We start from the raw sequence: 57671 nt of genomic DNA on the forward strand, positions 1-57671 counted from the left end.
TTTGGTAATCGACTCAATGTTAAATTCTTCTTTTAGTACCATTTTACCGTAAGCGATCAGTACAGAAAGCTCTGGACGGGTGAGACCCTGCCCAGTAACTACCCGCTCTGAAATTTCATCATCTGAGGGGATAAATTCCAACTCTCGATTTAAGGCTCCCTCGCGCTCTAAGGTATGTATAAACCTTAATTGCTCTTTGAGTTGTTTCACACCGGCTAAATGAGTAATAGAAATAGACTGGGTTTGACGGTAACAATCTGCAATGACAATTTCGCCAACATCTTCGGTCATGTCATATAAGAGTTTGTTTCTTTGCTTGAGTGTTAAATCGCCATTGCTTACTAAACTATTGAGTAATATTTTGATGTTCACTTCATTATCAGAACAATCTACACCACCGACATTATCGATAAAGTCGGTGTTAACCCGTCCGCCGTTTGCGGCAAATTCAATACGGCCAAGCTGGGTTAAACCTAAGTTACCACCCTCACCAATAATTTTAGCTTTTACATCTTTGCCGTTAACCCGCAAGCTGTCGTTTGCTCTATCACCCACATCGGCATGGCTTTCCTTACTGCTCTTAATATAGGTGCCAATGCCGCCATTCCAAATTAAGTCGACTGGCATTTTCAAGACATTATGAATAAGCTCATTTGGGGTCATGGATGCTTGTTTTGTGCCTAAGCAGCTTTTCATTTCAGGCGTTAACTTAATCGACTTTTCAGAGCGTTTGAAAATACCACCGCCCTTAGATATTAAGTCACGATTATAGTCATCCCAGCTTAAGCTTGGATCAGCAAACAAGCGCTCCCTTTCTTTGTATGTCGAAGCGGGGTCTGGGTCTGGGTCAAAGAAAATGTGCATATGGTTGAAAGCACACACAATTTTTGTTTGGGTCGATAACAACATACCGTTACCAAAAACGTCACCCGACATATCGCCTATACCCACACAAGTGAATGGCGTGGTCTGACAGTTGACACCGATTTCCCTGAAATGACGCTTAACCGATTCCCAAGCGCCTTTCGCCGTGATGCCCATCTTCTTGTGGTCATATCCGACACTGCCGCCAGAGGCAAATGCATCTCCTAACCAAAAATTAAACTCGCCTGATATACCGTTCGCAATATCTGAGAAGGTTGCGGTGCCTTTGTCGGCTGCCACAACTAAATACGGGTCGTCTTCATCGAGGCGCACTACTTGTTTAGGGGCAACGATATTGCCCTCAACAATGTTGTCGGTAATATCCAATAGGCTGCGAATAAATATACGATAACAGGCTTGTCCTTCCGCCAGCATTGTCGCTCTGTCGGCATCTTTTGGCATCCGTTTGCAAACGAAGCCGCCTTTGGCGCCTACCGGAACAATAACGGTGTTTTTAACCTGCTGCGCTTTGACTAAGCCAAGAATTTCAGTTCTAAAATCTTCCATACGATCAGACCAGCGCAATCCTCCGCGAGCAACCTTCCCGCCTCGTAAATGCACGCCTTCAACTCTTGGAGAATATACAAATATTTCAAATTTTGGCATCGGCAGAGGCATATCGGGGATCAAATGCGGTAGCATTTTTATAGACACGTAATGCTTTGGATTACCGTTAGCGTCTTCTTGATAAAAATTGGTCCTTAGTGACGCATTGATGAGGTCTAAATAACGACGAATAATACGGTCATCATCTAGGTTGGATACTGAGTCGAGCTTGAGCATGATACCTTGCTCCATGCTCTCTAATTTTTTTGTCGTTCGTTTAGCGCTTGGACAAAACTTCATATCAAAATAGGCGATAAGATCTTCAGCAATATCTGGATATGACGCTAAGGTATTGGCAATATAATCAATACTGAACGATGAACCTATTTGCCGCATATACTTCGCGTAAGCGCGCACAATGGTGACCATTCTACCCGGAATTTGCCCGCCTAAAATTAGGCGATTAAAGCCATCGTCCTCAAGTTGACCAGTCCACACCTGCGAAAACGACGATTGAAATAACTCTTGGGCACGCTCCATATCAAAACCATGGCTTTGTTTGTGAAGCATGCTGAAATCCATCACCCAACTAATGTCACCCTGCTCGTTAACTACACGATATGGGCTTTCATCAATCACTCGTAAACCAAAGTTCTCTAGCATCGGCAACACATCAGAAAGATGAATCGGCTCTTTAGCATGATAAAGCTTGAGTTTTACATGGTTGGAGTCATGACTTTCTTCTTGCGGACGATAAAACAAAATATCTAATGGCTCTTCATTGCTGAGCGCTTCGATATGTTGAATATCTACTAATGCTGCGGTAGGAAGGTTTTGCTCTGCATAACTTCGTGAAAACGCATTATCGTACTTACGAACTATAGACTTGCCACTTTCTTCGCCGTAGTAAGATACAAGCTTACTATTAAGCTTGTCTTGCCAAGACTTGGTTAATTCAATGAGATTCTTCTCGATTTCGTTCACATCGAACTCCAAATTATTATTAGATACGTGAGCAATGTAATGTGTTCTAGCATAAACGCTCTCAGAGAAATACGTATTAAACTGGACCTCACCTTCAGCGTTAAATGAACGCTTTAGAAGGGCTTGAGTATCTTTTCTTAGCTGCGTGTTATAGCGCTCTCTTGGCACATATACCATGCATGAGAAAAAGCGGCCGAAGGTATCTTTGCGCACAAACAGCTTGGACATTCCGCGCTCTTGCATTTGAAAAATACCAAGAATGATTTGCGCCAGTTCCTGATCAGATGTTTGTAAGAGCTCGTCTCTTGGATAGGTCTCCACGATATTAACGAAGGCTTTGTAGGCATGTGTTCCGTTCTCAAAGCCCGACAGTTTGCACATGCGATCAATTTTTTCTTTGAGCATCGGAAGCTCAGCGGCACTGCTGTTGTAAAATGAAGCTGAATATAGCCCTAAAAAACGATGTTCTCCGCAAACATTGCCTTTTTTGTCGAATTCTTTAACGCCAATATAATCCATATATGCTGGGCGATGAACACGAGAATGGGTATTGGTTTTAGTTAACATTAATGGATTACTAGACAGCGCCTCATCTCTTGCGGATGCAGGCATTTGGGACAGTAAGCGCTCTTTATTGCTAATGGAATTTTTCATTAAACCAAGGCTGCTGTCGTTATCTGGCACCCAGCGGTGGTCGCCTTCAATTGCCGTAACCGAGTAATAGCGGTAACCCATCAGCGTAAAATTGTGGTCGTTTAACCAATTTAAAAATGTTTTGCCCTGCTCTTTTACATCATCAGAGCTAATTGTTGGCGATTTATCGAAACCTTTAGTGATAGTCGCTAACTTGTCACGCATCGGTTTCCAATCAGAGACCGACAGCGACACCTCAGATACCACCGAATGCAATTCATCGGTCAGTTTTTTCATATCAGCAGGCCTAGACTGCCTGTCTATTTCAATTAAAAACACCGTCTCAGATTGATGCTCTTGATTTCTGCTTTCAGGGCTCACAAACTCGGTCACCCGATTACCGCGTTTGAAATGCATTGGAGTGTGCAAAATCAAATGTGAGGTAATATTCAAACGATTGATTGCCATACGAATGGAGTCAACTAAGAAGGGCATATCATCGACAATAATTTGAATGATGGTGTGCGAGGACTGCCATCCATGTCTTGCGATCTCTGGATTAATGACTTTTATCAGCGGGATATCTTGTTGTTTCTCTTGTAGCTGATGCCAAAGGCTGATAACCGCGCCGTATAGGTCACTGTCGCTGCGGCCGTTAAGGTCGTTAAACGACATATTTTTGAAAAGTAACTGACCGAACTGCTGAACTAATTGTGCTTCTTTGGGATCCACTTTTTCATTTATTAGCGTGAAAACTTGGTCTAACAGCACAGAATGTTGATGGTTTGAAACCGTCATATGCAATCTCGATATTGTTTGTTAAAAGAATAGTCATTCGTAGTTAACGGTATTTTCCTAAAAATATTAATAGTTTACTAGTAATTATTAACGCTTATTTAACAACTTGAATAAGCATTTTAGTTTTTTGCATAATAAAAAGGAGCCATAAGGCTCCTTTTTATTCAAACTGTATACCTACCCTTATCTGGGCGTCAGTTACTATGCTGACCGCTTGGTTTCCCTCTAAGCAGTATTGCGAATAATTATGTAGATTTATTTTCTCCTGACTTCCACCATAGTAGCCTTGCGATGGCTGGAAGTACAATTATTGCGCCTAACATATTAACGACAAACATAAATGTCAGCAGAATTCCCATGTCCATTTGAAACTTCAGTGATGAGAACACCCACGTACTCACGCCAATGGCCAAAGTGATACCGGTAAATAATACCGCGCTGCCGCGTTCTTGCAGCGCTGCAAAATATGCAGCCTGCACACTTTCACCATCACGCAACCTACTATTCATGGTAGACAGTATATAAATTCCGTAATCCACACCGATACCAACACCCAAAGCAATGACCGGTAAGGTAGAGACGGTTAAGCCAATTTGCAAGTAGGTCATCAGCGCTTGCGCAAGTACCGAAACCACATACAAAGGAATGACTACTGCCAGTGTTGCACGAATGGAACGGAAGCTAATAAGACAAAGGGCAATTACGGCACCGAACACATAATAAAGCATCGGGTTTTGAGATGACTCAACGGCTTCATTGGTGGCAGCCATTACACCGACAGGACCGGATGCTAGCTTAAAGGTAATTTGTTCATTTTCATAAAGCGCACGCACTTCTTTTACCGCGTTGACCACTGTATTAATGGTTTCAGCTTTGTGGTCTTCCATAAACAAAATAACTGGCATTGCAGAACAGTCGGCGTTGAGTAAACCGGAAGATGTAGGAACACGTGAAACGGCCTGCACCATAGTCGATTGATTACGTGGAAGCACCTGCCACTTAGGATTTCCTTCGTTGTAGCCTGCGTTGACTTGCTTCGCGACTGAGGCTAATGAAATTGCTGATTGAACACCATCAACATTACGCATACGCCATTGGAAATCATCAATCGCGGTCATCAAATCAAAGTCGGTACATGTAGACTCAGGGCCTTCAACAATCACCGATATGTAATCTACCGTTATCTCAAACTTATCGGTAATTAAAAAAGTGTCTTGATTATAACGAGATTCTTCGTGTAACGCCGGAGCACCCGCATGCAAATCACCTATCTTTAGCTGTTGTGCCTGATTGAAGCCCCAGATAAACAGTAGCGCTGTGACCACCACAATAGTGATTGCTGTTTTACCCGAAGCGCAGTTTGACACCACCTTCCACATTTTTGACTCTTCGTCTTTACCTTGATATCGCGCTTTATTTTTGTCGCTTAGCTTCACATAAGACATTAACACTGGAAGCAACAATAAGTTGGTTAGGATAATCACGGCAACACCCATGCTCGCGGTAATTGCGAGTTCCCTAATAATGCCGATATCGATTACCAATAGAGTCATAAAGCCAACGGTATCTGAGAGTAAGGCGATCCCACCCGGTATAAGTAAAGTTCTAAATGCATGTTGCGATGCAAGCTTTACGTCCATGCCCTGAGACGCTCGTTTGCCAACAGAATTTATCATTTGAACGCCATGACTGACGCCAATCGCAAAGACGAGAAACGGCACCAAAATTGACATAGGGTCCATGCCAAAACCAAAGATCGTAAGCAGACCTAATTGCCAAACCACCGCAATAAACGAACATGCAAGCGGCAGCACCGTCAACATGATTGACCTGCAGAAGAAGAACACCATGATTGCAGTGATAGCGATGGCAATAGCAAAGAATAGCACGACGTCTTTTGCGCCATTTGCCACATCGCCAATCATTTTAGCAAAGCCAATGATATGAATGCTGATACGATCTGTTTCATACTCGCCGCGCAACTGATCTTCTAGCGCTTGAGCAATCGCTAGCGTGTCTAATATTTCACCCGTTTCCGGGTCGATTTCAAGCAGTTGCGCGGTGACCATGGCACAAGTAAAGTCATTGGAAACCTGTCGTCCAACAATCCCTGCTTTATCTATGTTTTTGCGAACTAACTGCAGCGCCGCCGGGTTTCTTGAATCAAAATCGGCGGGGATAACCGGACCACCGGAAAAACCGCCCTCTACAATTTCTGTAAACCGAGTTGATGGGGCAAATAAAGATACGACGAGAGACCGGTTTACACCGTTAATGAAGAATACTTGGTCGTGAACATTTTTTAAGGTATCAAAAAACGATTGATTAAATATATCTGATTCGGTATCACACACCGAAACCAATATGTTGTTGGCGCCCCCAAAGTTTTCTTTGTGCTTAATGTAGGTCTGCATATACTCATGATTGAGCGGAATATTTTTGGTAAAGCCAGCATCCAACTTCAGTTGAGACGCTTGAAAGGCTAGAAAAACAGTTATCGCAGCAAATACCGCAATCAGTATGCCGCGATTGTTAAACGTCGCCTTCTCTAATGTACTAATAAATGCATTCATAAGAATTAAAGTTACTCTACAGGTTGCAGGCCATTTGCGCTCACCGCAGTAAGCACGTTATTTAATAAAAAAGCGTTGCTGATGGTTGAAGATATGTCGGTAGCGACTTGCGATAGGGACACATGCTGACGACAGCCCTCCGCATTCGGTGTTTTTGTTTCATCGCTTTCAACTTTGTCGAGTTCAACCGCTAAGACAACACCATTATTACCAACCGCATACACAGCATCACCAGCTCTGACGATTGAATTCAAAGAAGTCGTCAAACATGTGGGTAAACGAACCCAGTCTTGACCTTCTTTTTGAAGGAACATGTTACCTCGAAGACCGACAGCCAACTCACTGCCATTATTTAACAGCTGAACGTCAAAGAACGAACCTTGATAGTCCACTTCGTAACGCTCCCATGAGTAACCTTTATCATTGCTTTTTGCTATCAAACCGGCCTCGCCTACCAGATACAAACTGCCGCCGCGCTGACTCAAACGATTAAAGTGAGGAAATATAAAATTGAGTTCTTCTTGATAAAATTCTGGGTCGTCTGCAATGCTTTCGAGGTACTCATTATCATCTTCAGAGAGCAAGGACACGTATTGTTCGAGGGCCCAAGTTTCGCCTGCGTCTGTCGAGCGAAAGAAAAGCCCGTAACCACCTACAGCAATAGCTTCTGACTCATCTAAAAATAGTACATCTAAAAACGGACGATCGAGTTCAACCGCACTAAATACCACATTCCAGCTTTGACCGCCGTCTGTTGAACGTAAGATAGTAGCATCATGCCCAACCGCTAAATAAGTATCTTTGAACCCATCTACCGCTGTAAGCGTTACCATAGTGGGCACCGAAACCTGCGTAAGTGAGTTTGCATCGCCAACTAACACATGGCCTCTTTCACCTACAACGACGGTTTGATTTGCAGTAGCCACATCAAGCAGCATCGATTCTTCAACTAGAGGCGCAAGATATGATTGCTGCGCAGAAACCGCCCAAACCATACTCAAACCCAATATAGAAACTGTCAATTTTTTTTTCACAAATATCCTATACATCTTAAATAAAAAAAACGGCTGGCGATGCCAACCGTTTATTATTAACGCTTGCCTTCGCGCCGCAGTGCCTGAGGTGTAAAATCACCATCCCCTGGGCGTACGGTAAAGTCGTACATTGTTTCTTCATTATCCAATCCAACCGCCAAATAACGGCGTGAATTTAAATCGTGAAAAACATCTAGCGTGGACCAATGTGCTGGCACATCGTAATAGTTTACACCATAAGCGATACCAACCCGGTATAACTCACCGCGGTTGTCATACATATCCGCAACTTGGACTTGCCAGCTGTCTTCGTCAATGTAGAACGTACGCTTTTGATACACGTGGCGAAACTCATCCTTTAGCGTAGCTTCAACTACAAATACTCTATGCTTCTCGAAACGTGTTAACTCTGGGTTTACGTGACCTTCATGTAAAATATCAGAATAACTCACGGTGTCACTGTGCAGTTTATAATTATTATATGCAACATAAAGTTCTTGTTTACCGATCAATTCCCAGTTGTAACGGTTAGGTGAGCCGTTGAACATATCGAAATCGTCAGTAGTACGTAAACCGTCAGCAGCAGTACCCGGAGCATCATAAGCTATATTGGGGGCACGGCGTACACGGCGTTGACCGGTGTTGTATGTCCATGCTTGACGAGGCTCTTTCACCTGATCTACCGTTTCATGCACAAGTAAGGCTGTGCCGGCTAGACGCGCAGGAGTTGTTACTGATTGCTTGAACTTAAACAGAATGTTTTCTTCCAACAATCGCTCTGGGGTTATACCTGGCTCAGCGTATTTAATCATTAAGGTTTCATCAAAACCAATAACGTTAAAGTCGCCGCCAGCAGTTACTGCAGCCTGGCCACCAAAACGCTGCACGGCAACACCTCGATAACGCAAAATATGATTCCAAATAGCTTCTAGGCCATCAGCAGGGATCGGAAAAGGAATACCAATAGCCGCTCCCGTCAAGCCATTACCACCTGCTAGAAGCTCTGCGCGAGTCGCGTTAGCCTTGGTCGCCTCATATACTTCCTGAGGATTAGAAGCGGTCCTGCGAGTTTCAAAAACTGGCATTTTGTAAGAATCAGGATAGGTTTCAAACAACGCTTTTTGCCCATCAGATAAAAAATCCGCATACTCTTTGTAATTAGCAGCCGTGATAGTAAATAATGGCTTGTCTTCAGGAAACGGGTCTAGATGGAACATACCGGGTTCAAAGCCCGCTGGCACAGTTGTAATACCGCCAGTCCAAGCTGGGATGCTACCATCGGCATTACCCGCTTTCTCTCCACCTAAGGGCGTTAGATCTGCACCGAGTCGAGCAGCCTCATCAGCAGACACATTAGCTAGTGCTGAATGACTGGCTACCGCTATTGCTATACTCGCTGCAATTACTCCAAATTTTTTTATCATTTTAACGTCCTTAAATTGCATATTTAATATTAAATGAAACAAAGTCTCTGTCGCTTAGCGCATTTGTTGTGCCAATGCCGCCCCAAAACGAATTATACGATGCACTGACTGACCATCTGCTCAGATAATCGAAAGTAAAAGAAAGATTCGCCGATTTCCTATCTTCTAAGAACAAAAATAGTGGGTCAGGTGTTGTTCCATTTACATCATGCGAGAAAGTCCCTCTCACACGTAGATTTATACCTGCAAACACGTTGTTAAAATCAGCAACCGCTAACAGGCGATAACCCCACGCGCCTGCAGTCGAAAACGGATTGGTTTCGGGACCATCCGACAGACCTTGATGCAGTCCTTCTCTTCGGTTATCGGTACCTGGGATTGGCTCAAGACTTGGCGTACGGCTAGTGCCTGGGGCGTTAAGTCTAATTACTTCAGGGTCTGGGAAGTCAACAATATTGACATAACCCGCTTCACCTAACAGGATGAAATTGTCTGTGCCAAACGCTGGACCAAACACATGTGACAAAGTCATTTGCGCCTGCCACGTGTCTGACAATAGAAAGCCTGCTGCGGTTTCACCGGGACCTACGCCACGCCCAATATTATTGAGCTGTGAAATACCGGCAAGATCTGGACGTAAACCGGCATTCGCTAACTGCTCGGGCATCGCGGTATACAAAAGCTCTACATCATCAATTTGCAAAGGCTCGTCTACACGGTATGCAAATTCACCGGCAACTGCGGTTTCACCGACGTTGGTGTTAAAGCTCACGCCGTATAACTTAATATCTTCTGGATAAGCAAAACGAGATTCGGTAAACGCGCCTAACGAAGTAAGGTCGTCACGAGTAATTTGACCTGATGCCAAAATACCGAGGTCTCTTTGAATACTTTCGGGTCTAAAGTCAGAGGTAACACCTGAAACAAGCGGACGCTGAGAATGGTAGTTTATATGATAGAAACCAAATTCAGTTTCATTCAAATTTTCTGCGAACCAACCCAATTTAATACCGTACTGACCAGAATCACTTGCTTCGTCTTGCGCAGCGTCACTCACCCCACGTACCGCAACCTTTGTTGGGTATGCTAAATACAGCTGCGCCGCAGTGGCTGGGTCTATTGCACCTGCGCGCAAACCGTTTCCGATGTCATTTAGTTGGGTAATTAAGGTGTCAGCATCAATATCGGGATTACCGGTAAAGCCTAATTGTACAAGGTTGAATGAACCGCCCTCACCTGCAAAGTCATTACCTGCAAAGTAGCTACCCGATACAGGTAATAAAGAACGTTCATATTCGTACTGGTAATACGCTGACAAACTGATGTTGTCGGTAAATCCGATTGAGCCGTAAACCATCCCCACTGGAATAAACACTTCTGATAGTTCTGCACCCGGGGTTAGGGCTCGAGATACGTCCACTGGATTGGTTGTGTTGATACCGTGTTGGATGAACGTGCTTTCACCCCACGAGACCACTTGGTCGCCCAAGCGCAAGCTAACGGGCATGTCGCCCATAAAAAAGTCAGCATACACAAAGTAATCTAACATACGTGCGTCGCGGCAAAGCTCGTCGCGCGCCTGTGGGTCGTTACAAGGGTCCACGGTTACGCCGGTGATTGGATTTGCCCAATCACGGTCATTATCCATTAACTCAAAGTCATAGAAGTAAAAACCACGGGCAAAAAAACCGAAGTCGCCGTAGCGCACGTCAAGTTCATGTAAACCGATAAATTGCGTCGAGAAAGCCGAACCCGGATCAAAGCTTAAGTTGCCTAGATCACCGTTAGTTGAATAGCCACCGTTTTGAGACAGCGCCCACACGTCAGCACTAGGATAAATGACGTTGGTTGCAGCGTTATAGCCAGACCAATCAAACTGTGGATTATTACTGTTACCAATAAGACTAAAATCGCGGTCTTCGACTCTGATGCTGGTAGCGAGTGTGAAGTTCGAATCAAATGTGACGTCTACGTCACCAAAATTCCAGCTGGCTGCGTTTACGCCACTAGAGGCGGCAGCCAACACAACAGCAACACCTATTGCTATCGTTGACTTCTTATATGCACTAGGCTTATTTATCATGCGTGTACCTTCTCCAAAATAATCGTTAATACGATTAGTGTAAACTTTCATAATCAATTAACAAAATCATTACATCATTTGACTTTATTCGCAAGAACAAATCGTACCAGTTGCTAATTAAAGCCCGTTTTTCGGGCTGATTGAAACAAATTGCCCGTTAATTGTGCAACTTTTGTAAATAAACAATTTTATTGAGTGAATTCACATGCAACTCGAACCTACCGTGAATTCCCGTGGGAACCAAAAATTTTTGCAGGTTCTGCTTTGGCAGTTGGACTTTCTCACCAGTGTGCGCCTGCACGATTACAAAGCGGATTTGTTGTGCATACAAATCCACACATTCTGCATAGGACATTTTGATATCAAAGGTATAGGTCTTCATATCGCAATTAACGCTAAGGTTTAGCCCAGTGTTTTAGACAGTTTCTCAAATAAGTCACGGCTTAATTCTTTTTGGGTAAACAAGCGATTTAATTGAGTCACCATCATGCTGCGGTGTTTATCGTTATAACGATGTATCTGCAGCAATGGTGTAATAATTCGAGCGGCAACCTGAGGGTTGAGTTTGTCGAGTTCAGCTAAATAATTTATAACGAAACGATAACCACTGCCGTCCTCAGCATGAAAACCCTGTGTATTGTAAAACGCAAAGCTGCCAATCAATGATCTGACTTTATTTGGGTTTTTGATAGAGTACTGACCATGGGCTTGCAATAAATCAAGACGCGCAAGAATGTCAGCTCTTGACGCAGTAGCGTGAAGGGCAAACCATTTATCCATAACCACTGCATCGTGACCAAACTCGTCTTCAAATTGCTGCATCAAATTATCAAATACTGCTACATCTGACTGTTGAGCTGCTTTCAACACGGCTAACTTATCGGTCATATTATCAGCGTTAAGATATACCGCAGCAAGGCCAGTCTCTTGTTTGTTTAAAAAACAATACCTTGCATGTAACTTTAAGCATACTGCTTTTAATGCGCGCATTTTCACCTGCGACTGCTCATATGCGTAAATGGGCTTTATTTGCTCACTCAGTACTCGTTTGCACCATAATCCGAGTGTTTGCGCTAATTGCTCATAAAGCCCCTCTTGAGCGTTGAGTAAACGAAGCGGCGCGAGATCTTGATAAGAAACGCTGAGCGTTTCAAAACTAGGTAAGCTCAGCAGCTGAGCACTTACATCGTCAGGCAGTTTGAGCTCTGTTACCACGTCTAAGAGCTTTTTTAACACAGCTTGAGACGCAACTGCTGCATCTGGATCACCGATGTAAGCCATATTAATTAAGCGTGAATAAAGCATTTGGCTGGCATCCCACTTTGCATAGTGACTTTCGGCAAAGCGCATAATGTGCAACAAATCATCCATCTTATACTGATATTCGATTTTAACTGGGGCAGAAAAATCAGCCAGTAATACCGGTACCGCAGAAATTAGTGATTGCTTGAGCTTAATTTGTGCCGTTCTATCATCCAGCACAAATGTACCGCTTTGTTGTTCATCAGCCAAGGACTCATGCCCTTGACTGTCAAGTAAAGACAATTTAATCGGAATGTAGAGCGGATGTTTTTCCGTTTGATCAGCGGTGGCGGCATTTTCTTGACTGAAATTCAACACACCGTCATCGCCTTTTTCGACCTTAACGACAGGCGTACCAGACTGAGAATACCAACGTTTAAAGTGGCCTAGGTCAACGTCGTTAGCATCTTGCATAGCCTGCACAAAATCATCACACGTCACTGCCTGGCCATCATGGCGCTCAAAGTAAAGCTTCATGCCCCGCCCAAATCCAGCCGGCGTAAGCAACGTGTGCATCATACGAATGACCTCAGCGCCTTTGTCATAAACCGTGACTGTGTAGAAATTGTTCATTTCTAGGACTTCTTCAGGACGAATTGGATGGCTCATAGGACTCGCGTCTTCTGCAAACTGGTGCTCACGCATTACCTTGACCTGTTTGATACGGCAACTAAGCTCACTGCTCATATCTGCCGAAAATTTTTGGTCACGAAAGACCGTCAAGCCCTCTTTTAAACTCAATTGAAACCAGTCTCTGCAGGTAACACGATTACCGGTCCAGTTATGAAAGTATTCATGAGCGATAATAGATTCAATATTAAAATAATCTTCGTCAGTAGCCGTATTCGGCTCAGCCAGTACAAATTTTGAATTAAAGACGTTTAAACCTTTGTTTTCCATCGCTCCCATGTTGAAAAAGTCAACGGCAACAATCATGTAAATATCTAAATCATAGGCTAAGTCAAAGGTCTCTTCATCCCAACGCATCGCTTTTTTCAAGGAAGTCATGGCGTGTTCCGCTTGATTCAGCCTGCCCTCATCCACAAAAACCTGAAGCGCTATCTCTCTTCCTTCGCTACTGATAAAACGGTCTTCAAGTAAATCAAAATGACCGGCAACTAGCGCAAACAAATAGCATGGTTTGTAGTGTGGGTCATGCCAAACTACTTTGCGTCTGCCATCTTCGAGTATGCTATCTTCGATTTTATTGCCGTTGCTTAGCAGATAACTCAAACTTGGGTCGTCGCTGATGATGGTTACTGTATAGATAGAAAGTACATCGGGTCGGTCTAAGAAATAGGTTATTTTACGGAAACCTTGAGCCTCACACTGCGTGCAAAACGCCTTGCTCACATAATACAGACCTTCCAATGAAGTATTGTTTTCTGGTGAAATACTGTTTTCAATTTCAACAATGGCGCTGTCTATATCTAGAACGATACTAATGCCGCTGTCGGTAAGCGTAAAGTCACGTTCAGCTAATGCTTTTTCGCCATTTATGTGTAATGAAATAAATTCTAAGGCGATACCGTCTAAGTCTATTTTTGTTGCAGCAGAATCGTTACGCGTAACTTTTAATCGGCTTTTTACGCGCGTTTTTTGAGGGCTCAACTCAAAGCTAAGTTCTACTGAATCGATGCTGTAATTAGAAGGCTGATAATCTTCTCTGCGCTTAGCCGTCATAGTTGTAGACATGGATATTCCTAATATAGTGAAAGTAATAAAGTAGGCGGTGAGGCGGCCAACAAAAGTCTGAGCTCCAATATTAGCCGCATGCCTGTGGTGTTTCAAACGTTTCTATGAGTGGTTACGAATTTCAACTTTGGGCGGTTCTAGTCGAAGGATCTTAATCCCTAAATAAGCATAAATAATTGCGAGTATTGGGTTAATCAAATTGAAGAATGCATAAAAGATATAAGTGAATGGATGCACGCCCAGCACGCTATGCATATAGGCACCGCAAGTATTCCAAGGGATCAAGGGTGAGGTAATGGTACCGCCATCTTCTAAGCTTCTTGATAAGTTTAATTGATGCAGATCGCGCTTTTTAAACTCTTCTTTAAACATGCGCCCTGGCATGACAATGGCCATATATTGATCTGCGGTCACCAAGTTAGTACCTAAGGACGTAAGAATGGTTCTAGTGACCATATCTCCTGCACTGGTAGCGCCTTTAAGCACAGCCGACACAATTGCGGTTAATAAACCGATTCGCTCCAACACCGCACCAAACGACATTGCACAAATTATTAACCAGATGGTATTTAACATACTCGACATCCCGCCTCTAGACAGCAAGGAATTTAAGTTCTCATCTGCCGTAGTAAATACTACGCCGTCAAACATGGCGGTCCACACCACCATTAAACTAGTAACAGTGTCGCTGAAGTTAGTTTCGAGCATACTGCTGACAACATCCTGTTGAAACACTAAGGCCCAAATTCCGCCTAACAAGGCGCCAATCGAAATTGCAGGGAATGCAGGGACTTTATTAATGGCCAAAGCCAATAACACAAACAAAGGCACCAAGTTATACCAAACGATATTAAACTCTTGAGTCATCAAGGTTTGCATGGTTTCAATCCGGCTACTAACTTCACCAATTTCTGTTTGCAAGCCTAAAATAGCAAACAAGATTAGCGCTATCACAAAACTGGGAATGGTCGTCCACAGCATATATTTAATATGTTCAAACAAGTCTGTCCCCGCAATCGCAGGCGCTAAATTGGTGGTTTCAGATAGCGGCGAGAGTTTATCGCCAAAATATGCCCCTGAGATAATCGCTCCAGCGGTAATTGCTAATGATAACTGCATTCCCGTTGCAATGCCGATAAGCGCCACACCAATGGTGGCCGCAGTTGTCCATGAGCTGCCAATACTCATTGCAACCACTGCACAAATGAGCGCAGAGGCGGCATAGAAAAAGGTTGGATTAAGAATCGACAGACCATAATAAATGAGGGTTGGCACAGTGCCTGCGAGCATCCAAGTGCCAATAAGCGAGCCCACCGCAAGTAGGATTAAACAAGCCCCTAATGACATCGAGATACCTTTAACGATACCTTCCTCTATAGATTGCCATGTATGACCATTTTTAAGGCCAATGATCGCAGCTAAGAACATCCCAATTAGCAAGGCTATTTGATTAGGACCATAAGAAGAGGCATCACCAAATAAGATTACCGCACTGCCCATTAAAATAATCAGCGTAACGATCGGGATTAAGGCGTCGAGTAGACTCGGGGCCCTTACTTGCTTTTCATCGGACATAATATATGTGGCCTTAGAGTACTGATCGGTAAAACATAGCGGCAATCACTAGCGGACAAACAAACTTCACATACCATGGCCATATGCGCCAAAATAGTGTTTGCTCAACCTGCTCATTACCCTGTTTGAGTTCGTTTAAAATTTCATTTCGACGCCAAATCCAGCCTGCAAATATGCACAGCACTAAGCCTAGCAATGGTTGACTGTACTCAGTGGTAAGCGAAATCACAAATCCAAACAACAGATTAAAGTTTAAAACAATCACCGTGGCCAAGACAAACACCAGTGCCGTCAGTAAAATTGTGGCTTTTTGACGTCTCATCCCCTTGTTGTCGACTAAAAACGCGACCGGAACTTCCAGCATGGAAATAGAAGACGTTAATGCGGCAATAACCATCAGCGCAAAAAATGCAGAGCCGACAATGGTTCCTACAAATCCCATGGTGGTAAATAGAGAGGGTAAAACCTGGAATATAAGCGTTGGACCTTCAATTAATTTACCGTCTGAAAAGATTTCTACGCCGTTAGTTAAGGCAACGTACATGGCTGGTATAATCAACATTCCCGCTAAAATGGCAACGCCAATGTCCACTAGTGCAACTGATGCGCCTAATTTTGGTAAATTTTCTTCTTTTCTTACGTAAGAACCATACACAAGCATGGTACCGACGCCTAAAGACATGGAGAAAAAGGCCTGCCCCATTGCGTCAATCAGTAAGCCGGGCTCAAATGCACGGCTAATATCCGGAACCAGCAGCGCCTTCCAACCTTCCATTGCGCCGTTTTGCGTGCTGACGTAAATGATTAAGGCAACTATTAATATCAATAAAGTCGGCATCAGACGAACCGACCATCGCTCGATACCATCACTCACCCCGCCCGTTACCACGACGCAGGTAAATACCAAGAAAATCGCCATGAATAGAATATTACGTGGGGTAGAATCGTCGGTAAGCCAAGCAAGGTCAATTGATGCAATACTGAGTATCGCGTCGATAAGATGTGAAATCATCCAGCCCGCCACGATACTGTAAAAGGCAAGGATCAGAATAACGGTAATGGCACCAACGCTGCCGACTATGGTTCCGAACACGTTGCCGGAGATACTGCGCAAAGCATCAATCATATTCGCCCGCTTCGCACGACCAATAATTAACTCTGCCATCAGCACCGGATAGGCTAACAAAAATGCCATGCAAAGATACATGACAACAAAGGCCGCACCACCGTTTTCAGCAACTTTAGTGGGAAAGCCCCATATATTGCCAAGCCCTACAGCAGAGCCTGCGGCTGCCAATATAAACCCAAGCCGAGATGAAAATAATCCTCGTGCAGCCATAACTACCTCTTTTTCTTATTATTATTCTCGGTTTAATCATATAAACCGAGTATTTATGAACCGGTGTTAAATGCGTAGCTACCTGATGCAATCATGTCGAACGTAATATTGGCCGCTTCAGCAAGGAACGGGTCGATATCTTCAATTTGCTCGGGTAAATCGTCCTCTAGGGACTCAATTTTCGGCAAGCCTAAGCGAAGCAAGCGTTCGTTTGTTCTGGCGAGTTGTTTTTCTTCATTTTCTTTCTTTTCAGCAATACGCTCAGCCTCGACCAAGGAAATGTAGTTCTTATCCTTATTTTCGTTGTACTCTTGAATATCTTTGAATATGTACTGAAACTCAGGATCTTTAAGAGTACGTGCAGCATGCTTCGCCGTTAGTACGTCTATGGTACTGCCAGAAGACGGCAACATTGTGTAGTTTGCACGACGAATGCTATCCCAAGGAAGCGCATTTTCTTCTCGGCTTTCGCCCCACTCTGCGGGATCAATCGCTGAAGGATATAAAATATCTGGTTTTACGCCTTTGTGCTGTGTGCTGCCGCCACTAATACGATAGAATTTAGCCATTGTAAATTGCACTGCACCTAATTTATTTTCAAAAAAATCATACACTCTGCCAAGCGTCCGATGTTGCTGCACCGTACCCTTGCCAAATGTCTGCTCACCGATAATAATGGCGCGATTAAAATCCTGCATAGCGGCCGCAAAAATTTCACTTGCAGAAGCACTGAATCTATCCACTAACACCGTTAACGGTCCATCGTAATTCACAATGCCGTCTTTATCACGATTCACTTCAATATGACCACTCTCATGACGGATTTGAACCACCGGTCCTTTGTCGATAAATAAGCCGCTCAATGCAATCGACTCTGGCAACGAACCGCCGCCATTGCCGCGTAAATCCACAATCAAGCCTTCAATTTTTTGCTCTTTAAGCTCATCTAAGAGCTTGATCACATCAACATGCAGGTTATGATAAAACGAGGGTATTTCAATTACGCCGATTCTTTTTCCCGCATTTTCGCCCACGCTAGGTTCAATGATTTTTGACTTTGCTGCACGATCTTCTAATTTAATTTTATCGCGGGTAATTGCCACTTCGATAACGTTTTTAGTGCTCGTGCCGCCCTTCTGCACCTGCAGGCGAACTTGACTGCCCTTGGGACCCTTGATCAGCTCGACCACCTCATCCAAACGCCAGCCCACAACATCAGTAAAGGTTTTTTCGTCTTCTTGAGCGACGCCAATAATTCTATCCTCAGGTTTTATTTGCCCTGACTTGTCTGCTGGACCGCCAGCAACTACACTTTGAATAGTCGTATGATCTTCTTCGATTTGCAGTACCGCTCCAATGCCTTCAAATGACAAGTTCATGTCCATTTGAAAACGCTCAGTGCGCTGTGGAGAGAGATAGCTTGTATGAGCTTCTATGCTGCGAGCGAAAGAGTTCATTACGGCTTGGAAAACGTCTTCACTTTTGGTCTGCGTCAAACGCTTTTCGGCGCGCTCATAGCGTTTTGTCAGCAATTCTGCAGTTTCTTCCCACGTCTTATCTGCTAACTTTAAATTTAAGGCATCATATTTAACACGTTGGCGCCAAAGCTCATTAAGCTCTGACTCGTCTGCGGCCCAAGTTGCATCCTCTCTGTCGTAAAAAAACTTGTCATCTTTCTGCGCAAAATCAAAGGGCTCACTTAATAAAGAAAGCGCATATTTAAAACGTTGTTGACGTCGCTCTAGATTTAGATGATACATATCATAGGCAATTTGAAGGTCGCCAATGCGTATTGCCTCGTCGAATTTATCTTCAAACTCTTTGAAGGACGCAACGTCAGAAGCTAGAAAAAAATGCTTATTACCGTCTAGCGCCTCTAAATAGCGATGAAAAACTTTCTCAGAAAGCGCGTCATCAATATCAATTTTTTTATAGTGAGCCCGAGTAAATAAATCAGAGATACGTTTTGCGGCAATGGAATGCTGTTTCTCTTGCTTTAAGAGGGGAATTTCAAAAGTTTCCGTGGATGCCTCTGCGTGAGCGATGTTCACTGACAGGAAAGCGCATAAGGCTAAAAGACTGGCTTTCGCTTGAAACTTTCTAAACTGTTTTTTCTGCATTAAACATACCTTTTCAAAAAGTGTTATTCCAGCAAGACACGTAATTGTTGTTGCTGCACTTTGACTGTCATTCCAGAGTTAAGTTGCACAAACACGCCATCTTTAGCTACTTCGGTAACCGTAGCTGGCATTGGCTGTTGCCCTACTTTCACTGACACTTTTAATCCTACTTTTAAACCGCTCTGATCAATTGGCGCGACCTTTAGTTTTGGCTGTGCAGGAGCTTTAGGTTTGTGGGAAGTTGCCGCAGCCTTAGGGCGCTTCGCCCGCTCTGGCACGCTAGTGCGAGCCGGCTTAGTTGATGGTTTACGAGCGGGTTTTTGCGCTTCGCGCATTTGCGCTGCTTTTTTCTTGCTTTGTGCAAGTTGTTCCGCGGCATGCTCGGCGTGTTCTGCCTCGACTTTATCGCCATCATTACCCTGCAGGTCAATCCTATGGGAGCCTTCCTTGACTGACGCTAAATATTTCCAACCGCTGGTGTAATGTCTCAATGACATTCTCAACAATCGCTTACTGACGACATCTGTTTCGGCGACATCCGTAGCCAAATCCTGAAAAATACCGATTTTAAGAGGCTTTACTTCACCCTTTAAAACGAAACATTTAGGAAATCTCTCAGCCAGAAACGCCAAGGTTTCTTTCACGTTCGTTAATTTTTGTTGTTCCATCAATTCGTCTTATCTTCAGTGTGTTTGTGCTAGCTAGGCCGGCATTATTTCAATTATTGAACAGATGATCCACCCAATCGACTAAATCGTCAACCTCAATATCCACTAAATACCTATCCTTGTGCCAATATTCCCAGGTATTTGCTAATAATTCTTCTAACTTATCTGTCTCGATATCCTCATCTGCTTTGTCATACACCATATGCAAAGCCATATTCAGTTTCTCACTGGCAAGCTGTGGCTCATCGTGCCAGTCGTCCATATCTTCTGATGTACTTAATATGATGTGAATATCGACTAAATGCTTCATAAACGCCCTTCATAATGGTCGCTTAGAACCATAATCAATTGCTCTAGGCCTTGTTTATCTTCGTCATCAAATCGAGCGAAGACGGGGCTATCTATATCTAACACCCCAAGTAATTTATCGTCGATGATAATTGGCACAACTATTTCCGAATTCGATGCGGCATCGCATGCAATATGCCCAGCAAAATCATGAACATCGTCAACAACTTGTGTTTTACGGCTCGTCGCGGCGGTTCCGCAGACGCCTTTACCCATGGGGATGCGAATGCATGCTACCTGACCTTGAAAAGGACCTAACACCAATTGCTGTTCTTTATACAGATAAAAACCAGCCCAATTAACATCCTCCAGTTGATTAAACACGATTGCGCTAAGGTTGGCCAAGTTCGCGACCAAATCATACTCCCCATCAAGAATCGATTCTGCTTGTTTTTTTATTGTTGTGTATAACTCTGATTTTGCTGTGCTCACTAATGCTATTCACTCTGCATGTTGGTTAAAATTAGTTTTGTGGTCTACTGCTAACCGTATGGACTTCAAACACCACTTCTACTTTCGTAGTGATAGTATTCTCACCCGGCATTGAAGAAAAAGAATCGGCTGATTCCGCCATTAGCATACGCCCTTTGCGCTCAAACATATGCTCTGGAGGTGACGTACCATCGCTCATAAACAATACGTGCCCTACTTCCATGCCCATTGCACTAGCCATCTCATCTGCTTTGTCTTTAGCATCTTTTAGCGCAGCTTGGATCAACGCCCGCTGCAATTTATCTACATTTTGGTTGACTAAGGCAAGTTGACCAATCTGCTGCGGAGACAAAGCCGCCACCTTTTTTATAATGGCATCGAATGCGTCGATATCTGTATGCATAAAATATACTGTGCGCCGATATACAAAACCTTTGTTAATGCGTTGACGTTGATCATTTTCCACCCAAGGATAAACAGTGACGTCCATCGAGCGAATGTTGCTCTCTAGCACATTGTTATCGATCAGTAAGGCAGTGGCTTGCGCAACTTGTTTATCCACCGCATTTTTAATACTGACTAAATCCGCTCCCTTTTCTTCAAAGGTAAAATTCAGATTAAACGCATCAGGGGTTAATTGCTGCTCGGCGTGCCCTGTGACCGCCAATGTTCTAATTGTTTGGGAATCTGCAAACATAGAAACTAGCAATGCGCTTATTACCAACAACGTTTTAAAACCGTATTTGTCCATTTTAATCTCCTGCAAACTCAATGTATCGACAATAGACCAAGGCGCGCCTTAAGTCACTGTCTGAAGCATAATATCTGCTCTAGTTTTTGTGTATTTGCCGATTTAGATATGCTTAAGGATGTCGCTAAATGAATCGACTATGGCGATTGGCTGATGTTTTATAATTTCATTGGGATGATGTACACCGAACGAAACGCCTAACCTTGGCATACCGATGGCTTCAGCCATTTGCATATCATAAACTGTGTCTCCTACCATTAACGCATTTACCGGTTTGATTTTCCAGTGCGCTAGCAGTTGTAATAGCATATCAGGCGACGGCTTTGATTCTGCATCATCGGCGCAGCGTGCGGCATTGAAGTAGTGGCCGCTGTTTGTAACAGCCCATGCTCGCTCTAGTCCGCGCCGCGCTTTACCTGTAGCCACTCCTAGAACATGGCTAGCGCTTAGTGTGTCTAAGGTCTTTATTACACCTGAAAATAAAGGGCTTGGCGTTTGATCTTGACTTAAAAATATTTCTTTGTAATACGCCGCGACCTGCTCAGCATGCTGCATCTCAATCGAAAATAGTCTGGCGATTGCTGGAGACAGACTAATACCGATAATATCTTTGACAGCATCTGTCGAGGGCACCGGCAACTGCGCTTGCACAGCCGCCATCTGCATACATGAAACTATTTTGGCGGCCGAGTCCATAACGGTCCCGTCCCAGTCAAAAATGATATGGCTAAAGCGCATTTTTATTGGTTTCCAGAAGATTTGTTAGCTTGTCATCGTACGGCGCAAAAAATGTAACCTGCTGCTCAGTTTTAGGATGCATAAAGCGTATTTGCGCAGCATGCAAACACAAGCGATTACAACCTAATGCTTTGATGCTCTTATCGAACTCAGCGTCGCCATATTTGCTATCACATGCAATAGCATGGCCGGCATGTAAACAATGCACACGAATTTGATGAGTGCGACCCGTAATGGGTTTTGCTTCAACTAATGTTGAACGAGCAAATGTTGCCAATACCCGATAACGTGTTTCGCTGGGCTTGCCCGCGTCATTAACCTGCACCATTCTTTCGCCGCTTTGCAGCGTATTTTTAAACAATGGTGCTTTTACTTTGCCTCTGTGTTCCGGCCAGGCCCCTATCACTAAGGCATGATATATCTTATCGACTTGATTATTGCGAAGTTGTTCGTGCAGATGACGCAAAGCAGAGCGCTTTTTAGCAATTAATAAACAGCCTGATGTTTCTCTGTCTAGACGATGAACCAGCTCTAAGAATGGGGCATTTGGTCTAAGTACCCGTAAGCCTTCGATAACCCCAAACTTAAGCCCACTGCCGCCATGAACCGCAATGCCTGATGGTTTATTCAAAACGATTAGGCGCTCATCTTCGTAGATAATAGCCTGTTCTAAATACTCAATTCGGCTGCTGTCGATATCTGCTGCTACTGGAGTCTCTAAGCGTATGGGCGGCAAACGTAATTGGTCTTGCGCTTGGAGTTTGTACTCCGGCTTCACCCGTTTTTTATTCACTCTCACTTCACCCTTGCGCAAAATCCGGTAAATTTTGCTCTTAGGAACGCCCTTTAGGACGCGGATCAAGTAGTTATCTATTCGCTGATGTTGCTCATCATCTTCGATGGTAATCAACTGTACTTTTTCAAAGGATTCTGTCATAAGGCCTTGCATTAATTGTAAAATTTCTCGACATTTACATATCTCGAAAAATATTTGTGTGATAGTATCACGACTTGTGCGATTTGGTTGCTTGATTGAAGGGTAAACCGCCCGAGACTAAGTGAAAAGACTTGGCGCGACCATCCGTATGACTCATTAACTAAAAATATAATAATGAGATTATCGCACAATATAAATAGTTTTAAGACGCTCAAATGATGCACGCTAACAACATTGCGATAAAATTAAGCACATTTGGGCCTACATTATAAAGTCAAAAAGACTGACGTAGCAGATAGACAAAGCCCGGAGCGTTTTAATAAGCTCCGAGTAAAATAAGATGAATTAAACATTATCACTCGCACAATTAAACCGTTGTGTACAATTTGATAGCGCTTGAGCACAATCGTGAGATTCTGCAGACAATCTGTTTGCTACTAAGTCTGGATGAATAACAGAGTTAGTAAATATGAAACGTATGTTAATCAACGCAACTCAGCAAGAAGAGTTGCGCGTAGCCTTAGTAGATGGCCAAAAACTCTACGATCTCGATATAGAAAGTCCCGGACACGAACAAAAGAAAGCCAACATTTACAAAGGGACCATTACCCGCGTTGAGCCCAGCCTAGAAGCAGCTTTTGTCGATTATGGCGCTGACCGTCACGGTTTCCTTCCGTTAAAAGAAATTGCTAAAACCTACTTCCCTAAAGGCTATCGATTCGAAGGCCGCCCTAACATCAAAGAAGTGATCAAAGAAGGCACAGAAGTTATTGTGCAAATTGATAAAGAAGAGCGTGGCCAAAAAGGCGCTGCACTTACCACTTTTGTGTCGCTTGCCGGTAGTTACTTAGTGCTCATGCCCAACAACCCTCGTGCTGGCGGCATCTCTCGCAGAATAGAAGGTGACGAACGCACCGATTTAAAATCAGCATTGGGTGAGTTAGAAGTACCAAACGGTATGGGCTTAATCGTGAGAACCGCAGGTGTGGGTAAATCTGCTGCCGAACTTAAGTGGGACTTAGGTGTACTGCTGCACTACTGGGAAAAAATCTCAGATGCTGCGGAGTCACGCTCTGCCCCCTTCCTGATTCATCAAGAAAGTAACGTCATTGTTCGCGCAATACGTGATTATCTGCGCCGCGACATTGGTGAAATACTGATTGACAGCCAGGTGATTTACGAACAGGCATTACAGCACATAGAAGTGGTTCGCCCCGACTTTGTGAGTCGTGTTAAAAGATACGAAGGCAGTGTTCCTTTATTTTCTCATTATCAAATTGAAAGCCAAATTGAATCGGCCTTCCAGCGCGAAGTTCGACTGCCGTCAGGTGGTTCTATTGTCATTGACCCAACTGAAGCTTTAACATCAATTGATATAAACTCAGCGCGCGCCACTAAGGGCGGTGATATCGAAGAAACCGCTTTTAACACTAACCTAGAAGCTGCTGATGAGGTTGCACGTCAACTTCGTCTGCGGGATTTAGGTGGCTTAGTGGTTATCGATTTTATTGACATGACGCCGGTTAAACATCAGCGCGAAGTCGAAAATCGCATGAAAGCTGCGGTTGAAAGCGACAGAGCTCGAATCCAATTAGGCAAGATATCTCGATTTGGGCTATTGGAAATGTCACGTCAACGCCTACGTCCATCTTTAGGTGAGTCGGCGCATCATGTATGCCCTCGCTGTGACGGGCACGGCACCATTCGTGGCAACGAATCATTAGCGTTGTCGGTGCTGCGTATAATCGAAGAAGAATGCATAAAAGATAACACTGGCCAAATCGAAGCCCAGCTTCCTGTTGCCGTTGCTACATATTTGCTCAACGAAAAACGTGCCGCTATTCAGAGTCTTGAACAGCATCACAAATTGCAGCTATTGATTATTCCAAACCCAAATTTGGATACCCCTCGTTATCAAATATTGCGACGCAAGAGCTCAGAGATTGTTAACGACATTAGCTACAATATCGAATTGTTAAAAGAGCCTGAAAGTGCTGCCGATACGCAATCAACACAGCCAGTAAAACGAGAAGCGCCAGCCTTACAGGGCATGAGTGCACCGACACAGGCCCCTGCGGCTGAACCCACCCCTGAGGCCACTTCTGCGCCATCAGAACCAGGTGTTATCTCCAAGATTGGAGCATGGTTTGGCGCTTTGTTTGCAACGGAAGAAGCACCAAAGGTTGAGGCCCCTCGCGAACCGCAGAAGCGTCCTCAAAACCGCAACAATAAACGTCGCCAAGGCGGCAAGCGGAATGAAAGAAGCGGCGAAAGGCCTGAGCGTAATGAACGCACCGAACGCCCAGACAACCGCAGCAAAGCGCGTCCAAAACGCACTGATGCTGACAGAACTGCTAATCAACCGGTCGTTGAAGCGGCTAAACAAGACATCGTAGCGCCTGAAGTTAAGCTTGACGCATCTGCGGCAGTTGAAGAGCAGCCAAAAAGGGAACCTCGTAAAAAAGCGCAGCGCCGATCACGTCGTCCTGCTAGACAAAGCGTCCGCGTCTCTGACGATAATGCGCCAGTGCAAGACGCATCGGCGTTAAATGGAAACAATCTTCCAGCGAATGCAGATGTAACAGATGTGGTAATCGAAAATGAAAAACCAGCATCGCCAAGCTTAGCCACTGCTAATGAAAGTAATGCTGTTGAAGCAAGTTCAGAAAGTGCTCCGCAAATAGAGGCCGTCGATGGCAATATCATCGATGCGAAAGAAGCTGATGGAAATGTCTTAGCGCCGACATCCGTCATCTCTGGTGAGCAAGCAAATGAAGCATCACAAACTGCTGGCGAGTCACAGGCCCCTAGCGAAATTAGCGAGCCGGAAGTTAAAGTTGCGAAACCTCGTGGACGTCCTAGACGCTCGCCGCGCAATACGCGTGCAGCAGCACAAAAAGATAAACCATCTGAGAGTGAACTTGCTGCGACCGCTAGTGGTGAATCTATTCAACCGGAGCTAGCACTCGATACCAATGCAGCGCCAAGCACCTCTGATGTTGCGCCAACAGTCAATGAAACTGCTGATAGCGCTGAGCCTAAAGACGCAGTTGAGTCTGAGCCAGTGCAAGCTGAAATCTCCTTAGACTCAGCAAGTGATGATGTTAGCGAAGTGAAATCTGCAGCACCAGCGCGTGACGATATCGCGCCTGTTGCAGAAAGTGCAGAGGAAGTGCCTGTCTTAGCAAGCGATACTGAGCCGACAGAATCGGCTGAAGTGCCGGTTGAAGATGCTAAAGCAAAGCTTGAGTCAGAGAAGCCAGCAGCTGCGCCAAAAGCTAAAGCCCTCAGCGACGCAAAAGCAGCGCCTATTGAGGCTAAAATACGCGTACCGTCTAAACGTGTGTCTCATCCAATGACCAACCCAGCGTCAGTTGAGATGCCGCCTGAACAGCAGCACAGGGCAATGTCGGCTGAAATGAGAAGCCAAGTGCAAAATGCCGGTACACCAGCAGTTATCTCAAACGTAAAGTCTAAATCAAGTGCTCCTATGGCAACCCCACCAAGTAGTTGAGGATGTGACCTTGGTTCGTGAGATAGTCGTCCAATATAAAAAGCCCTCAATTTGAGGGCTTTTTCATATTTGTAAGATAAGCGGCAAATAGCGGCAGATTGCATTCGCAACGCTACCAGACTAGATCGTCTGGTATTTCGTAGTCAGCATACCAATCGTCATCCCCATCTGCTTGGCTACGATTGTCAACTGCACTGTCGGCAATGTAGATAACCGCCTCAGGCATGCGTGTTTGAATCTTGTCAGCCACTGGCAGGGGCACTAACTCATATTCATTTTCACGATATGAAACTACAGCTAGACGGGCTTGAGTTACATCCTTATATGTGCGTTGACTCACATATAGTCGCTTAACTACATTGTTATGCGTGAAGTTGAGCGCGACATCGCCATTATTTTTAGGCTGCACATTGACCTTTATTAGGTTGATAACCTGTGCTTTTATATCTTTTTGTTGCGTCACTTCTCGGCGCTGCTCAGCAAGCTTTCGGTCTTTTTCTTGCTTTGCCGCTAATGCACGCTCAGCGGCTATTTTAGCCTCATTCTCGATAACCGTTTTTTTGTTTTTTTGCTTTGCTTTTACCTGTTTATGACGGTCTTTTTTTGCCTTTTGAGCTTGCTTTTTATCAGCTAAGCCAGCTTTTAAAAGTTGGTCTTGTAACGAGCCACTCATACTATTTACTTCTTCTTTGCCGGTTTGCGTTTGTCATCCACGACCCACTTACCATTTTGATACCAAGCCGACCAACCTGTTGCTTTTTGCTTGTCGTCTTCCGTCATCACATATTGCTGCTTTGTTTTACGGCTATATCTAACAATGCTCGGGTGTCCATCAGGATCTGCTTTTGGCGCATCTGCTAAGTAATAAAACTTAGGCGAAATTCTGTCTCTAAACCTTGCTAGCTCTTCCACTAACGGCGCTCTTGTTTCTCGTGAGCGCGGAAAAGTTGAGGCTGCTAAGAATATACCGGATGCACCGTCTCTGAGCACAAAGTGGGCGTCTGAATTCACACACTGTAATTCAGGTATAAAGACCGGGTCTTCTTTCGGTGGCGCAGCTTCGCCATTTCTAAGTAACTTACGAGTGTTTTTACACTCTTCATTAGTGCAACCAAAGTATTTGCCGAAGCGGCCATTTTTAAGCTCCATGTTACTTTGGCATTTATCGCACTCAATAATTGGACCATCATAGCCTTTGAGCTTGAAAGTGCCTTTTTCAATTTCATAGCCTGGGCAACTAGGCGTATTACCGCAAACATGCAGTTTGCGCTGCTCATCTACTAAATAACTGTCCATTGCAGTGGCACATACCGGACAACGACGCTTGGCGCGCAATACTTCAGTCTCTAACTCATCTTCGTCAGAAACCTTTACTACTTCATCACCTGGGGTTAGGTTCATCGTTTGCGTACAGCGCTCTTTTGGCGGCAGATTGTAGCCAGAGCAGCCTAAAAACACACCCGAACTAGCAGTGCGAACATTCATATGCTTAGCACACTTAGGACAGTCGATTTCTATTGGTACCGCTAAGTTAGGCTGCATACCACCTTTTTCAGTGGGCATTTCGGCTTTTTCAAGCTGTTCAGAAAATTCACTGTAAAAATTATCTAATACTCGTTTCCATTCTAATTCGCCGTGTGCAATGTCATCTAAACGCTGCTCCATTTTAGCAGTGAAGTCAAAGCTGATAAGGTCGGCAAAATTACTGACCAAACGATCATTGACGATTTCACCCATTTTTTCAGCGTAAAAACGTTTCGCATCTAAACGCACATAGCCACGGTCTTGAATCGTAGAAATAATATTTGCATAGGTAGATGGCCTTCCAACACCGCGTTTTTCAAGCTCTTTTACTAACGAAGCTTCGTTAAATCTTGCTACTGGTTTAGTAAAATGTTGCTTCGGATCGAGCGCTTTTAGATTGAGTATGTCGCCCTGCTGCACGTTCGGCAACTCACCGTCATTGTCGTCTTTACGTTTAACTTGATTGAGCACTTCGGTCCAGCCAGCAAACATCAACACACGGCCTTTTACGGTAAGTTCGTAGTCTGCGGCGGCTACTTTCACTGTGGTCGCATCATATTTTGCATTGGTCATTTGACATGCCACAAACTGGCGCCAAATCAACTCATAGAGTCGCTGTGCGTCTCTTTCCATCTCAGTAAGGCTAGGTGCCTTAACTTTCACGTTAGAGGGGCGTATGGCTTCATGAGCTTCTTGTGCGCCCTCTTTGCTTCCATATCTCAATGCATTTGCTGGTAAATATTTATCGCCAAATTCTTTTTGGATATATTCACGACAGTTTTCTACCGCTTCGCCACTTAAATTAGTTGAATCGGTTCTCATGTAGGTAATGTGACCAGCTTCGTATAAGCGCTGAGCCATGGTCATGGTTTTTTTCACACCAAAACCTAAACGTGTACTGGCAGCTTGCTGTAGGGTCGAGGTAATAAACGGTGCAGAAGGTTTACTCTGAGTGGGTTTTGACTCTCGACTAACCACTTTATACTGGGCTTTCTCAAGTACAGTAACGGCGGCTTCAGCTTGCGCTTTACTCACCGGTTTAAAGGCTTCGCCATTATGCTTTTGTACCATCATACGCAACGCTTCAGACTTAGCAGTGGTCAAGTCAGCGTGTACATCCCAGAACTCTTCTGGAACAAATGCTTTAATTTCTCGCTCTCGTTCGACAACAAGGCGCACAGCAACTGACTGCACACGCCCCGCAGACAGTCCTCTCGCGACTTTTTTCCACAGCAAAGGAGAAAGCATGAATCCGACAACGCGATCTAAAAATCGTCTAGCTTGCTGCGCATTTACGCGCGCGATGTTTAGTTCAGATGGATGCGCAAACGCCTCTTTTATGGCTGTTTGCGTGATCTCGTTAAATACAACACGCTGGAATTTTTTATCTTTACCCTTTAACAGCTCTTGCAAGTGCCAAGCAATCGCCTCTCCTTCTCTATCCAAATCCGTCGCGAGATAGATAGTGTCTGCATCTTTAGCAAGCTTCTTTAATTCACTGACGACTTTTTCTTTGCCCTGAAGAATTTGATAATGGGCCTGCCAATCTTGCTTAGGATCAACGCCCATGCGATCAACGAGTTTGTCGTAGTCATATTGCTTTAGATATTGTTCTTTCTTTTTATCTGACCAAGTGTTGAGTTCTTTGGCCGGCTTTTTGCCCTCAATCTTTCCCAACGCTTTGGTGGGGAGGTCGCGCACATGGCCTACGCTCGATTTTACGATAAAATCTTTGCCTAGATATTTATTAATCGTTTTGGCTTTTGCTGGAGACTCTACGATAACTAGTGATTTACCCATTAAATAAGAAAACCTTATAATTTATAGATGCTTATCATCTTTATTGTGCATCTGTTCTGACGGTGTGTGTTCGTATTCCTTTTTTAACATATATCTACAAAGTGAATAGAAAACAAGCTGTTATATATAATTATCTACATTGAACACCGTGAAGTCATTGTTTTTATTAATGTTTTCTTGGCTTCACTATTGGCAAATAAAAAATACTCCGTATAATCTTGCCTAAATTCTACGCTCTAGATACTTACTGCATACGCACTTAATACCCAAACTAGAGCAAATACATGCGCGAACAATTTGCGCCTCGGAGAGTACGTGATGAAAACAGTAGAAGCAAATTTTGATGGGTTAGTTGGTCCGACCCATAACTATGCGGGTCTCTCATATGGCAATATTGCGTCTAAATCAAACGCCAATGCATTCAGCAATCCTAAACAAGCCGCACTTCAAGGTTTAGATAAAATGAAAGCACTGTCTGACATGGGCATGATGCAAGGTATATTGGCACCTCAGGAACGTCCTGATATTTATGCCTTAAGACGCTTGGGCTTCACAGGGAGTGATGACGCTGTCATGCAGTCGGCCTATAAACAGGCTCCGCACATTTATTTAGCATGTTGCTCAGCTTCTAGCATGTGGACGGCAAACGCGGCGACAGTCTCTCCAAGCGCAGACACAGGCGACCAGCGCGTGCATTTCACACCGGCCAACTTGACAAATAAATTTCATCGGTCATTGGAGCCTGAAATCACTGGTAATATCCTTAAAGCCATTTTCAATGATCAGAATCACTTTGCTCATCATCTTCACTTACCTGATAACGACCATTTTGGGGACGAAGGTGCGGCCAATCATACGCGTCTATGCGCTGATTATGCCGAAGCGGGTGTAGAGTTATTTGTATATGGCAAACATGCATTTGATGACAGTCAGCCAAAACCGACTAGGTATCCCGCGCGGCAAACCATTGAAGCGAGTCAAGCTGTCGCTCGACTGCATCAGCTAGCCGCCAATAAAACAGTGTTTGCTCAACAAAACCCTGAAGTAATAGATGCAGGAGTATTTCATAACGACGTAATTGCTGTGGGAAATCGCAATGTCTTGTTTTATCACCAAGACGCTTTTTTAAATACAGAGCTGCTTAAGCAACAAATTCGCTCAGGTTTAGGTGATGTAGACTTTTATTTTGTTGAAGTTCCCAGCGCGCGCGTTAGCGTCCAAGAAGCGATTAAAACTTATCTATTCAACACTCAACTAATTACCCTGCCAGACGGCGCTATGGTGATTATTGCCCCCATGGAATGCAAACAGAGTGATGCGGTGAATGATTATTTACAATATCTAGTATCTACCAACAATCCGATCACCGCGGTGCACTTTTTTGATGTTAAACAAAGTATGCAAAATGGCGGCGGTCCAGCATGTTTAAGATTAAGAGTCGTACTTAATGAGGCAGAGCAAAAAGTGGTTAATCCTGAAACCATTATGAATGATGCAAAGTTTGCGCAACTGCAAGGATGGGTGAATAAACACTACCGAGATCGCTTAGACCTGGCCGACATGATGGATCCCCAGCTACTAATAGAATCTAGAACTGCATTAGACGAACTTACTCAACTTTTGGCCTTGGGTTCGGTGTACCCGTTTCAACGAAATTAGATACACAAGCTTACTTTTTATATGTAGCTAACATAAAAAACCCGCCAATGAGCGGGTTTTTATTGAACCTTGAACAAAGTTTAAAGCGTGTTAGAACAATCCGTCGAGCTACCAAATGGATTGGCAGGCGGTGGCGATGTTTCTTCCGTTAAATCATCACTTGCAACGCCCAGTTGATAAAGCTGCTGCTCCGAGGATTCGGTTCCAGATGACTGGCCTGACAAACTGATCACATTGGCAACCCATGGTCCAAATTGACGAGCATAGCGAAGGTCAAAAGAAGCCTGCCCATTTTCATCAGTGCGTGCAACGCCATTTCTAAAGTTAATACTTACCACGTTACCTGGGGTTAACTGACCATCGTTGTTAAAATCTTCGCCCGCATCTAGTCTGCCGTTACCGTTGGTATCTTCGTTAGCGCATACTGCCTGAATTACTGCTTGATATACCCTAGCATCCTGATTCCAGACCCAAAATCCTTTTGTGTAGGCTGGTCCGATAGGTGGAGTAGACGTTGCAGTCAGCGCCGCATTAGCGATAGGACGGCCTGCTGCATCAGTTACAAAGACTGCAAACTCTTTTCGATATGTCGCAGAGTCCGGGGCTTCAATTTCATTGCCCGTTCCGATCGAAATATCAAATGCTCTATCACCCACCGTCAAGCTTGTAATTGAGGTAACACCATCACTCTCTGCTTCTATCGTAACACCATCAATTGAACTGACCGCATTTGAGCTGTAAACCGTTGACGCTATGCCGTTACTATCGGTAATAGCAGTATTTGGTGAAATGCTGCCGCCAGTCGAATCGGCAAACAAACGGAAGTTAACCGCTTTGCCTTTGACTAGGTTACCATCAGCGTCTCGTACTACTGCGGTAATCGTAGCCGTCTGTCCTTCTGGCCCAATTATATCTGGGGTTGCATCAACAAACACACTGTTTACAGTGGTTGCCACAAACTCTAAGGTTGCTCGCGCAGTCACTTCTGCACCGCTACCGTCAGCGCCCACCGCTGAAATAGATGCCGGTCCAGCAAATGCTGAGCGGATATCCACGTTAGCAAAACCTTGAGCATCAGTGACTGCAGTGTTTACCGCATTGCCACCTACGCTGATACTGCCCCGTGAAGTTGTTACTGTTACCGTGCCGTTTACAAAAGGTTGGTTATTTCTAAACCAGCGCAAACGAAGTGGCTGCTCTTGATTTAGCGCCAAACCTTCGCTCGGAAGCGCATCAAAGCTGAAGTCATCTTGTTGGACATTAAGCGAAAAGCTTGAAGAAGTATTTAAAGCGGTCGCAGTAATTGTTGACACGCCTGATTCGGTTGCCGTGAAATTAACGCTAATTTGTCCATTTGCGTTAGTTACTGGTGCGGTGTTGTCTAAACTTCCTTTATCGGCAACAAGGTTTATTGCCTGTCCACCGATCCCATTTCCGTCGGAATCTGATAAAACCAAGGTGATAGGCGCGGAATCGTTCAAAATAATCGAGGACGCTCCATTGATATTCACTTCAGTGCCAACCACGTTAATCACAATAGATTCGTTCAATGCACCCGAACTCGAGCTAATCGTAATTGTTCTATTTTCTGGATTATTACTGGTTGTTAATAAAGCCCGTGCCGTACCGTCATCTCCCGATACACTGTTAACCACCGTAATAGATGCGTTTTGATCGGCAGAAAATGAAATTGGGATACCCGCGAGCAGTATATTTTGTGCGCTTTTAACAACCGCAATTAGCTCTATCTGCTCTGACCCACTAGACGCTAATTGCGTTGAACTCGCAAATAAATCCAATGTCGCTGGTACTTGTTGCTGTACGCCCGAAGATTCAAAACCAAGACTCAAACTGGGTCCTTCAAAGACACTCGCAGTTACTGCTCCACTGCCTGACAGTGTGCTGACAAATAAATTAATTTGTGCAACACCGTTTGCATTGGTAAGCGCCGTACCTGCATCATTGCTGAAGGTGGCAAGACCAGCCTGATTAAAAACAAAAGACACCAATTCACCCACTACGGCCGTACCATCTGGATTTTCCAGTGTGACCGAAAAGGTTAATGGAGCGCCTTCTGCAACCAACGTTGCGGCAACACCAGCGCTATCGGTTAATGACCCTGTCATTGTGACAACAGGGCCTGCAGGCGTTGTTGGATCAGGAGTGATGGGTGCTCCGGGGGTATCTTCACGTTGTAAAGAACCACCGCCACCACAAGCGGCGATAAGCCATGTGAGGGTTACTAGCCAAAATATGCGTGTTACCTGTTTCATGTTGCTACCTTGTCTTTAATAGTTGACCGTGCTGCGGTTAAGCGACGCTGACATTTGAAAATAAAAATCGGTTTAGCTTTTGCTTCAGAATTGCTAGTCTCTACTACCTGAGACCCACAACCAGAGCTGTAAAACGTCTTCTTATGTCGCAGGACAAACAAAAAACGCATTTAACCTTAAAAATTGTTATCGGCATGATTACCGGAATCGTTATAGGTGCTTTACTACAAATCTCATTTGATGATAGCGGAGATCGCGTAATCAATGTATTTGGAATGGCTTTTTCTACGTATGGTTTTTTTGTCGATGGTATATTTAACATCGGTGGAACGATTTTTATAAACAGCCTGAAAATGCTGGTAGTGCCGCTGGTATTCGTGTCTTTGGTATGCGGAGTCAGCAGTTTATCTGATCCTTCAAAGCTAGGTCGACTTGGATCAAAGTCTGTTGGTTTATACGTTATGACCACCTTTATAGCTGTCACCTTTGCACTAATCATGGCACTCTTAATAAAACCAGGCGAAGGCTTTGTGATTGAAACTGAAGCCATCTTTGTGCCAACTCAAGAGCATGGCTTTGCCCAAGTTATTATCGATATGTTTCCATCTAATCCAATCAATGCAATGGCCGAAGGCAACATGCTACAAATCATTGTGTTTGCGGTGCTTGTCGGGATCGCGATGGCAAAATGCGGTGAGACCGGCGTGAAAGTCCAAAAAGCCTTTGAAATGATTAATGATGTGATCATGAAAATCGTGTTAATCATCATGGAATTAGCGCCCTATGGCGTGTTCTTCTTGATGGCGAGTTTAGCGGCTACTACCGAGTTAAGTGCCTTCAGCAATATATTGGCTTACTTCTTTTTAGTATTTTTCTTACTGATTGCCCACGCCCTGATTGTGTACCCCACTATGCTGATAGTGCTAGCACGTTTAAACCCCTTAACCCTGTTACTAAAAATGAAAGATACCGCGATTTTCGCTTTTAGTTCGTCTAGCAGTAGCGCAACGCTGCCAATCACCTTGGCCACTGCACAAAAGAAACTGGGTGTCGACCGAAGCGTCGCTTCGTTCACCATACCACTGGGCGCAACCATTAATATGGACGGTACCGCCATCATGCAAGGAGTCGCCACCGTGTTCATTGCCCAAGTGTATGGCGTCGATCTTTCTATTGCCGATTTATTAATGGTTGTGCTTACCGCTACGCTTGCATCAATTGGCACCGCCGGCGTGCCTGGCGTAGGCTTGATCATGCTGGCAATGGTTCTTCAACAAGTAAATTTGCCGGTTGAAGGGATAGCCCTAATCATCGGTATAGACCGATTGTTAGATATGACGCGAACCGTCGTAAATGTTACCGGTGATTGCACGGTAGCTACCATTGTGGCGAAGTCTGAAGGTGTGTTAAATGAAGCTATATACAATACAGACCCTTTTTCAGATGAAATGATAGAAGCATCCAAAGTAGAGATGCACAGAACCTAGCAGCGGTCTCATTTAGACAGCTCAGCGAGAACCGCTTATTGAGCCCTTATCATGTGCGCTTCGGCGATTAGCATTTAGCCTTGGCTCTGCGCGAGTTGAATATCTACATTGACTGTTTGCACGTTGCATATAAATCGATAGGCAGAGATGCCGTTGATGGATTGCGTGTTATAGCCAGGGTAACTTGCGGTAATGGTATAGGTACCGGCTCTCTCATCAGCCCCTCTGAAGCGGTTATTACTGCAAGATTCAAGTTGTTCAGTATAATCACCGTCTTCAAGCGTCACAGTGGCGTCACATACATTTGCATCGGGGTTTCCAGCCAATGACAAATTCACGGAAATGGCTGGAATCACTACCGCAAGGCATATAGACTGCGAACCTAAACGCATATCAGACACTGTATGCAGTGCCTCATCATCTGCAACACTGCGGCTTACATCTACTCTAATCAAGGTCGGGTAACCAAACTCAGGGTGATAAGCTATTTCGTAATCTTCTGCCATCGCAATGGCTTGTTCTGCTATGACGAATAAATTCGCTACCGTCGCTTGGTCAAAGATAAAATGATCGGGAGATTTAAAGTCGTCTTGACCGTTGCTCACCTGACGCAGCGCGGTTTGTACGCGCTCTTGCTCAACATACACTCGATATGAGCCAGAGTCTGGACTAAACGCAGAGTGTTGATTATCCATTTCATATCTAGATTCATTCAAGGCCTCCCATTTTGCGCGATTTTCAAATAAGGTATCGATATCGTTAGTATCGCTGTCGTTGCATGCAGACAAAAAGCCCACACTGAGTGCCGCTAAACACAAGAGGCCAAAAGTTTATGATTCTATTTTCACCGAATACATACCGTTTTCCTATTCAAAATATGCGCTTAAATGGAAATGTTTAACTAGCACTAACAAGCCCTTACCAACATAAGATTATGTCCGCTTATTCACTTTTAGCAAGATGAATTTTGATCCAAAATGTTACTTTGACGTTTCTCTGTGCAATGATAATAGATGAATAAAACGTTTCAGTTTAAGGTGATTCGTTACTCAAAGCCTTTGCCATATCAAAGCTTGCACTATCTTGTTCAAATGCCTCTAGGAGGCTTGTGCCGGGCAACATAAAGTAAGCACCCAAAGACTGACCCTGTCCTTGCGGCTGTGCAGTTATGCTAGACATCGATAGGTCTGGTATCCCGTCACCATCCAAATCGGCGGTAAACACAAGGCCGCCTAATTGCGCTCCCACTGTAAAGCCTAATAACTTTCGTCCGAGCGAACTGGGCAAGTTGTTAACCGCGAAAGACAATGATGGTGAGCTTAGCGAAGTTATCGCAGTGTCTGGCAACAAGAACAATGCGCCCGCTTCGTTTCGCCCTAGTGGACTATCTCCAGCAAGACCAATCAGCAGTTCATCCCCTAAACCACCAGTAAAAGATGCCATTGTCTTAGCGCTAATTTTTGTGCCCACTGTTTGTGAAAAACTTTGTTCTTCGACAAAGATCATTACCCCTTGTGAAGCCAAGCTAAACACCAAAGAGGGATCTTCCCCAGTCGCCAGTGCATTTGCAATAGTCGCGCCGTAAATAATAGACGCAACTTGAGTGCTGCCATTAATACCCTGATGGGCTAAAACGAGTTCCGGTAATCCGTCGCCGTCGATATCTCCAGAGGCTGATATTCCTATAATGCTGGTATTTTGTCCCAGCATCTCAACCACGTTTGGGGCCACCAAAGGCGATAGAAGATCCAAAGTGTTGCTGATTGCCTTAGCATCACCAATGACTTGACTGGCAACAATATATACACCCGCTTCTAAAGACGGCGATAAGCCTTCACCACTGATTGCTAATTCAGGATAACCATCCCCATCCAAGTCTCCTATTGCAGTTACATGATAGCCAATTTGCTGTATTACGGGGCCGGAGCCAGCATTACTGATGCTTTGAATCAACAATACGGTATTAGCACTAGCTGTGCCTAGGTTTACATCTTCAGTCCCCCTGTTAAGAGCTGACCCAAAAATCACTCTAGCCTGATTTTTAAACGGCGAGCCAACGACTAGGTCTGAGCGGCCGTCTCCATCAAAATCTCCAGCTCCCACTGAGAGTTGCAAATTTTCAAACCTTGACAGGCCGCTCAAAGTCAAACCGTCTGAAGGAGCTAAAGAAGATAGGTTTAGTTCGCCCCTTGCAGCATTACCAAGACGATCTCCCCAAATAACTGCGGCAATTGGACCATCTTCAATATCCGAAACTGAGTTCGCACTTCGTTCTTCAACAAAGCCTATTAACAAGTCTATTACGCCATCACCGTCAACATCACCGGCATTGCGAGCTATAAGACGACTTCTTCGCTGATTTTGCTCAATATTATCGCCGACAAATCGAATGGCTTGATTCGCAGTGAGTTGGTCAATGCGCATATCACCAACACCATCGCTCATGTCATCTCGAATTGTTTTGCCCCAAACCAACCATGCATTTTCATTGCTTTGAGAATCAACCGAAGCACTGATCCAAAACTCTTCTAATCCATCTTGATCAATATCACCCACTGATTCAATGTATGCCCCTAATTGATTGACAGTATCAGCACCAGAATAGCGAATGCCACTAGTCACACGTGCAACTATGTCAATTAAGTTGACCTGCACCGCACCGCCGCCAACATTCAAACCATCACTCGCCTCAATTTGAACAGTGATGGGATCAGTCGTGCCTTCTACCTCAGCGTCAAACCCCACTACCACACTCAACACTCCAGTTTGCGGGTCTAGCGCAAATGCATCAAGTAAACGCTGTGAATTAACGGTTTCGCCAAGTTTTTCAACACCCACGATACGATAATTTGACACTTCGCTTCCTTCAGGATCGGTGGCATTTACTGTGATGACTGGGCCGGTTGTATTTTCATTCAAAGACAAAACCGATGAGCTGGTAAAAACCGGAGCCTCATCGATGTTGGTTATTGTTACTCGAACCGTTGCCGATACACGGTTAACGCCGTCTGAAAGGGTAACGTTTTGCTCGTACACATTGTCACTGTTTACATCTTGAGGTGATTCGAAGTCAAACGCGCTGCCTGCAGTAATCGCCATTACCAGTCCAGTATTGGGGTTAACGCTAAATAAAGCCCCGTCACCCCCAGCATCATCACTAATAGTGAGGCTCGAGCTATCGGGATCCGAGACCGTAAGCGTAAAACTCACGCTTTCGTTTTCAGCGAAGGTAAATGATGTCGGACTGGTAAATCGAGGAGGAGAGTTTTGTGAAGCGGCTGGCGTATCGCCGCCTCCACCCCCGCCACATGCAGAAATAGTGAATATTACCAGTATTGCACTAACTAATCGGGTGGTGTTGCTTTGCATAAGGGTGCTCCAGAGGCGATGTTGAGCCGATAATATTCCATATATTTACACTATTCAATAGAACTTATACAAGCTTATATTAGCCTTTTAAGCGCTCTGCGAAGACTGCCCTTATTATGTTTGGTCATTATAATGTTTGGCACTAATGCAAATGTGCCGAAGGCAGCACATTGGCGGCTTTGGTAGCAGGGTACAGTGTTGCCAGCACGCTAATGATAATGGCAATAGAATACGTTAACAGCACATCGGACAGGGATAACTGAGACGGTATACTGCTAGTAAAATATACACCAGCATCAAGCAGTTGAAATCCAAGTACCATCTCTAAAACGGCGATGACTTCAGATAGGTAGGCGGCCAGTAAACACCCCACTATACTGCCAATCGTCGCGCCAAATAGACCACTGTACAATCCCTTTGCAATAAATATTTTTTGGATTTGGCTGTCGCTTGTTCCCATGGTTTTTAATATGGCGATTTCGCGACTCTTTTCTTTCACTGACATCACCAGCGATGACACAATATTAAAACTCGCCACACTTATTACCAAAATAAGCACAATATAAATGACTGCTCGCACAAGCTTTATGTCTTGGTACAAATGCCCATGAGTACGCGTCCAATCTGACATATACACGGCTTGATCAAAGTTAAAGCCGTATTGACGAACGACCTCGAAGGCATCAAATGGGTCAAACATATGCATTTCAATGTGCGTAACATGATTGTCTAAACTGAGCATTTTGGTCAATGTTGCAGTACTCGTTATGCCTATAAAACTATCGAGTTCACCACCAATGCTCACCTCACCTACCACCGTAAGCCAAGTGGCTACTGAAGTTTGAAACGACAGATCTTCGGTTACCTTTGGCAGCAATACCTGCACACTGTCGCCTACTTTTAACGAAAGAGTCTGCATAATATCTGCACCTAAAACGATGCCCATAGGTTCAGTTTCCAAAACCCCATAGTCGAAGTGGCTAGAGAACTTTTCTTGAAAGTAATCTCGCTCTATGCCAAGCAGTTCAACCGATTTGATTTGCTTGCCCTTTTGCAGCAAGCCCGATGCTTTATTTAAAGCAAACACATATTGAATTTTGGGATCGTCCTGCATCGCCTGAATAAAACCTAGAGACGGCTGTAAACCATCTGCAGAAGCACTGAATAATTCGGCATGAGGAACAACGTTTAACAGGTTCTCACGCAGCTCACGTTCAAATCCGTTCATGACTGAAAGCAGCAAAATTAATGCCGCGCAGCCCAGGCCCACACCGAAGGTAGAAGACTTAGAAACAAAAGCGATATAGGCGTCTTGCTGCTTAGATTGCACGAATCGATGTGCTACAAAACGAATAAAGGGAGTAAAAATCACCTTTATTGGGCCTCTAACTGACCGTTTTTCAAAAACAGCGTTCGATCCAGTTTTTCGGCAAGGCTTTGATCGTGGGTAACGATAATGAAAGCGGTATTGGACCTCTGATTGATTGTTCGGATCAGGTCAAATATTTGTGCAGAGTTTGTGGCATCAAGGTTTCCAGTAGGTTCATCTGCCATAATGACCGCAGGTGAATTAACCAATGCGCGAGCAATCGCCACTCTCTGGCGTTCGCCGCCTGATAGCTGAGAGGGTTGATGTGTTAATCGATGTGATAAACCAACTTTGTCTAATTCAGACGCCGCCATGGCTAATGCTTGCTTTTTGTTCATATTGCCAATCAACAAAGGCATGGCAACATTTTCTTGTGCCGAAAACTCGGGAAGCAAATGATGAAACTGATAAACAAAGCCGAGATTTTGATTTCGAAATATTGCCTGCTTTTTGGCATTCATCTGATTTAGCTTTTGGTCTCTAAAAAAGATGTCACCGCTATCTGGTGCATCGAGGGTAGCTAAAATATGCAGCAAAGTACTTTTACCGGAACCCGAGCTGCCTAAAATAGCGAGTGTTTCGCCCTCGTTTACGGCAATACTAACATCGGACAATATCTTCACTTCTGATTCGGCATCATTATACGATTTAGAAACAGACTCGCAGCGAAGTAAGGGGAAGGACATAAGCACTCAAACTAAGAATATCATGCTCATAGTTTACACGTAAGCGTATGAATGCCCAATTAAAATATACAGAGGATTGATGCTTAAGAAATGGCGGAGTGGACGGGACTCGAACCCGCGACCCCCGGCGTGACAGGCCGGTATTCTAACCAACTGAACTACCACTCCACATGGTAGGTTAAACAAGGATTGGCGGAGTGGACGGGACTCGAACCCGCGACCCCCGGCGTGACAGGCCGGTATTCTAACCAACTGAACTACCACTCCGCATACCTATGCTTAACTTTAAACTGTGTAAAAATGGCGGAGTGGACGGGACTCGAACCCGCGACCCCCGGCGTGACAGGCCGGTATTCTAACCAACTGAACTACCACTCCGCATACCTATGCTTAACTTTAAACTGTGTAAAAATGGCGGAGTGGACGGGACTCGAACCCGCGACCCCCGGCGTGACAGGCCGGTATTCTAACCAACTGAACTACCACTCCGCATATGCACACTGCACTAAAGTCCCAAACTTGACGTTCTCGACCTTAAGCGCGGCGCAGATAATACGGTGCGGGTAGTCGATAGTCAACTGCTTTTTTAACATCTTAGATATGCCTGCTTATTAATCAAACAGGCACCTTCGAGAAGGGTAATCGTTTAGGTAGTGCTTGGCTCTGTCGACTTAGTCTTTTTAAATTTTATGTTTTTCAGAAAGCTTATAAATTTTAACAAAACATGAGAGTCAGGACGTCTTCGCATATCCGCGATAGCGAGAATGATAAGCCCGCCAAGCAGCAGTAAGGTAAAATTAATACCTAACACCATCATTATTACACTGTTGTCTTTAGGAGCAGCTACCGGCAGCGTTGGCAGTTGCGATTTCGTAATCTCTACCTCAGGCTCTGGTACCACTTCAATCACCGGAGCTCGGGTTATAAATGCATACTCGGGTACATCTAAGACCACATCTCGGCCATCGATGGTTTTGGCATAGGCAGTTAAGGTCACTCGGTATATTCCAAAGCCTGAATTCATAATCGTGAACTCACGCACATGGGAGCCTAAGTCAGTTGATGAAAATCGCTCTGTCTCGCCTTCAGGTGAACGGACGGTTCCTTCAATCAATAAACTGTTGTTGTCAATATAGTCCGGGTCTGCATCAACGATGATTCTATGAAAATCGTCCTCACCTTGGTCTTCAATATGCTCAATGCGAATTGGGTTTGGCAGCAACAGCAATACGTCTGCGGTCTGTTCACGACTAAATAGCGGTGTTCTCACGCTAAACACTGGTTGCCATTCACCATTTGTAATATTGAGATCGAACTCACCGGTAAATGTGCCGTCGCCGGGCATCTCATCTAGGCCAATGCCGTTGTCTTCAAATCGCGCTATATTTTTTGCACCTAAACCAAAGTTTTCATGATCAGGATGATTAGTGCTAATAAAGTCGATAGAAAGCGTTACAACGTCTCTAAACTCTTTGAAATTGACCTTAGTTCCAGCATTTCGTAGAAATGCGGTATGTTTAATGGTCTCACCCGAGAACACAGGCGTCGGAATCGATTCAGCCTCTAAGATAAGGTCGGCAATGACCATTACTCTGCTGTTGGGCAATATTTGTCCTAAGGCCTGCCAAGGGCCAGGCATCGGTTTGATTAATTCAATCATGTCGTAGGTATCTGACTCAAACCAGCTGTAGCTATCGTCTACTGAGTCGTTTTCTAAAAACAATTTACTGCCATTGGGTTTCACTAACACGACAGGAGTGGTGCCGAACTCTCTAAAAAACACCAGAATGACGCGATCAACCCCCGCATCAATGCGAAAGCGATTATCTAATAAAGTAATGTTGTTTTGATAGGTTTCACCAATTGGGAGGATTTTATCGGCGACAGACATCGCCGTAGGCACTGGCACATTTAGTTCTTCTGCCTTGAGCGCACTGACTACGACCACGCACAAAAACACGGCCCAAAACCAAGTTAAGGACCTAAGAAGTTTTCTATTGCGGCGGTTTACGCCAGATAACCTGCTCTGATTTCTTTTCAATGCCGTCTAAATATAATTGGTGCTTTGCTAATTCATCGGCACTTGCCCTGATAACCTTTAAGGCTGGTTTATCTTTTATGCGGATAATGCCTGTTTCGCCATGATCATTTGCACTTTCATCACTATGCCCTAAGCCAAGTGCACCCTGCCCGCCGGTCATGAATAAATATACATCGGCTAAAATTTCGCTATCGAGCAAAGCACCATGGAAGGTTCGGTGCCCATTATCGACATGATAGGCCTTACACAGCGCATCTAGATTGTTTTTCTTGCCTGGACGAATTTTTCTCGCCAGCGCTAAGGTGTCCAAAACGGTGCAAATATCATTGGTTACCGGTAGATTACGACCTACCAGTTTAAACTCATGATCCATAAAACCAACGTCAAATGGCGCGTTATGGATAACCAGTTCAGCACCGCGTATAAAGTCTATAAACGCATCTGCCACATCCACAAATTTCGGCTTATCTTCCAAAAATTCATTGGTTATACCGTGCACATTGATTGCTTCTTGCTCGATTTCTCGCTGAGGATTAATGTATACATGAAAGGTATTGCCGGTTAGTTTTCGGTCAATCATTTCTACGCAGCCAATTTCAATGATGCGGTGTCCATCTAGCGGATTGATGCCAGTGGTTTCGGTATCGAGTACAATTTGTCGCATTAACTTTTCCTTTTTGTGTTGGGGTCAGTATACTTCGCCTCACTCGCGCTGAACACAGCTTGCTCAAGGAAATATTCGATAACATGAAAAAAGTGACGCTTTACACTGATGGCTCTTGTTTAGGCAACCCCGGTCCTGGGGGGTATGGTGCACTATTGATCTTTGGCGATCATAGAAAAACGCTTTCTGGTGGATTCAAACACACCACCAATAATCGGATGGAGCTGCTGGCCCCCATTGAAGCACTAAATGCCCTGAGCCAAGCCTGTGAGGTGAACATTTATACCGACAGTCAGTATGTCAAAAATGGCATCAATCAATGGATCAATAATTGGAAGCGGAACAACTGGTTAACCTCTGCTAAAAAGCCAGTAAAAAACGTAGACCTATGGAAACGCTTAGACGAAGCTTGCACTCGCCATAAACTTCAGTGGCATTGGGTCAAAGGGCATTCTGGACAACCAGAAAATGAGTTAGTAGACGACTTAGCAAGAGAAGCCGCTCAGTCTAACGAACTAGTCGATGATGAAGGCTTTGAAGAGGCGGTATTATGAATCCATCAGTCACTCTAAAAATAACCCGCGAAAAGTCTCTTATGAGGCGCCACCCATGGGTATTTGAAGGGGCTATTGAGAGCGTAAGCGGTCAGCCCAGAAGCGGCGCAACCGTCGATATATTTGATGACAAAGGCAATTGGATAGCTAAAGGTGCCTATTCGCCAGAGTCGCAAATTCGCGTCCGCGTATGGAGCTTTGATGAAAACGAAGTGATTGATGACGGCTTTTTTAAACGCCGCATACAATATGCCTTCGATACTCGCCAAGCATGGATGAGCCATAGTGCCAACGCGATGAGTACTAACGCCTATCGCTTGGTTGCCTCCGAGTCTGATGGACTGCCAGGTGTCACCATCGACAAATATCATAATGTATTAGTAATGCAATTGCTCAGCACTGGCGCCGAGCGACATAAGCGTAAAATTGTCAACGCCCTCAAAGCGATGTTTCCCGATCACATTATCCATGAGCGAAGCGATGTTGAAGTACGCAAAAAAGAAGGCCTGCTGCCGTTAGTGCAAACCCACGTCGGCGAATTACCTCACAGTGTGTTAATTGAAGAAAACGGCTTTCGCTTAGAAGTCGACTTGATATCTGGCCACAAGACCGGTTTTTACCTTGATCAACGTAAAAACCGACAGATTGCGGGGGCACTCAGCCAAAATAAGCGAGTATTAAACTGTTTTAGCTACACCGGTACGTTTTCGGTATACGCGCTGCAGGGCGGAGCAACTGAAGTCATTAACGTAGATGTTTCGCAAAGTGCCTTAGATACCTCGCAAAAGAACCTCGCCCTCAACTTTACCAAAACGCAGTGCGCAAAAGTTAAACATGTAAAACAAGACGTATTTGAACTACTGAGAACCTATCAAGAACAAGGTGAAAAGTTTGATTTGATCGTCATGGACCCACCCAAGTTTGTCGAAAACAAAAATCATTTGGTAAGAGCCTCTAGAGGATATAAGGACATCAACCGCATTGCCTGTGAGTTACTCAATACAAACGGCATACTGTTAACCTTCAGTTGTTCTGGTTTAGTCAGTCAAGACTTGTTCAATAAAATTATTGCGGATGCGGCACTAGATGCCAACACGCAGTTGGGTTATTTGCAAAAGCTCGAGCAAGATGGCGACCATATTATCGCCAGTAGTTTTCCAGAGGGAGCCTATTTGAAAGGTCTGGTATGCATTAAGCGTGCATAAAAAAGAGCGACTCTCAGCTCTTTTTATTTCATTTCGCTAATTTCAACGCCTACAAGGCAGGTGTTTTCAGCTTCAGAGTCGCAACGGACCACTTTCGCTTTGGCTTCAAGAGAAGGGATTTGGTCGTTATTGGAGTCAATGGTGATGTCTAATAAGGTGCCTAAATCGATACTGGACTGTTCAATTTCTAGCGACATTCCGGTTGCACTAATATCTCGGCACACAGCCGCCATTGGCGCAGCTGAAGGATTGTCTAAGAGCGACACTTCGCAAGGCGAATTCACCATCATTCGATAAAAATTTCGCTTGTCGTCATAGCCCAACATAATACTACCTCTTAATTCAAAAATGTTGACGCAATGTTATAAGGAGTTGTCCATTGGCTGTCAACCGTTTATTCGCCATATCCGGCGATTTAGTATTCAGCAATCTTATGTTGAATACGCTTGAGCGAAATGGGGAACTTTGTGCCCAACTGTTGTGCAAACAGGGAGATCCTCAACTCTTCAATCATCCAGCGGACTTCGTCTAAGTCAGATAGATTCTGATGCTTGTTTTTAAAGTCATTTTTTAATGCATCAAAAGCCCCTTGGGCCTTGTCGACTTCCAGTTGATTGAGTCGATCACGATTGGCATCAACTTTAAGTTTCTCGGCTCGATTTAACAATCCTTTAAGGTATCTATTCCAGTCAAGCAACCTTTCTTCACCTAGGTCGAACACAAAGCCTTTGTATACCAATTGATTTAAGTGCTGCTGCACATGCTTGATGTTATTAATCAGATTTAAAGGAATGTTACCCTTAGTATGTTTGGCAATCTGATTGGCCACCGCTAAACCACTTTCCACCTGATTTGCAATCTGCAGTGCTCGGTCATTTATTTCACCACGAACAATCTCGCAAATGCCCTTAAAATCTGCTGGAGTTCTTATGCTATCGGGCTTTGAGTGCGCATTAACCAGACTGTCGATGCTGGCAATGATAATATCGTCGATGAGGGGCTTAATTTGCCCAAATGGATTAAAATATAAGCTCAGCTTTGCTTTATTAGGCAGTTTGTCTTGTAAGAATTTCACGGGAGACGGGACGTTCAGTTTAATCAGTTCGTACACACCGCGTCTATGAGCAAGCTGCGCATCTGTTAGGTTGTCAATCAGAGCAACTTTAATTTTTTGCTTGTCAAACACCAACGCCGGAAAGGCTTTTACTTCATAACCAGCCTGCTTTTGCGTGAACTGTTTCGGCAATTCACCAAAATCCCATTGCGTGACGTTTTCTTTCTCTAATTCGGGCGTAGCCACCTTCTCAATGGTTTGTTTGAGGGCTTTTTTAAGGGACAGCTTTAGCTCGTTAAGCGATTTACCTGTCGCTACGCTTTTCTGTTTTTCGTCAAGCACTACAAAATTAAAGCGTAGGTGAGAAGGTAAACTAGTGATGTCAAAGTCATCCGCATTTACTCTCACACCAGACATTTTGAACAACTTGCTCGATAGCGCATCCACGATTGCCTTGGGCGCCCCGCTGTCTTGGGTCATTTGCATGTCTTCTAACGCCGCTTTGGCATAGTCGGGAGCGGGCACGAAGTTGCGCCTCAAACGTTTGGGTAGTGTTTTTATTAAGTGCGTCACCAATTCAAGGCGCATACCGGGCACCAACCAGTCAAACCCAAAGTCTTTCAACTGATTTAATAGACCGAGAGGCACATGAATAGCAACACCATCTAGCGCTTGGTTGGGTTCAAAATGATAGCTTATGGGCAGATGCAAATTGCCTTGATGCCATTTATCGGGAAAATCAGCCGCTGAAATTTCAGATGGGTCGCGCTTTAATAGATCCTCGTAACTAAACTCTAATAATGTAGAGCTAGCCTTACTGGCTTTTTGCCACCATTTTTTAAAACTCGCTTCGTTGTTAATGTCACTGGGGATGTGTTCATCATAAAACTGACACAGTGTTTCTTCGTCAATCAAGATATCTCGACGGCGAGCCTTTTGCTCTAATAATTCCACCTCTGCCACTTGCCTTTGATTATGCTTTAAAAAAGCGTAGTTAAGGTTAGTTTGACCTTGTACCAAGGCTTCTCGAATAAACAGCTCACGGCAAACGAAGGGGTCGACTAAGCTGTAGTTAACAACCCGCCGAGTGACTATGGGCAAACCAAATAAATTAATGGTCAGGTAGGCCATCGTTGCGCCGCGCTTCTTGCTCCAATGTGGCTCTGCGTAATTGTGTTTGGCAACGTGCTGACTAATCGGCTCCAGCCATTCCACGTCAATTTTAGCGACTTGGCGTGCAAATAAACGGGATGTTTCAACTAGTTCCGCAGCCATAATCCATTTTGGCTGTGTTTTGGCCACGTTTGAGCCTGGAAAGATCATAAATTGAGAGTTTCTGCTGCCTAAGTACTGTCGATTTTTATCTTTAAGGCCTAGTTGCGACAGCAAACCTACTGCAAGTGCGGTATGAATCGCTTGGTAGTCTGCACCTTGCGAGTTAATACGTAAATTCACTGCCACCAAAGACTGCTTAATTTGGCTGACAATATCCTGCCATTCTCGCATGCGCTGAAAATGAATAAAGTATTGCTTACACCATTTACGCAACTGGCTATTGCTTAAGGTTCTTTGCTGGGTTTTAAAGGCTTCCCATAAATTCAATAAACTGATGAAGTCAGAGTCTTTGTCAGCAAATTCTGCGTGCGCTAGATCTGCTTGCTGTTGTTTTTCTTGTGGTCGCTCTCTAGGATCTTGTACAGACATCCCCGAAGTGATCACAATAACTTCATATACAGCGTCCATTTGACCGGCATGAATGATCATTCTTGAGTATCTGGGATCAAGGGGCAAAGGTGCCATTTGCCTGCCAATATCAGTTAGGCGTAACCGCCCTGAACGCCTATCGACGGCTAGTAACTCTTCTAACAGTTTGATACCGTCATTAATGTTTTTATCGTCGGGTGCTTGTACAAATGGAAAGTTATTAATCTCGCCTAAGCCTAGCGCAAGCATCTGAATAATAACACTCGATAGATGCGTTCGAACAATCTCAGGATCGGTAAATTCTGGGCGCGATAAATAATCTTGTTCGGTATAAAGACGAATACAGATACCGTCGGAAACGCGACCACAGCGACCCGCTCGTTGATTCGCAGAAGCCTGAGATACCGGTTCAATGGGAAGACGCTGTATTTTACTGCGCTGGGAATATCTTGAAATACGCGCTACACCAGTATCAACCACGTATTTTATACCCGGAACCGTTAACGATGTTTCTGCGACATTGGTGGCCAATACGATGCGCCGCCCACTGTGTGACGAAAAAATACGGTTTTGTTCTGAAGCCGATAATCGTGCATAAAGCGGGACAATTTCCGTATTTCGGTACTGGCGCTTGGATAACTGATCTTGGGCGTCTCGAATATCCCTTTCGCCGCTCAAAAATATCAGTATGTCGCCATTAGGCTCACGCATCAACTCGTCAACAGCATCAACCATCATTTGTGTTGTATCGCCTTCTTCCTTGTCGCTACCGCCATAATCTACAGGGTCTTTATATCGTATTTCGACCGGATAAGTGCGTCCACTGACTTCAATAATGGGCGCGTCATTAAAGTGCTCAGAAAAGCGCTGAGGGTCGATAGTTGCTGAGGTGATGATAAGCTTTAAGTCAGGCCGTTTCGGTAACAATTGTTTCAAATAACCCAGCAAAAAATCGATGTTTAAACTACGCTCGTGAGCTTCATCTATAATGATCGTATCGTATTGATTTAAAAACCGGTCTTGCTGGATCTCAGCCAGTAAAATACCGTCAGTCATGAGCTTAACTAAGCTGGTATCACCTACATGATCGCTAAAACGCACTTTAAAGCCAACCGCTTGACCAATTTCAGTATTGAGTTCTTCAGCAATTCTTGTCGCGACGCTGCGCGCCGCTAATCGCCTTGGCTGTGTATGTCCAATAAAGCCAGATACACCCCGCCCTAACTCTAAGCACATCTTTGGTATCTGGGTGGTTTTACCTGAGCCTGTTTCACCGGCGATAATCACCACTTGATGCGCCTCAATAAGGGCCTTTATGTCATCTTTTTTTTGCGCTACCGGTAAATCAGGGTAATCAATCGAGGGGACTGCAAGCAGACGCTTTTCGCGTTCGGCCTGTGAGCCCGCAATATCCGTCATGAGCTTTTCCAGAGCCGCTTGTTTGCTGGACTCGTCTTTTATCCGAGCGATATCCTTGGCTTTTCTTTTAAAGCGATGTTTGTGCTTTTGGAGACAGCGACTTAGTGCTTTTTCTAAATTTAATGACATCTTATTACGTGAGCCTACCTGAACAAAGGCATACCTAAAGTTAAGTAAAAACAAAGGCCTGCTAATATGCAGGCGATTTACTTTTTATAATGAGCGTAGGATGGGCATGCGCCCTTTTTAAATCAAGCCTTAGTTGTCAAACTGAGCAAAATACTCACTAATCCTTGTAAATAAGCACCGTCTTATTGCCATCTATATCAATACTTCCACGATACATCCCTTCGGTATTAAAGGGCATGGCTATATTGCCTTTAGCGTCGATGGCTATAATTCCACCAGTTCCGCCTGCTGGCAACAATACATCGTGAATAACGGTATTTGCCGCTTGCTCTAAGCTAATCTTTTGATACTTCATGCGGGCACAAATATCTGCCGCCACGTTGTATCGAATAAAATACTCGCCATGACCGGTTGCTGAAACCGCACACGACGTATTATCAGCATAGGTTCCAGAGCCAATAATCGGAGAGTCGCCTACACGTCCATAGCGTTTTGCAGTCATACCACCGGTAGAAGTGCCCGCAGAAATATTGCCATTTGCGTCTAACACTACCACGCCGACTGTACCAAATTTAAAATCGTTAAATTCGGCGTTTTCTAAATAAGCCTGAGTGTCGACAGCTTCGCTTTCGCTGATGCGCTGTTTTGCGCGTTGCAAAGCCTCAAATCGTCTCGGCGTATTAAACGTGGTGTTTTCAGTCTTTTCGACACCGTGCTCAAGGGCAAACTGCTCAGCACCTTTGCCTGACAGCATAACATGCACAGATTGCTCCATAACTAAACGTGCCGCCACAATCGGGTTTTTGATATTTGTTACACTGGCGACTGCGCCTGCTTGCAAATTATCGCCGCGCATGATTGAGGCGTCTAACTCATGCTGTCCGTCAAAGGTATATACCGCTCCTATGCCTGCATTAAACAAAGGAGAATCCTCTAAATACTTAATTGCGGCAACAATTGCATCGAGACCATCTTTACCCTGTGCCAACTGCTCGTAACCCAAATCAAGCGCCGTATTGATGGCGAGTTTGTACTCAGCTTCTTGCTCATCGCTTAAATTGGCTTTTGTGATGGTTCCGGCACCGCCATGTATCGCGATAGCGACCGGACTTTTGGTCGATGCATGATTGTGAGCATGCAATAAAAACGGAAGCGCGCAAAGCGCTGCGGTAATTAACAAGTGCTTTAGGGGCTTGAACTTTGTGGCTCTAAGCGTTTTTTGGCACAAATTTGAGGCGTTTTTTAAAGCCATAATATCTACCCTTAAGTTAGGTCATAATGAAAACCTAACATTAAGGGTAAATGATAAAAATGTCTAATCTCTTACACGCAGATCAGCATTATCTTCGCGCAGCAATAGCTTGCCACTTACTTAATTCAAGTTGCGGCGCTACCGCTGACAACACATGATGTTTAAATGCCTCAAAATTTGCATATTCAAAAGACTCGTTATCCGCTAATTCGTTAAAAACCAAACGCAATTTTCGCATCGAAAAAAACGGCACAATGAACGGTCCACTATGCCCAAATCCCTGGGCTTGGGGTTGATAAGCCTGCAATAAAGCGGCCTCACCAAAATTCACTTCTTTCATGTCTTTCTCCATTTGATTACACTTCCAACACTTTGAGTTTAATGTTTTAAAGCCGCGCTTTAATAGTACATCTAGTTATTAACATCCATTTTTATATAACTCTTTTACTGTTGCTTTTTTGCAACACCTTTAAGTGTTTTACTAGTAGCCATGTGTCAATCTTTTGACAAACCCACAGAGACTTAAATAAGTCTAACCAGCCAACCAAATCATCCATAATGGAATAAAGCGTTAAAACAGGGAGTTATCTCTAAGTCTATTTATATCTAACTGTTTTCATTGCTTTATTACCTACCTACACTTTGATGCAATCACCGTTTGCATCAGCACTAATCATACAATTAAGCGTTGCGAGGCTTGCTATGCCCATATACACTTGCGCCATCACTTTGATTTCACTCCAAAAAGGAAATTATGGTCGACAGTATCTTATGGCACGATTACGAAACTTGGGGAGTGAACCCGCGAGCCGACTTTCCTGTGCAGTTTGCAGCTATACGCACCGATTTGTCGCTTAATCCAATTGGTAAACCGATAAATTACTTTTGCCAAATACCCAATGACTACCTGCCGCACCCTCAGGCATGTTTAGTGACCGGTATTACCCCCCAACAAAGTTTACGAGATGGTTATCTTGAATGCGAGTTTGCGGCAAAAGTTTTGGCTCATATGCAAGAGCCAAAGACCTGCACCGCCGGTTACAACAGCATAAAGTTTGATGAAGAAGTCACTCGCAACCTACTCTACCGAAACTTTCACCCGGTATACGAGCGTGAATATGAGCACGGTAATTCACGTTGGGATGTCATTGATTTAGTCAGAGCAGCATATGCATTGCGTCCCGACGGCATACAGTGGCCATATTACGATGACGGTAAACCGTGCTTTAAGCTCGAAAAACTCAGCGAAGCGAATGGTTTAGAGCATAAGTCTGCACATGATGCACTTTCAGATGTCTCCGCCACCATCGGCATCGCTAAGTTAATAAAAGAAAAACAACCAAAACTGTATGACTTCTATTGGCAGTTACGAGATAAACAAAACGTGCTGCAAGAAATCGACCTTGTTTCACACAAGCCTTTTTTGCATGTTTCAGGTTACATCAATAGTACTCAGGGCTGCTGCAGTTGGTTTATGCCAGTCTGCGTCCATCCTACTAACCGTAATGCCATCATTGCAATAAACTTAGAAAAGGATATATCGGTATTATCGGAGTATTCCATACAGCAACTGCAGTCCAATGACATGGTAACCCAACTATATCAAGAGCGGCGCATCCCACTGATGCAAATAGCCATCAACAAGGTACCATTTGTTGCGCCGGCTAAAATGCTAACTGAAGAGAATGCGCAACGCCTTGGCATTAACCGCCAGCAGTGCCTCGCAAACTACCAAACCTTGCAACAAATGGCCGATTTACAAATCAAATGCGAGCTGCTCTTTGAGCGCGAGTTTAATCGTGATCTTAAAATTGATATAGATGCTCAGCTTTATACTAGAGAATTCCCTAGCGCCGCCGATAAGCAAGTGATGAACAAGATACGAAACAGCAAGCCTGAAGCATTGAGCAGTTTATATCATCAAATGCTCAACCCTCTCTATCGGGCGCAGCTATTTAGATATATGGGCAGAAATTTTCCAAATTTGATGGATCAGAAAGATTTAGAGAAGTGGGTAGCGCACCGCAAGGAGCGCTTTGTCGAGGGTAGTGATCCAGCTTACCTTTCTCTAGCAGGGTTTCAGCAGCAAATAGAAGCCTTAGCACAACAGTATGGTGAAGATAACAAAAAGTTATCTATTTTGAAGCAGCTTGAGCGCTACGCAAGCGAATTGTAAATTAGCAAAAAGGTAACCTAACAAACGACATGAGCGGTATTACATTCAGTATTAATTCGGTTACTAACGACCTTGTTGCGAGCATTGATCCTCTCTTGTTTGAAGACCTTTGCAGCGAAGCGTCTTTTGCTGCTTTAATTTCAAAGACCGATTATAAAGATTGTGAACTCGATAAAGTTGCTATCAAAGCATTGGCTATTTTGCTTGAACAAGCAAAAAGCACAGGCGTCTCTGACAAAGTAGTTGGCCCAATCGGCAAAGTAGTAGAAGAAAATACCGAAGATACGATTACAATTTCACTGGCACCCGACCACATGTCGGCAAGTATGTCAGTGGTATCAAATGCAAGCGGTAAACAACCCTCGTATCAAGAAGTAAAAGACATGTTGGCCTATAAAGGTGTCACTCGTGGGATCAGTAAAAAACGAGTTCAAAACCTGCTCAACCATGCCATAGAAAGTGAGCCTGGAAAAGAATTCAATGAAATAATTGCGATAGGTTTACCCGCCCGCGATGGTAAGGCGTCTAAAATTAGACCGCTAGTACCCAACGCACTTGACCGTATTTTACGTCCACAAGAAAAGGGCGGTGATAAAGTCGATATGCGTAATTTAGGGGACGTACTCTGCGTTAGTCCAGATCAAGCGGTGGCAAAAAGAATTCCGCCTACTAACGGACGCCTTGGCTATACTGTGAGCAACAAGCCCTTACAAGCAAAAAAAGGCGCATGGGTCGATATTAAGCTTGGCCAAAACACAAAAATATCCGACGCTGACGAAAATCTGATTTTATCGGCATTAGCAGGTCAGCCCAAGTTTGAAAACGATTTGATGTCGATTGACGACACTTACGTTTCAAAGGGTGTGAATGTTGGTACAGGCAATATAATCTATGAAGGTGCTGTGATTGTTAATGGCGATGTCACAGAAAATATGCAAATAATTGCCAAGGGCGACGTCACCATTAATGGCTTTGTAGAATCGGCATTTATTCAAGCTGGCGGAGACATCATTATCACCCAGGGCGCAACGGGCAAAATGAATGAAGAAGACTGCCAGTTAATTGCTAAAGGAAATATCTTCATTCAGCATGGCCAAGGATTACACGTTCAAGTTGATAAAAACTTCAATGTTAAAAGACAGCTTGCATACTCCAACGTGACTTGCAAAGGGCAACTGTTTATCGGAGACCCTGAGAACCCGAGCGGCAATTTGTTTGCCAGTAAAATTAATGCCTACAACAGTATCAGGGCCGGTAGCGTGGGCGCAATATCAGGCAGTGTGCTAGAAGTGGATTTTTCTGAGGGCTATAATCACCTCATTCATAATTTAGAATCTGTACACGACCTGCTAAAAGCATTGACGTCAGTAAATGTCGATCATGAGATCAAATTAAGTAAAATCAACGCAAAAAAATACCCACCTCATCTGCGTAAAAAACTTAAAAAATTGGATGCTTGCATCGGTAAAGAGCGGCATTTAATTAACTGGCTGAGAAAAATGCAGGGTGACCTTGAGCTAGCGAAAAAAGACTATGAAAGTAATGCTCGTATCATTGCCAACAAAGAATTATTTCCTGGCGTACTTGTGAAACTTAACAAGCGGATATATCGTGCTCAAAAAGAAACCATGAAGTCTCGCATACTGCTGGTTGACGGAGCTTGGGAATATCAACCCATTATTTAGAAGGCCCCTGCAATTCCCACAATAGTAATCCCGCCGCCTACACCACACCTATCATTAGGGCACTGCTGCAGCGGAACCATAGTTGTGGTCTAGTTACATTTGAGCAACCATTGCCATTTGTAATGTTACTTATAATCTCTCTACCGCCAGCGCCGTCGCTTCACCACCGCCTATACATAGCGCCGCTAAGCCTTTACTCAAGCCTTTTTGCTCTAAAGCATGTAACAAGGTCACCACAATGCGCGCGCCTGAAGCACCTATTGGATGACCAAGTGCACACGCACCACCGTTAACGTTTACTTTGGTGCTGTCTAGGCCCAGTTTATTGACGCCCAACATAGTCACCATGGCAAAGGCCTCATTGATTTCGAATAGATCTACATCGTCTGTTGTCCACCCTGCTTTGCTCAAAACTTTCTCAATAGCGCCAATTGGTGCTACTGTGAACGCCTCTGGCTTCATGGCATGCGTCGCGTGAGCGACAATTCTCGCCAAGGGTTTCAAGCCCAGCTCATTTGCTCTTTCTTCAGACATCACCAAAAGAGCCGCAGCACCATCGGAGATAGAACTCGAATTTGCAGCAGTGACGGTGCCATCCTTTTTGAATGCGGGACGTAACGTTGGAATTTTGTCGACTCTGGCATTACCAGGCCCCTCATCGGTATCAACTGTAACATCACCTTTACGCGTATTTACCGTAAGCGGCGTGATCTCATTTTTAAACGCACCGGATGCTATTGCCGCCTGCGCTTTGCTCAAAGAGCTAACCGCAAACTCGTCCATCTGTTCACGAGTGATGCCTTCAGCATCGGCAGTATCTTGTGCAAAACAGCCCATAGCTTTGCCATCGTAAGCATTCTCGAGACCATCAAGCATCATATGATCGAAGGTTTGTCCATGCCCCATACGGTAGCCTGCGCGAGCCTTGCTTAACAAATAAGGGGCTCCTGACATATTTTCCATGCCCCCGGCAACCACCGCATGCGCACTGCCGGCTTTGATAAGGTCGTGAGCGAGCATGATCGCTTTCATTCCAGAGCCGCATACTTTATTGATTGTGCTTGCACCAACGCTCATTGGTAAGCCCGCTCCAAGACTCGCCTGACGCGCAGGCGCCTGACCAAGACCGGCTGGCAACACACAGCCCATAATCACTTCGTCGATGCTTTCTACAGCAACGTCAGCAATTGCCGCTTTGATAGCAGCAGCACCTAATGAGGGTGATGAGACTTCACTCAAGGCACCCATAAACCCGCCCATTGGCGTGCGCTTTGCTGCAACAATCACTACTGATCCACTCATATTCAGTTTCCTGTTTGTTAAATGATAAATATTTTCACATTACGTTTACGTTAACTTGACTTTACGTAAACGTAAAGTGCATTATTCATGTTAATCGAAATTTGCAGATTAATTTGAAAATTACGCTATGTCAGACAACACCACTTATACCATTGGCGAATTGTCGAAAGACTTCGACATAACACCGCGCTCCATTCGATTTTATGAAGAGCAAGGATTACTTGAACCCCTTCGCCAAGGCCAGTCGCGTATTTATCATACCAAAGATAAAGTGCGCTTAAAGTTGATCTTGCGCGGCAAGCGTTTGGGGTTTTCATTAGCCGAAATTAGCAAATTATTCGAACTGTACGATACTAATCCTAATTCTGCAGCGCAACTACAAACTATGCTGCAGCTTACCGAACAAAAACGCGCGGTGCTTGAACAGCAGTTAAACGACATTCAAATGCTAATGAATGAGTTAAATGATGTTGAAGCGCGCTGTAAAGAAGAACTTAACGACTTAACAAGAGGTGTTGCATGATTAACGCGTCGTATCCTACGCTTAACTTCGGTCTTGGTGATGACATTGATATGCTCAGAGACCATGTTTATAACTTTGCCCAAAACGAAATAGCCCCGCTCGCTGAAAAGTCAGATGAAGCTAACAGTTTTCCGAATCAACTGTGGCCTAAATTGGGCGATATGGGATTGCTAGGGGTGACGGTTAGTGAAGAGTTTGGTGGATCAGATATGGGCTATCTTGCGCATACTGTAGCGATGGAAGAAATCAGCCGGGCCAGCGCCGGCATCGGTCTGAGCTACGGCGCGCATTCTAACCTTTGCGTTAACCAACTGCATAAAAACGGCAGTCAGGCGCAAAAAGAAAAATATTTGCCGAAGTTAGTATCGGGTGAACACATTGGCGCCTTGGCAATGAGCGAACCGAATGCTGGCTCAGATGTGGTGAGCATGAAACTACGCGCTGATAAGAAAGGCGATAAGTACATCTTAAATGGCAACAAAATGTGGATCACCAATGGTCCAGACGCGCACACATTTATTATTTACGCGAAAACAGATGTGACTGCAGGCTCAAAGGGTATTACCGCTTTTATCGTTGAAAAAAACACTCCGGGCTTTACGCAGGCTCAAAAGCTCGACAAGCTGGGCATGCGCTCGTCTAATACCTGTGAACTGGTGTTTGTCGATGCTGAGGTTCCTGCTGAAAATATCTTGGGTAATGAAGGCGGTGGCGTAAAGGTTTTGATGAGCGGTTTAGATTACGAACGCTTAGTACTATCTGGAGGCCCTTTAGGCATTATGCAGGCATGCATGGACGCGGTTGTTCCTTATATTCATGACCGCACACAGTTTGGCAAATCCATCGGCGAATTCCAGTTAGTGCAGGGTAAAGTGGCCGATATGTACACCCAAATGAATGCAGCACGTGCCTATGTTTACGCAGTTGCTCGCTCGTGTGATCGGGGAGAAACTACGCGTAAAGATGCCGCCGGTGCAATATTGTACTCAGCTGAGCTAGCCACAAAGATGGCGCTAGACGCGATTCAGTTGCTAGGCGGCAATGGCTATATCAATGAATATCCGACCGGACGTCTATTGCGCGACGCTAAACTCTATGAGATTGGTGCAGGCACCTCAGAAATACGACGTATGCTGATAGGTCGTGAACTGTTCAACGAATCGGCATAACCCGCTTAGTTGACCCAAAAATAAGTTGCTAGTTGCAACAAATGTTATATCAACCGATGCGCCATTCATGCTAAAGATGATATGGCGCATTAGCATATAAACTAACAGACCATGGAGTCTTTGTGCCGGTAATTAAAACATTAATTAATCCCAACAGCGAAGCATTTACGCAGAACAAAGCGCACATGCAGGCGCAAGTTGACGACCTG

General features: G+C 44.4%; 40 protein-coding genes and 4 tRNA genes (2 of these 44 running past the window's edge). 10 read left to right on the forward strand and 34 right to left on the reverse strand.

All coding sequences use genetic code 11. The features are described 5' to 3' along the window. The 16 genes from AB9H30_RS02870 to rluC all read right to left on the reverse strand — a co-directional run. On the reverse strand, positions 1 to 3885 hold the 5' portion of the coding sequence (locus AB9H30_RS02870) for an NAD-glutamate dehydrogenase (protein WP_371193113.1). It extends 948 nt beyond the left edge of the window; the window shows 3885 of its 4833 coding nt (coding positions 1-3885); it begins with the start codon at positions 3883 to 3885; its stop codon lies beyond the left edge, outside the window. A 245-nt stretch (positions 3886 to 4130) separates the two neighbouring features. Then, positions 4131 to 6458 (reverse strand): RND family transporter, encoded by a 2328-nt coding sequence (locus AB9H30_RS02875; RefSeq protein WP_371193114.1) that lies wholly within the window; start codon positions 6456 to 6458, stop codon positions 4131 to 4133. An 11-nt stretch (positions 6459 to 6469) separates the two neighbouring features. Then, positions 6470 to 7492, reverse strand: a complete 1023-nt coding sequence (locus tag AB9H30_RS02880) for a WD40/YVTN/BNR-like repeat-containing protein (protein WP_371193115.1) — start codon at positions 7490 to 7492, stop codon at positions 6470 to 6472. A gap of 56 nt (positions 7493 to 7548) precedes the next feature. After that, complete coding sequence (locus AB9H30_RS02885; protein ID WP_371193116.1) at positions 7549 to 8916, reverse strand: DUF1329 domain-containing protein; 1368 nt, start codon at positions 8914 to 8916, stop codon at positions 7549 to 7551. A 10-nt stretch (positions 8917 to 8926) separates the two neighbouring features. Further along, positions 8927 to 10999, reverse strand: coding sequence for a DUF1302 domain-containing protein (locus AB9H30_RS02890; RefSeq protein WP_371193117.1), 2073 nt, complete (start codon positions 10997 to 10999; stop codon positions 8927 to 8929). A gap of 157 nt (positions 11000 to 11156) precedes the next feature. Further along, positions 11157 to 11381 carry a DUF2835 family protein gene (locus AB9H30_RS02895; protein WP_371193118.1) on the reverse strand — a complete coding sequence of 75 codons (225 nt, stop codon included), beginning with the start codon at positions 11379 to 11381 and terminating at the stop codon, positions 11157 to 11159. A 20-nt stretch (positions 11382 to 11401) separates the two neighbouring features. Beyond that, on the reverse strand, positions 11402 to 13996 hold the full coding sequence (gene pepN, locus AB9H30_RS02900; protein WP_371193119.1) for an aminopeptidase N: 2595 nt from the start codon (positions 13994 to 13996) through the stop codon (positions 11402 to 11404). Between the two features lie 102 nt (positions 13997 to 14098). Beyond that, on the reverse strand, positions 14099 to 15571 hold the full coding sequence (gene nhaC, locus AB9H30_RS02905; RefSeq protein ID WP_371193120.1) for a Na+/H+ antiporter NhaC: 1473 nt from the start codon (positions 15569 to 15571) through the stop codon (positions 14099 to 14101). A gap of 13 nt (positions 15572 to 15584) precedes the next feature. Beyond that, complete coding sequence (locus tag AB9H30_RS02910; protein WP_371193121.1) at positions 15585 to 16910, reverse strand: sodium-dependent transporter; 1326 nt, start codon at positions 16908 to 16910, stop codon at positions 15585 to 15587. Positions 16911 to 16963: 53 nt separating this feature from the next. Further along, a complete protein-coding gene (gene prc, locus AB9H30_RS02915) occupies positions 16964 to 19030 on the reverse strand; it encodes a carboxy terminal-processing peptidase (RefSeq protein ID WP_371193122.1) in 2067 nt (688 codons plus the stop codon). Between the two features lie 23 nt (positions 19031 to 19053). Continuing rightward, on the reverse strand, positions 19054 to 19701 hold the full coding sequence (gene proQ, locus AB9H30_RS02920) for an RNA chaperone ProQ (protein ID WP_371193123.1): 648 nt from the start codon (positions 19699 to 19701) through the stop codon (positions 19054 to 19056). Positions 19702 to 19747: 46 nt separating this feature from the next. Further along, positions 19748 to 20008, reverse strand: a complete 261-nt coding sequence (locus AB9H30_RS02925; RefSeq protein WP_371193124.1) for a hypothetical protein — start codon at positions 20006 to 20008, stop codon at positions 19748 to 19750. Further along, entirely contained in the window at positions 20005 to 20478 is a 474-nt protein-coding gene (locus tag AB9H30_RS02930; RefSeq protein ID WP_371193125.1) for a GAF domain-containing protein, read from the reverse strand. Before AB9H30_RS02930 ends, AB9H30_RS02925 begins: the two co-directional genes overlap by 4 nt. 31 nt (positions 20479 to 20509) lie before the next feature. Next, positions 20510 to 21229 (reverse strand): SIMPL domain-containing protein, encoded by a 720-nt coding sequence (locus tag AB9H30_RS02935; RefSeq protein WP_371193126.1) that lies wholly within the window; start codon positions 21227 to 21229, stop codon positions 20510 to 20512. A 102-nt stretch (positions 21230 to 21331) separates the two neighbouring features. Beyond that, on the reverse strand, positions 21332 to 21967 hold the full coding sequence (locus AB9H30_RS02940) for an HAD-IA family hydrolase (protein ID WP_371193127.1): 636 nt from the start codon (positions 21965 to 21967) through the stop codon (positions 21332 to 21334). Further along, a complete protein-coding gene (rluC, locus tag AB9H30_RS02945; protein ID WP_371193128.1) occupies positions 21957 to 22904 on the reverse strand; it encodes a 23S rRNA pseudouridine(955/2504/2580) synthase RluC in 948 nt (315 codons plus the stop codon). Before rluC ends, AB9H30_RS02940 begins: the two co-directional genes overlap by 11 nt. 469 nt (positions 22905 to 23373) lie before the next feature. On the opposite strand from rluC, the gene rne reads away from it, so the two are divergent. Beyond that, on the forward strand, positions 23374 to 26418 hold the full coding sequence (gene rne, locus AB9H30_RS02950; RefSeq protein ID WP_371193129.1) for a ribonuclease E: 3045 nt from the start codon (positions 23374 to 23376) through the stop codon (positions 26416 to 26418). 112 nt (positions 26419 to 26530) lie between these two features. Here the strand turns inward: rne and AB9H30_RS02955 are convergent, their stop codons facing one another. Further along, positions 26531 to 27091 carry a DUF2058 domain-containing protein gene (locus AB9H30_RS02955; protein WP_371193130.1) on the reverse strand — a complete coding sequence of 187 codons (561 nt, stop codon included), beginning with the start codon at positions 27089 to 27091 and terminating at the stop codon, positions 26531 to 26533. Between the two features lie 5 nt (positions 27092 to 27096). Next, a complete protein-coding gene (topA, locus tag AB9H30_RS02960) occupies positions 27097 to 29742 on the reverse strand; it encodes a type I DNA topoisomerase (protein WP_371193131.1) in 2646 nt (881 codons plus the stop codon). Positions 29743 to 30060: 318 nt separating this feature from the next. Here topA and astB point away from each other — a divergent pair, with 318 nt between their 5' ends. Further along, positions 30061 to 31401: an N-succinylarginine dihydrolase gene (astB, locus tag AB9H30_RS02965; RefSeq protein ID WP_371193132.1), complete on the forward strand. Its 1341-nt coding sequence runs from the start codon at positions 30061 to 30063 to the stop codon at positions 31399 to 31401. Positions 31402 to 31481: 80 nt separating this feature from the next. Here the strand turns inward: astB and AB9H30_RS02970 are convergent, their stop codons facing one another. Beyond that, positions 31482 to 33674: an Ig-like domain-containing protein gene (locus tag AB9H30_RS02970; protein WP_371193133.1), complete on the reverse strand. Its 2193-nt coding sequence runs from the start codon at positions 33672 to 33674 to the stop codon at positions 31482 to 31484. Positions 33675 to 33817: 143 nt separating this feature from the next. On the opposite strand from AB9H30_RS02970, the gene AB9H30_RS02975 reads away from it, so the two are divergent. Further along, complete coding sequence (locus AB9H30_RS02975) at positions 33818 to 35161, forward strand: dicarboxylate/amino acid:cation symporter (protein WP_371193134.1); 1344 nt, start codon at positions 33818 to 33820, stop codon at positions 35159 to 35161. A gap of 74 nt (positions 35162 to 35235) precedes the next feature. Here the strand turns inward: AB9H30_RS02975 and AB9H30_RS02980 are convergent, their stop codons facing one another. The 10 genes from AB9H30_RS02980 to dnaQ form a co-directional block, all read right to left on the reverse strand. Further along, positions 35236 to 35949: a DUF6174 domain-containing protein gene (locus tag AB9H30_RS02980; RefSeq protein WP_371193135.1), complete on the reverse strand. Its 714-nt coding sequence runs from the start codon at positions 35947 to 35949 to the stop codon at positions 35236 to 35238. A gap of 244 nt (positions 35950 to 36193) precedes the next feature. Beyond that, entirely contained in the window at positions 36194 to 38530 is a 2337-nt protein-coding gene (locus AB9H30_RS02985; protein ID WP_371193136.1) for a hypothetical protein, read from the reverse strand. Positions 38531 to 38672: 142 nt separating this feature from the next. Beyond that, positions 38673 to 39902, reverse strand: coding sequence for an FtsX-like permease family protein (locus tag AB9H30_RS02990; protein WP_371193137.1), 1230 nt, complete (start codon positions 39900 to 39902; stop codon positions 38673 to 38675). A gap of 2 nt (positions 39903 to 39904) precedes the next feature. Further along, positions 39905 to 40585, reverse strand: coding sequence for a lipoprotein-releasing ABC transporter ATP-binding protein LolD (gene lolD, locus AB9H30_RS02995; protein ID WP_371193138.1), 681 nt, complete (start codon positions 40583 to 40585; stop codon positions 39905 to 39907). 91 nt (positions 40586 to 40676) lie between these two features. After that, positions 40677 to 40753, reverse strand: a tRNA-Asp gene (locus AB9H30_RS03000). Positions 40754 to 40775: 22 nt separating this feature from the next. Then, positions 40776 to 40852, reverse strand: a tRNA-Asp gene (locus AB9H30_RS03005). A gap of 34 nt (positions 40853 to 40886) precedes the next feature. Next, positions 40887 to 40963, reverse strand: a tRNA-Asp gene (locus AB9H30_RS03010). Between the two features lie 34 nt (positions 40964 to 40997). Further along, positions 40998 to 41074, reverse strand: a tRNA-Asp gene (locus AB9H30_RS03015). A 157-nt stretch (positions 41075 to 41231) separates the two neighbouring features. Then, positions 41232 to 42533, reverse strand: a complete 1302-nt coding sequence (locus AB9H30_RS03020) for a TIGR03503 family protein (protein WP_371193199.1) — start codon at positions 42531 to 42533, stop codon at positions 41232 to 41234. Between the two features lie 46 nt (positions 42534 to 42579). Further along, positions 42580 to 43290, reverse strand: a complete 711-nt coding sequence (dnaQ, locus tag AB9H30_RS03025) for a DNA polymerase III subunit epsilon (protein ID WP_371193139.1) — start codon at positions 43288 to 43290, stop codon at positions 42580 to 42582. Between the two features lie 83 nt (positions 43291 to 43373). On the opposite strand from dnaQ, the gene rnhA reads away from it, so the two are divergent. Both rnhA and AB9H30_RS03035 read left to right on the forward strand, forming a co-directional pair. After that, entirely contained in the window at positions 43374 to 43844 is a 471-nt protein-coding gene (rnhA, locus tag AB9H30_RS03030) for a ribonuclease HI (RefSeq protein ID WP_371193140.1), read from the forward strand. Further along, the gene (locus AB9H30_RS03035; protein WP_371193141.1) at positions 43841 to 45049 is read left to right on the forward strand and encodes a class I SAM-dependent methyltransferase; all 1209 of its coding nucleotides are present in this window, start codon (positions 43841 to 43843) and stop codon (positions 45047 to 45049) included. Before rnhA ends, AB9H30_RS03035 begins: the two co-directional genes overlap by 4 nt. Positions 45050 to 45072: 23 nt before the next feature. Here the strand turns inward: AB9H30_RS03035 and AB9H30_RS03040 are convergent, their stop codons facing one another. The 4 genes from AB9H30_RS03040 to AB9H30_RS03055 form a co-directional block, all read right to left on the reverse strand. Further along, complete coding sequence (locus AB9H30_RS03040) at positions 45073 to 45375, reverse strand: PilZ domain-containing protein (protein ID WP_371193142.1); 303 nt, start codon at positions 45373 to 45375, stop codon at positions 45073 to 45075. 89 nt (positions 45376 to 45464) lie between these two features. Further along, entirely contained in the window at positions 45465 to 49355 is a 3891-nt protein-coding gene (hrpA, locus tag AB9H30_RS03045; RefSeq protein WP_371193143.1) for an ATP-dependent RNA helicase HrpA, read from the reverse strand. A gap of 157 nt (positions 49356 to 49512) precedes the next feature. Further along, positions 49513 to 50607 (reverse strand): isoaspartyl peptidase/L-asparaginase family protein, encoded by a 1095-nt coding sequence (locus tag AB9H30_RS03050; protein ID WP_371193144.1) that lies wholly within the window; start codon positions 50605 to 50607, stop codon positions 49513 to 49515. 88 nt (positions 50608 to 50695) lie between these two features. Continuing rightward, on the reverse strand, positions 50696 to 50947 hold the full coding sequence (locus AB9H30_RS03055; protein ID WP_371193145.1) for a hypothetical protein: 252 nt from the start codon (positions 50945 to 50947) through the stop codon (positions 50696 to 50698). Positions 50948 to 51361: 414 nt separating this feature from the next. Here AB9H30_RS03055 and sbcB point away from each other — a divergent pair, with 414 nt between their 5' ends. Both sbcB and AB9H30_RS03065 read left to right on the forward strand, forming a co-directional pair. Then, positions 51362 to 52783, forward strand: coding sequence for an exodeoxyribonuclease I (gene sbcB / locus AB9H30_RS03060; protein WP_371193146.1), 1422 nt, complete (start codon positions 51362 to 51364; stop codon positions 52781 to 52783). A 29-nt stretch (positions 52784 to 52812) separates the two neighbouring features. Further along, entirely contained in the window at positions 52813 to 54468 is a 1656-nt protein-coding gene (locus tag AB9H30_RS03065; RefSeq protein WP_371193147.1) for a DUF342 domain-containing protein, read from the forward strand. Between the two features lie 129 nt (positions 54469 to 54597). Here the strand turns inward: AB9H30_RS03065 and AB9H30_RS03070 are convergent, their stop codons facing one another. Continuing rightward, positions 54598 to 55770 (reverse strand): acetyl-CoA C-acyltransferase, encoded by a 1173-nt coding sequence (locus AB9H30_RS03070; protein WP_371193148.1) that lies wholly within the window; start codon positions 55768 to 55770, stop codon positions 54598 to 54600. A gap of 127 nt (positions 55771 to 55897) precedes the next feature. Between AB9H30_RS03070 and AB9H30_RS03075 the strand changes: the two genes are divergently transcribed. The 3 genes from AB9H30_RS03075 to AB9H30_RS03085 all read left to right on the forward strand — a co-directional run. After that, on the forward strand, positions 55898 to 56293 hold the full coding sequence (locus tag AB9H30_RS03075; protein ID WP_371193149.1) for a MerR family DNA-binding transcriptional regulator: 396 nt from the start codon (positions 55898 to 55900) through the stop codon (positions 56291 to 56293). After that, positions 56293 to 57462, forward strand: coding sequence for an isovaleryl-CoA dehydrogenase (locus AB9H30_RS03080; RefSeq protein ID WP_371193200.1), 1170 nt, complete (start codon positions 56293 to 56295; stop codon positions 57460 to 57462). The genes AB9H30_RS03075 and AB9H30_RS03080 overlap by 1 nt, the downstream gene beginning before the upstream one ends. 122 nt (positions 57463 to 57584) lie before the next feature. Continuing rightward, positions 57585 to 57671: the 5' end (the start) of a carboxyl transferase domain-containing protein gene (locus AB9H30_RS03085; protein WP_371193150.1), read on the forward strand. It continues 1521 nt past the right edge of the window; 87 of the gene's 1608 nt are visible here — the first part of the coding sequence; the start codon lies at positions 57585 to 57587; the stop codon falls past the right edge of the window.

Source organism: Glaciecola sp. SC05 (assembly GCF_041380235.1).
Classification (GTDB): domain Bacteria; phylum Pseudomonadota; class Gammaproteobacteria; order Enterobacterales; family Alteromonadaceae; genus Glaciecola.

Bases quoted from the DNA above. Each gene is read 5' to 3' on its own strand.
- AB9H30_RS02875 (WP_371193114.1), bottom strand. From the start codon at position 6,458: ATGAATGCATTTATTAGTACATTAGAGAAGGCGACGTTTAACAATCGC.
- AB9H30_RS02885 (WP_371193116.1), bottom strand. From the start codon at position 8,916: ATGATAAAAAAATTTGGAGTAATTGCAGCGAGTATAGCAATAGCGGTA.
- AB9H30_RS02890 (WP_371193117.1), bottom strand. From the start codon at position 10,999: ATGATAAATAAGCCTAGTGCATATAAGAAGTCAACGATAGCAATAGGT.
- AB9H30_RS02895 (WP_371193118.1), bottom strand. From the start codon at position 11,381: ATGAAGACCTATACCTTTGATATCAAAATGTCCTATGCAGAATGTGTG.
- pepN (WP_371193119.1), bottom strand. From the start codon at position 13,996: ATGTCTACAACTATGACGGCTAAGCGCAGAGAAGATTATCAGCCTTCT.
- nhaC (WP_371193120.1), bottom strand. From the start codon at position 15,571: ATGTCCGATGAAAAGCAAGTAAGGGCCCCGAGTCTACTCGACGCCTTA.
- AB9H30_RS02910 (WP_371193121.1), bottom strand. From the start codon at position 16,910: ATGGCTGCACGAGGATTATTTTCATCTCGGCTTGGGTTTATATTGGCA.
- prc (WP_371193122.1), bottom strand. From the start codon at position 19,030: ATGCAGAAAAAACAGTTTAGAAAGTTTCAAGCGAAAGCCAGTCTTTTA.
- AB9H30_RS02925 (WP_371193124.1), bottom strand. From the start codon at position 20,008: ATGAAGCATTTAGTCGATATTCACATCATATTAAGTACATCAGAAGAT.
- AB9H30_RS02935 (WP_371193126.1), bottom strand. From the start codon at position 21,229: ATGGACAAATACGGTTTTAAAACGTTGTTGGTAATAAGCGCATTGCTA.
- AB9H30_RS02940 (WP_371193127.1), bottom strand. From the start codon at position 21,967: ATGCGCTTTAGCCATATCATTTTTGACTGGGACGGGACCGTTATGGAC.
- rluC (WP_371193128.1), bottom strand. From the start codon at position 22,904: ATGACAGAATCCTTTGAAAAAGTACAGTTGATTACCATCGAAGATGAT.
- rne (WP_371193129.1), top strand. From the start codon at position 23,374: ATGAAACGTATGTTAATCAACGCAACTCAGCAAGAAGAGTTGCGCGTA.
- AB9H30_RS02955 (WP_371193130.1), bottom strand. From the start codon at position 27,091: ATGAGTGGCTCGTTACAAGACCAACTTTTAAAAGCTGGCTTAGCTGAT.
- topA (WP_371193131.1), bottom strand. From the start codon at position 29,742: ATGGGTAAATCACTAGTTATCGTAGAGTCTCCAGCAAAAGCCAAAACG.
- astB (WP_371193132.1), top strand. From the start codon at position 30,061: ATGAAAACAGTAGAAGCAAATTTTGATGGGTTAGTTGGTCCGACCCAT.
- AB9H30_RS02970 (WP_371193133.1), bottom strand. From the start codon at position 33,674: ATGAAACAGGTAACACGCATATTTTGGCTAGTAACCCTCACATGGCTT.
- AB9H30_RS02975 (WP_371193134.1), top strand. From the start codon at position 33,818: ATGTCGCAGGACAAACAAAAAACGCATTTAACCTTAAAAATTGTTATC.
- AB9H30_RS02985 (WP_371193136.1), bottom strand. From the start codon at position 38,530: ATGCAAAGCAACACCACCCGATTAGTTAGTGCAATACTGGTAATATTC.
- lolD (WP_371193138.1), bottom strand. From the start codon at position 40,585: ATGTCCTTCCCCTTACTTCGCTGCGAGTCTGTTTCTAAATCGTATAAT.
- dnaQ (WP_371193139.1), bottom strand. From the start codon at position 43,290: ATGCGACAAATTGTACTCGATACCGAAACCACTGGCATCAATCCGCTA.
- rnhA (WP_371193140.1), top strand. From the start codon at position 43,374: ATGAAAAAAGTGACGCTTTACACTGATGGCTCTTGTTTAGGCAACCCC.
- AB9H30_RS03035 (WP_371193141.1), top strand. From the start codon at position 43,841: ATGAATCCATCAGTCACTCTAAAAATAACCCGCGAAAAGTCTCTTATG.
- AB9H30_RS03040 (WP_371193142.1), bottom strand. From the start codon at position 45,375: ATGTTGGGCTATGACGACAAGCGAAATTTTTATCGAATGATGGTGAAT.
- hrpA (WP_371193143.1), bottom strand. From the start codon at position 49,355: ATGTCATTAAATTTAGAAAAAGCACTAAGTCGCTGTCTCCAAAAGCAC.
- AB9H30_RS03050 (WP_371193144.1), bottom strand. From the start codon at position 50,607: ATGGCTTTAAAAAACGCCTCAAATTTGTGCCAAAAAACGCTTAGAGCC.
- AB9H30_RS03055 (WP_371193145.1), bottom strand. From the start codon at position 50,947: ATGAAAGAAGTGAATTTTGGTGAGGCCGCTTTATTGCAGGCTTATCAA.
- sbcB (WP_371193146.1), top strand. From the start codon at position 51,362: ATGGTCGACAGTATCTTATGGCACGATTACGAAACTTGGGGAGTGAAC.
- AB9H30_RS03065 (WP_371193147.1), top strand. From the start codon at position 52,813: ATGAGCGGTATTACATTCAGTATTAATTCGGTTACTAACGACCTTGTT.
- AB9H30_RS03070 (WP_371193148.1), bottom strand. From the start codon at position 55,770: ATGAGTGGATCAGTAGTGATTGTTGCAGCAAAGCGCACGCCAATGGGC.
- AB9H30_RS03075 (WP_371193149.1), top strand. From the start codon at position 55,898: ATGTCAGACAACACCACTTATACCATTGGCGAATTGTCGAAAGACTTC.